Below are 51,539 nucleotides of genomic sequence, written 5' to 3'. Positions count from 1 at the left end.
GCATTTAATATGGCAATTTCATTCATTTTCATAATATCACAATAACGAATATGGTGGCTTTCAAAAGCTTCAACTAATGTCGGTGTTAAAACACTACCTAGTACAAAACTATTAGAAGCTACTAAGAAGAACTGCTCAAGTGGGATATACGTGTTACACATTGAAGTAAATACACATTTATTATCTTTTGAAAATGGGATTGGACCTATAATATAAGGAATATCTTTAAGTTCATCTAAAGAAGCACAGATATGGGCACTCCTTGGAATGTCTGGATGACAAAGCCCATAGATGGAAACATTAAAGCCTTTTTGACATAAGATCTGGCTTAGTCTTACGAATCGTAGGTCGCCACCCACAATTGCAACTGAAATTTGAGACATAGTGCATTCCTCCAGCCTACTTTAAATGTCTATGTTACAGTTTATGAATGGGACAAAAGGGAAGTGCTTGTATTTATTGAATGTTTTAAAATTGATATTTGTTATTAAATTATAAAAATTTGTGTTATTTTATGTTTGCATTTGGTATAGTAATAGTAGAGAAAATAAAATGTTTTCAAAGAGGGGGAGAAAGTATGGCAGCTATATGGGACGTATTGGAAATAGACCCCACCAAGGATACGGAAATGATTAAAAGAGCTTATCATAAAAAGTTGGCTAAGACTCATCCAGAAGATAATCCAGAAGGTTTTAAGCAGTTGCGAGCAAGTTATGAACAAGCACTTAAATGGGCAAAGACCCAAGAAGTAGCAGCAATAGAAGGTACTAGGACGGCTATTGACTTATGGATGGATGAGGTTAAGGCTGTTTACTTTCATTTTTCAAAACGTATAGATGTAAGTGTATGGCGGAGACTTTTGGAGAATGAACTTTGTGAGGGATTGGATACGAGTGAAATAGCCCTACAACATCTTTTGAAGTTTTTGAGTACACATTATCATTTACCACAAGAAGTATGGCAGTTAATAGATCAAGTCTTTTGTATACAAACTCTTAAAACAAGCCTTGTTGAGAACTTTTCAGAGGACTTTATTAATTACATTATTCATCAAATTAATAACAAAGGTCTTATTGCGTGGACGCTTTTTAAAGGAAGAGAAGATGCAGATTATGATACATATATTGAAGATTATCTTACCCTTGTAAGATTTTTAGATACGTTGAATGAGCAGGAGAAAATTGATTGGTCTAAATCACAAGAAGCACAGTATGAGCAGCTCGTTAAAAAGTTAAGTGAAAGTGCATTACATATCCACATTTGGCAGTCCAAGAATTAAGACTTGCTTTAAAGTTACAAGATAGAGAAAAGGCACGTCAGTTAGCGCAGTTTTTAGAGGTTTCACCTAATGGTGGAGACATTTACATTCGTTATTTTATTGGTAAAGAAAAGTGGTTAAACCATGAGGAAGAAGCGGCGCATATTATATGGACATCTATTTTGAAGCAAAGACCGGATTATTATGGTGCTAGAGTAGGCATGGTTTATTATGCCATTTATAAGGGGCAGTATAAAGTGGCTAAAGAGCAGGTCCTAGATATTATGGAATGTTATGGTGAAACAAAAGAGACTAATTGTCTTATGGGAGATGCTAATAATTATCTTATTAAAGAGATGCTAGAAGAAAGAAAAAATAGGCCACAAGATGAGATGTTACGTTTAGAGCTTGGATGGTGTTATTTTCAAAACAAGGCATATGAAGCATGTCATAAACTCCTGATTGATTATACATCCACTCATGAATATGCCTTTGAATATCATAATCTTAAAGGGAGAAATGATTTTGCAGTAGGTTATTTAGACGTGGCTTTACCTGAACTGATGTGTTGGTTAAAGGATATTGAAGGGTTACAAGATGATGGGAGTAAGGTATATCAAAGGCGTCATAGGAGACTAGGCTATGCTAACTTTTTAGTAGGAATGTGTCATTGTGCCTTAGCTGAAAAAAATAAGGGCATTATGCAAAAAACATATTATGAGGCAGCACAAAACTTTTTAGAAGCTGCTATAGCAGTAGCTTCACCAGCTTATGATTATATATTAAGTTATAAGGAGCGACTTGGAAATGTGCTTTTAAAACTTGGAAAAAATGAGGCATGTATTGATTTATGTGATGAGATTATAAAAGAAGATAAGCATTTTTACTTAGCATATCTTTTAAGACAGGAAGCTTTTTTTAATTTACATAATGCCCAAGGTGTGATTGATGATTATTATGAGGCTACCTCAATTTATGAAGGATACATAAAGCCATATTTATTGGCAATTGAAGTTTTTATGGTCTTTAATCAATATGAGGAAGCTAAAAATGTTATTGCAAGAGCTAAGACATTAGCACTTAAAAGCTTAAAATTAGATTTCTTAAGTTTAAAAATAAAACGGCAACAAAGTCATACGGTAAGGGAGTATGAAGTATTAATTGAAGCGCTTAAGGAGTTTATTCAAAGAGTTAAGGAAAAGCAGCAGACAGAAATTGAAAATATAGGCGATGTCTATCTGGAGCTAACCTTAAGCTATATGGATTTGGAAAGTTATGAAGAAGCATTAAAAACAATTAATTTAGCAGTAGATAGCCATGAAGATAATGTATATTATAAGTGGATTAAGGCAGATATTTTACAGGAATTAGATGAATTCTCACAGGCATTGAGACTTTATGAAGCCATTCATAGTACTTATGAAAATAATAGCGAGTATTATTACGATCTTGGAAGATGCTTACATAATTTAGGCAGATTGGATGAGGCTTTGAAGGCATATAAAAGAACAAGGGTATTAAATCATAAGCATGGGGATGTGAATGATAAGCTGCGTAAGATTTATTAAAAGAAGTTCATCGAAACTGGAAGTCCAGTTAGCTATGAATTAGCTATTCGCTATAGTGAAAAACAAATAGGGATTAGAGCGACAGCTTATTATTTAATTAATGAAGGGTTAACATTTCTAGAAGACTATCGATTACAAGAAGCTATGAAGGATTTTGAATTGGCCTTAAAGGATGAACCCCGAAATGCATATGGCTATAATAACTTAGGATATACATATAAGCTTTTAGAAGATTATGAGAGGGCTATAGCTATTTACAAGAAAGGAATTGAAGTGGATGGGCGTGGCAAGTGTAGCCTACTTTTATATAGTAATTTAGCCGTATGCTATACAGCAATGGGAGCATATGAAACAGCTGAAGCATGTTATAAGAAGTGTATGACACTTTTTCCGCGGGAACAAACAATCTATAGTGATTTAATTAAGTTATATCATCGAATGGGTAAAAACAAGGAGGCACTTGAAATATGTAAGGTACTTTTAAGACAGAAGGATATGGATAAAACAAGTTGCTATTTAGACTTAGGAAGTACCTATGCCAATATGGGAAAGTATTTAAAGGCTACTTATTATTATAAGCTGGTGGGGCAGATAAAAGAAATAGATGGACATATTTATGATCAAATAGGAGACTTCTACCTTAAAGAAGTACATGACTATAAACGAGCCGTTAAAGCCTATAGTAAAGCATTGGAGCAATATGAAGCAAGGCATTATTTAAATATCTCGACCTACATTAATATTGCTAAGAGTTATGGAGCAGGCCATCAGATTCAAAAGGCGAAAGCATATTTTGAGAAATCCTTAAAAATGATACAAGATCGTTACGAGTATTTAGAAAACTATTTGAATTATAGACCATTTGCTCCACTGCGTCATTATGAAATAGGAAGTCTTTATATGGCTATAGGTGAGCTAGTGCATGCCAGGCATTATTTTGATAAAATGCGCAGTCTAAAAAAGTGCCGTCATTGTGAATACATGAAGTGCTATAAATATTTAGAAGGTCAGGGGAAGTTATATGAAATACAAGGTAAGTTTACAAAGGCACGTGAATGTTTTAAGCAGGCTTTAGCAATTAATCCGGTATCAGGAGTTAGTAAATATTATTTAAAACAGTTAAAACATAAGGGGGACAAGGATGATAGTAGGTATTGACTTAGGGACAACAAATAGCCTAGTAGCTTATTATACCCCTGAAGGGGCAAAGATTATACCGAACCGTTTAGGAAAGTCACTTACACCATCGGTGGTAAGCATAGATGAAAAGGGGCAAATTTATGTAGGTGAAACTGCTGCAGAACGTAAAGTATTATATCCGAATGAAACGGCTAGCATTTTCAAAAGAAGTATGGGAAGTGATAAGAAATTTAAGCTAGGGGAGAAGGAATTTCTAGCAGAAGAATTATCAGCTATTATTTTAAAAGCTTTAAAGGAGGATGCCGAGGCATATTTAGGCGAAACAGTAACAGAAGCTATTATTAGTGTACCAGCTTATTTTAATGATATAAGGCGTAAAGCAACTAAACATGCAGGGGCGTTAGCTGGGCTTAAAGTAGAACGTATTATTAGCGAACCTACGGCAGCAGCTATTGCTTATGGTTTGTATGATCAGGCAGAAACAACTAAATTTTTAGTTTTTGATTTAGGCGGAGGTACGTTTGATGTCTCTATTTTAGAGCGTTATGGCAGTATTTTAGAAGTCCATGCCGTAGCAGGGGATAACTTTTTAGGTGGAGAAGATTTTACAGAGGTATTAGTTGATTTATTTTTTAAAGCACATCCTGAAATAGAACGTCTAAAGTTAAGTCCAAAGGAAGTGCAACATATTCATGAGCAAGCTGAAAAATGTAAGAAGCAGTTTACAGAAACTACAATAGTGATGCACTGTATTTTACGAGAAGAATGTATCAAAACGCAAATTACACTTGCAGAATATGAGGCGGCGTGTGAACCTTTGTTTGAACGTATACGTGGGCCAGTGAAAAGAAGTTTGATGGATGCGCATATAAAAATAGCAGATTTAGATAAGGTTGTTTTAGTAGGTGGCGCAACGCAATTATCTATTGTACGTAAATTTGTCAGTAAATTATTTAAAAATATTCCAGATACAAGACTTAATCCGGATGAGGTAGTAGCCTTAGGGACAGCTATTCAAGGGGCGATGAAAGAACGACAAGAAGCTGTTAAGGAAGTTATTTTAACGGATGTCTGCCCATTTACATTGGGGACAGAAATAGCAGTAGAACTTGAAAATCATCGTATAGAGGGAGGACGTTTTTGTCCTATTATTGAACGAAATACAACGATTCCAGCTAGCCGCACAGAACGTGTTTATACGGTGAAGGACGGGCAACAACAAATACGTATCAATGTCTTGCAAGGAGAAAGCAGATTTGCAAGCAATAATGTATCTTTAGGGGAGGTAGATATTGAAGTACCAGCTAATAAGGCTGGTGAAGAAGCGATTGATATTACATACACTTATGATATTAATGCAATTTTAGAGGTAGAGGTTAAGATTGTTTCAACAGGAAAATGTGTAAGGAAGTTGATTAAGGGGCAATATACACTTTTATCTGATGCAGAGATTGAAGCACGTATGCAGGAATTAAGCTATCTTAAGATTCATCCCAGAGATCAAGAAGAGAATAAACTCTGGTTATTAAAGGGTGAACGGTTGTATGAGGAGAGTTTAGGTGAGATGCGCATACGTATCGCTATGGCACTTCAAAAGTTTGAAGAGGCGTTAGATACACATGATAATCGTAAGATAGAGATAGCACGTGAAAGCTTTAAGGCCTTTTTAGAACCATTTTTATAGATTAAGCAAAAAGAGATTCTAGGTGATTAAACATTAAAATTTTTAAACATTAAAACGTGAGGAGTAGCATAATGAAACAACAATTTGAAAATATTGCGCCACTTATTGGACATACACCTTTATTAGAAATTCAGCTCAGTTACAAGGGAAGTGTACGTAAAATTTACGCTAAGGCAGAGTACTATAATTTGACAGGAAATATTAAAGACCGTGTGGCACTTTATATTTTACAAAAGGCTTATGAAAAGGGCACGATTCATAAGGGAGACATTATTGCCGAAGCTACAAGTGGTAATACAGGAATTGCCTTTTCGGCCTTAGGCAGTTACTTAGGGCATCAAGTAGTTATCTACATGCCAGACTGGATGAGCAAGGAGCGTATTAATTTAATGAGGAGTTATGGAGCAGATGTACGCCTGGTATCTGCGCAGGAAGGGGGATTTTTAGGTTCTATCAAAAAGACCGAAGAACTTGCCCAAAAAGGCGGGGTATTTTTACCTTGTCAATTTTCTAATACGGATAATGTTATGGCGCATTATTTAATGACTGGAGAAGAAATTGTAAAACAATTAGAATGTCTAGGCATGAAAGCAGATGGTGTAGTGGCAGGTGTAGGGACGGGTGGTACGATTATGGGTATTGGAAAGCGCTTAAAGGAAGTCAATACAGCTTGCAAGGCCTATCCTTTAGAACCAAGTAATTCACCCACCTTATCAACAGGTTATAAGGTGGGAAAACATCGTATACAAGGTATTTCAGATGAATTTATTCCAAGCATTGTCAAACTAGAGGAATTAGATGAAGTCATTTCTGTAGAAGATGGAGATGCGATTATCATGGCACAAATGCTTTCTAAAAAGTTGGGAATAGGCGTAGGGGTTTCGTCGGGAGCCAATTTAATTGGTTGTTTAATGGCACAAGAGAAATTAGGAAAGGATGCAGTCATCGTTACAACATTTGCAGATGATAATAAGAAATACTTATCTACGGATTATGCAGGTATAGAGCCTATGCAGGATAATTACATTTCAAAAGATGTAAAGTTATTAGGGGTTGTAGCACATACATTTTAGGTAAAACATAAAATATAAAACACTGAGGATAATGGTGATATGCCATGTTGCTCAGTGTTTTTTTATGCCCAATCAGTTTTAAGATGAGGTATGTTACATATATAATAAAAATTAATAAGAACATCAAAGTAATATTGTAATAATTGACAAAATAGCGAATATTTGAACTAAAATATTGAAATTGTAAAAAAATAGATATATGATTAAACCATAATTTGAACGCCGGTCAAATTGATAGAAAATTAAGATGAACACAGGGGGAATAGATTATGCATGTACCAATAGCAGTAGTTGGAATGGGCGCTATATTTCCAGGCGCTATGGATTTATGTGAGTACTGGAGCAATATTTTAGCTGGAAAAGATGAAATTACAGATGTACCAGAAAGTTACTGGAAAATGGAGGATTATTATGATAAAGATCCTCATGCAAAAGATAAATGCTATGGGAATAAAGGTGGTTTTGTAGGAAATATTCCGTTTGATGCGATGGCCTTTGGTATTTCGCCTAAAACAATGGAGTCTATTTCTGTTGAGCAGCTTTTTGCCCTCGTTGTTGCAAAACAGGCTTTAACAGATGCCGAGATGCTTGGAAAAGATGCTAAACCTTTTGACCACGAAAAAGCAGGTGTCATTTTAGCAGCAGGTGTAGGAAAAACAGCGTTTTCACTTAATCAACGTCTTCAGGTCCCTAAAATTAGGAAGATTCTTAAAAATAGTGGGGTGCCTGAGCAACTTATCGAACATGTCTTAGAACGCATTGGGGATGCAGAGGTAGAATGGAATGAAGCATGTAACCCAGGATACTTAGGCAATGTTGTTGCAGGACGTATTGCAAACCGCTTTGATTTGTATGGGACAAACTGTATTGTAGATGCAGCTTGTGCTAGTAGCTTAGCAGCACTTAAATATGCAGTAAGTGAACTTGAATCAGGAGACTGTGATGTGATGCTAACAGGAGGGGTTAACTTAGATTGCAGTGAGTTTTCCTTTGTATCATTTTGTAAGACGCCAGCTATTTCTAAAACAGGTCATATTAAACCTTTTGATAAAGATTCGGATGGAATGATTTTAGGCGATGGCGTAGGGATGCTTGTTTTAAAAAGATTAAGTGATGCCAAAAGAGATGGCAATAAAATTTATGGTGTTATTCGTGGAATAGGTTCTTCTGGAGATGGTAAAGCTAAAAGTATTTTTGCTCCACGTAAAGAGGGTCAAAAGCGCGCACTTATCCGCGCTTATGAAAATGCAGATGTTAATCCAGCTTCCATTACGCTTATTGAAGCACATGGAACAGGTACAGCTAAGGGGGATGAATGTGAAATAGAAGCCTTATCTGAGTTCTTTAGTGAAAACGGCGTTTCAAAACATGAGATTGGTTTAGGCAGTGTAAAAAGTCAAATTGGCCACACACGTTTAACTGCAGGAGTTGCAAGTTTAATTAAAACATTAATGGCATTACATCATAAAATTTTACCTGCCACCATTAACGTAGAAAATCCAAATGAAAAGTTAAAGGAATCGCCACTAGAAGTACTTACTAAGGCTAAACCTTGGATTGTAAATGCGAAACATCCTGTGAGACGTGCGGGTGTAAGTGCATTTGGTTTTGGTGGTACAAACTTTCATGTTGTAGTTGAAGAGTATCAAACAGAAGGAAAACAACAGCCTTATCGTTTGCATCAAACACCACATATGGTCATTATAAGTGGTGCAAGTGTAGAAAGCCTTAAAATAAATTGTGAAAAATTATTGCAAGCGCTGATGCAAGATGAAAGAGCTTATTTAGCAGATATATATAGTGCTAAACAATTAGAAGAAAAGGAAGTAAGGCTAGGATTTGTTGCACGAGATGGAAAAGATGCCAGGGAAAAATTACAGGTGGCATTGGAAGAGCTCGGACAAAATAGTTTAGTAAATTGGGAGAAAAATGGCATTTGTTACCGTATGCAAGGTATGCATCAAGGGGAGAAGATTGTTACACTATTCTCAGGACAAGGTGGACAGTATACACAGATGTTTAGAGAAACGGCTATGAACTATCCGGAGCTACAGGAAATGTTTGAGATTGTAGATAATGCCATGTTATCTGAAGGTGAAATACCTATTTCTGATGTAGTTTATCCATTTTCAGCCTATAAAGAGGAAGAAAAGGTAGCAGAGAATAATCTCATGCAAACTAAATTTACACAACCTGCTTTAGCAGCTGTTTGTGGTGGTGTATATAAGCTATTAAAGCAAAGAGGATATACATCAGATTTCGCTATTGGTCATAGTTTCGGTGAATTAACTGCCTTATGGGCAAATGGTGTAATGTCAGATGAAACATATGCACATCTAGCTGTAAAACGTGGTTATTTCATGGGGCAGCCTATTGAAGATGCAACAGGTATGATGGCTGTGGCGGCACCGAGAGATGAAGTAGAAAAATATATTGAGGGCTTTGATAAGCTTTATATGGCTAATGAAAATAGCAATCAGCAAAATATTGTTTCAGGAGATATGGTCCAGCTTGATTTATTAGCAGAAGCGTTACAAGCTAAAAATATTACTGCAAAAAAATTACGGGTTTCTTCTGCTTTTCATTCACCTTATATGGAAAAGGCAAAGGAAGCTTTTAAAACAGAAATTCATTCAGCACCTTTCAATGATTTACAGGGAACAATTATAGCAAATGCAACCCATGGGGAATATCCTAAAGAAGCAACCCAGATTAAAGCATTATTAGAAGAACAAATTACAAATCCGGTTTACTTTAGAACGTGTATAGAAAAGGCTTATGCAGAAGGGGCAAGAATATTTGTAGAAATAGGTCCAGGTAAAGTGCTAAGTGGTTTATTAAAACATATTTTAGGTGAGCGTCCATATGAAATTATTACGGTCAATGCAGATCGCAAGACAGGAGATTTATATCAACTTGAGATGGCCTGTATGAAACTCAAAACCATTGGGCTAGCAATACAGGCAGATCCTTATGAAATGTCTGTGAATCCTGAAATTAAATTAAAAGCTACAAAGTCTTCTTATGAAGTACCACCAACTTTCTTTAGAACACCAGATAAGAAAAAGAGAGTAGATGAGGCAATATATAAGGTAGATGCACCATTAGCATTGGAGGTAACGCCAGTTGAAGAAGCAAAGGGTAATAATCAAAATTATGTAAGGGAAGAAGGGAATGTTATTGTGGAAAAACACTTGGATGTAGAGGCGGCCTGTACTTTACAGAGTATTAATCAACAAGCATTATCACAATTCTTAAAGAGTCAAGGTGAACAATTAGAAACGATACAAAATCTTATGAAAGTACCTGCCCAAACCGGTGAAAATTTACAACATTATATAGATTTTGTCGCAGCTTTTCAAAATAATAGTATGAAAGCTTATGAAACATACTTTAATGAACAACAAAAGGTTTTAACAGGTGCTAATGTAAATAATGCGGTTACATATGTAGCAGTTCAGCCACAAGAAAGCACTGCAATTGAAGTAAATAGACAAGAGGAACCAACTCAGTTAAATATACCAGTAACACAAGTAACAAAAGAGGCAGATTTAGCACCTGAAGATGCACAGAAAATAGCAAGTCAAGCAGCAGTTGATATTATGACACTTTTAAAGCAGATTATTAGTGAAAAGACAGGCTACCCAGAAGAAATGATTGAAGAGGAAATGGAACTAGAAGCAGATCTTGGAATTGATTCTATAAAGCGTGTAGAAATATTTTCTGCACTTAATGAGGCATTACATATAGAAGCAGATGCCCAAGTAGCAGAAGGTTTATCTACTTTATATACACTTAAAGAGATTGGAAATTATCTTCAAGCACAAGTTCATCATATAGGAGGAGTTAGTGCAACCTTACCTCAAATTCAAACAAATGAAGTGCACACAGTTTCTTCTGCAAAAGTTGTAAATAGCAATAAGCTTAAAGCACTTTTAATAAATATTATTAGTGAAAAAACAGGTTATCCAGAAGAAATGATTGAGGGGGATATGGATTTAGAAGCAGATCTTGGAATTGATTCTATAAAGCGTGTAGAAATATTCTCAGCACTTAATGAGGCACTAGAAAGTACATTTGACCAAGAAGCGGTGGAAGTCTTGTCAACATGCTATACCATTAATGAAATTACACACTTTATTGAGAAACAGGCAGCACCACAAATAACTTCTGAAGGCATAGGGACAGTTGAAGATGGATCAAACTCAGCAACATCATCTTTAGCGACAGATACTCAAGATAAAGCAGATTTACAAAAGATACTTATAGGTATTATTAGTGAAAAAACAGGTTATCCAGAAGAGATGATTGAAGAGAATATGGACTTAGAGGCAGATTTAGGTATTGACTCTATTAAACGTGTAGAAATTTTCTCGGATTTGGGAACACAATTAGGCGGAGAATTTAGTCAAGAAGATGTAGAAGGACTAAGTACATGTTATACAGTAGCAGAGATTGTGAATTATTTATGTCAGAAGGTATCTAAGGAGGATGAGGTCACTAAAGGGAGGCACGCCAGTACTAGTATAAAAGATGTAGATATAAAGAACACAAATGGGATTAAGCGCTATGAAGTTGCTTATAAACACGTTGCTTTAAGCAAGGCAATTAGCATTGTAAATAAAGGAATGGTGCTCTTAACAAATGATAATCGTGGAGTAGCTAAGGAAGTTGGTAAGGCATTACAAGATAAAGGTTTTACACCGGTTGTACTGAATATAAGTGCATCTGAAGCAGATCAGGTAAGTGAATTTAGGAATTTTACATTAGAAAGTGTGACAGAAGAAGATGTTGAAAAGGTACTTAAAGAAATTACAGGTGCAACGAAAATACCACTTACTGGTTTCATGCATATTTCAAAAACCGTTGAGAATGAAGAAAACATACAGAGCTTATTTAATCATGAAGAACAAGAGGTAAGTAAAGCAATTTTCCTTATAGCAAAATACTTTAAGCAGTATGCAGATTTAAGTACAGGTGAAGGAAAAAGCTTCTTTATCAATGTTTTGCGTATGGATGGTTTCTTAGGAAATAGAGAATTTAATGGTAATATGTATCAAGGCAGTTTGTTAGGTTTAACAAAGACGCTTGCTAAAGAATGGCCAGATACTTTTGTAAGAGCTATTGATATTCATAGTAACTGTAGTACCCATGAAACTGTGAAATTTATTCTAGAGGAGTTAGCTTCAGGTGATACAGAATATGTTGAGATAGGCAGAGATGAAAGAGGTGTACGTGGAACGCTGGAACTTAAAGAGAAATATGAAGAAATACCTGCTGAAAAGACACCAACTCCAGATGATGTTTTCTTAGTAACAGGTGGTGCTAGAGGTGTAACAGCTCAGTGTGTTATTGCACTTGCTAAAAAGTATCAAAGTAAAATTATTCTATTAGGGCGCTCTGAACTTAAGGATGATATTATTTTTGCAAAAGATGTACAAAGCAAAGAGGAATTACAACAACTTATTTTAAGAAATGCGAAAGCAGAAGGCAAAGTATTAAAGCCCAAAGAAGTAAATGCTGCTGTAAAACGTCTGTATAGTCAGTTAGAAGTTAGAAGAACAATCGAAGCCATTCAAAATGTGGGAAGTCAGGTTCTATATATTCCTTGTGATGTGAAAGATAGTGAAAGTGTCAAATTGGCAATTAGACAAGGTGAAGAGGCATTTGGTAAGATTACAGGACTTATTCATGGTGCTGGATTATTAGCAGATAAATATATAGAAAAGAAAACAGCAACTGATTTTGAAAATATTGTAGGAACCAAGGTATGGGGACTTGAGAACTGTTTAAATAATTTAAATCTTGATAAGCTTAAATATACCGTATTATACAGTTCAATAGCAGCTTATTTTGGAAATCCAGGTCAGGCAGATTACGCTATGGGAAATGAAGCACTTAACAAATTTGCCTATGCTTTTAAAAAGCTTTATCCTAAGAAAATGGTTATGGCAATTAACTGGGGGCCTTGGGATGGCGGCATGGTAGATCAAACGTTGAAAAATGCTTTTCTTAAAAATGGCATTGCAGTGATTCCAATGGAAACAGGCATTAATTATTTTATAGATCAGTTTGAATATGCCCATGCAAATGAAGTATGCCAGATTGTAATTCATTCAGACTCTGAAATGAATGCTTAAATTTAAATAAGAATTCATTAAGTAAAGAAAGGCGGAAAATAAATGACACAGATTGCAATTGTAGGAATGAGCTGCCTCTTGCCAGACTATACTACCAAGGATATGTTGTGGGAAGTTTTAAAAACAGGCAAAAGCCTTGTGAAAGAAGAAAAGTTTGAAGAACATGTTATAGAACGTGGCAGATTATTAAAATCAGAATCAGATACCTTTTTTAAAGAGGTATTTGATTCTAAAACCTTAAATAAACTAAGTAGCCTAGGCGAAGTTGCCAAATGGGTTAATTATGTTGTGCAAGCAGCTCTTGAGGATAGTGGTTATTTAGATAAGAAAGAGGCTTTAAACAAAACGGGATTAATTATGGGAACATTAGGAATGTTTGTTCCAGAATATACCACATTATTTGATCCAGTTGTAAAGTTAAGAATAGAAGAGCAGATGAACCTATTACTAGATGAAGAACGCTTTTGTTATGAAAACAATCAGTTAGAAAGACAACTTTGTAAGGATGGGTTCTTAGTAGATGATTTAGTCATGACGACAGCTTATGAAATATTTGGGCTAGAAGGGCCACATGTATGTTTTAGTGCTGCTTGTGCTACACCATTATATAGTATTCAGCTAGCAAGTATGTATTTAGCCATGCATAAGGCAGATATGATGATAGCAGGTGCTCAGTGTGTAGGTGAGACAGAAACACAAATTAGTGGAATTTTTGAATTATTGGGGGTACTTTCTGAGAAAGGCGAGAGTAGGCCGTTTGACAAAAATTCTAAAGGTTTAATACCAGGAACAGGTGCAGGTGCTTTGGTTTTAAAACGTTTAGAAGATGCAAAACGAGATGGTGACCATATTATAGCCGTTATAGAGGGAATTGGTTGGTCAAATGATGGTGGTAGCAAAAGTTTATTAGCACCCGCTAAAGAAGGTCAGATTGCAGCGTTTAATGATATCTATAAAAAAGGCATTTCTCCAGAAATCGATTATATAGAATGTCATGCAACAGGTACCAAGGCAGGTGATAAAGTAGAAATTGAATCAGTGAATACGTATTTTAAGGCGTATGGTGTAACGCCATTATTAGGAGCATTAAAAGGAAATACAGGGCACTGTTTTACGGCTTCAGCTATGGGATCAACGATTAAACTACTTTTAGCTATGATGCATGATGAGATTCCGGCGACTATTGGGATTACTAATGTGGCAAGCCCTAATGTGGTATGTCACAATCAGAAATGGCCTCATAGAAATCGTGAAAAACGAGGTGCTGTTAATGCTTTCGGCTTTGGCGGAATCAATGCACATATGGTAGTGAGTGAATATATCCCTGATAAAATCTACCCAGTAAATGAGAAGAAAGCACAAGAAGCTGAAGATGTGGTTATTACAGGGATGGGAATGCAAGTTGGCAAATTAAGTAGTGTGAGTGATTTCTGGCGTGCACTTATAAAAGAGGAGACAGCTCTAACGCAAGCTGATGCTAAGCGTTTTTATGGCCTAGAACAAGATCCGAAGGTACTACAATTATTAGGCATACAAGAATTGCCAAAGGGTGCCTATATAGGTGATATTGATGTGGACTTTATGCGTTTTAAACTCGCAACAAAAGAAGATGTGTACTATTTACGACGCGATTTACTACTTTTGAATGTAGCTGCTCAGGCATTAGAAAAAGCACATATTCAGCCAGGTAGTTTACCTGAGACAGCTGTTATAATCAATACTCCTCAAGACTTTTCAGACTTTAACTATCGTTTAAGTACTGAAATGGCACCAGCTATTTTAAATAGCTTAGAAAAAACTTGTCCTAATCTAAATGAAAAGCAAAAAGCACGACTAATGGAGATTTTAAGAGAAGATGAAATGAGTAGAGAAAGTGGTGCTAGCATAGTTGGAGGAATTCCAAGTATCAGAGGTAGCCGGATTTCTTCTTATTGGCGCTTTACAGGCCCCTCTTTTGTGCTTGTAGAAAATGAAAATGCCATTGGACGATCTTTAGAAATTGCTAAGTTTATGTTAGAAGAGAAGATGGTAAAATGTGTAGTGATTGGAACTGTAGAGTTAGCAGGTGAAATTGAATATCTTTTCGCACAAAGACAAATGGGAAACTTAGAAACTTTATGTGAAGTAGGCGTGGGTGAAGGTGCAGCAATACTGGTTTTAAAGAGCAAAGAACAGGCAGAATGTGATCAAGATACGGTTTATGCTACGCTTAAGGAAGTTACAATAGCATCATCTCATCAGGCAGTTGCGTTACAGAATGATGAAGCAGAAAGTGGTGCAAGTGATGTAGAGGCAATTATAGGAAGAACAGGAAGTCTTGAAGGCTTTGTAAATCTCATCAAAGATGCGTATGAACTTTATAGTGGTATTAATCTTGAAAACAAACAACAATCTAATAATTGGTTTTGGAAACAGGAAGAACGTGCACATCAAGTATATTTAGAGCAACGTACCCATATGGGGGAGACAGTCCATATAGGGCTTGAAGAAAATACAACTTGTAAGTCACAGCTTTTAAAGCCTAAGGCACCTAGTTACTTCTTCCCTATAGGCTTTAGAAATAAGGAAGAGTTGATGACACAGCTTGAGTGCCTTAAAGTAGCTAAAAGTAATCAGGTAGGTAGATTAAGTGAGAACTTTATAAATGATTTTTCTAAGCAGTCGCCATATATTCTTTGTATACTCGCAAAAGATGAACAAATATTAAAAGAAGAAATAAATGAAGTGACAAAACACATAGATGATTTCTTTACAGCAGATTATGAGTGGCAATCAGTACACGGTTCTTATTTTACATCAAGACCATTAGGAGAAGAAGCCAAGATAGTTTATATGAGCCCTCCAGGCGGTATGTTTAATGCCAAAGCATATTATGAATTGCTCACACTTTTCCCTGATTTGACGCAACACATTGATTATACCTATTTTAATCCAGAAGAAATGGCCATGTACCAAGATCAAGAAAAAGTTATTGAAAATTATTGTTTTGAAATTCATACAAGCCACTTACTCATGAGGTTACTGCAAGAAAAGTTAAGTCTAATGCCACAACAGATGATAGGGGCCAGTATGGGTGAGATGTGTAGCCTGCTAGCATCAGGAAGCATTGCAATAGGAGAAGAGGAGAAAGAAAGTGGTAAACGCTTTATAAAAAATGTAACACAGATTATAGAGCAAAGTTTTACAGATAAGAATTTAGTTAGAAATTATTTTGGTGAAGCTGTTGAAGATTGGGAAACTTGGTATATAAGAGGTGATGCAAAGGTTATAAGGAATCTTGTATCAGCAGAGGAAAAGGCTTTTGTAACGATTATTGGCTCACCTAAAGATGTTATTATTTCTGGTGAAGCTAAAGTCTGTGAACGTATTTTAAAAGCGGCTCATGGTGTAGGAAGTCCTATTTCTGGTGCTTATTATGTACACACACCTATCATGGAAAGTTATTATGGAAAGATTAAAGATATAATTGCAGCCCAAGGCACATGTATTAGAGATGACCTTGACTATACAATTTATAGTACATATGCGGGCAAACCTCTTACATGCGAAAAGACACAAGTCGCAGAGCATATTGCAAATATTATCACGCATCAAGTTGATTTTCAAAGCATTGTTCAGAAATCTTATGCAGATGGTGGTAGAATTTTTATTGATCTGAGTACAAATGGTATGTGTGAAAATTGGAGTAAAGAAGTTTTAAAGGATGTGCCAGAAAAATTGATTTTCTCCATGTATAGTAAAAAATACACAGCAGAAGAAAATCTATTTAGGATTTTAGCTAAGTTAGTGGCACATCATAGTACGGTAGACCTTAAACAGTATTTAAGTAATTTTGAATTTGATGTTAACATGGCAGCTAGCTTTAAAAAGAATGTAAAAATGGGTTTACCAAGTTACAAAGACCATTTGATATTTAAAAAAAATGCAAGAAGTATACATTATGCAGATACGACAATGCTTCAAAAAGCAACAGCACATATAAAACAAGTAACTGAACAGCAGAAAAAAGAAGAAATGGCCCATTCAGCTATCAGAGGCCAAGAACCATATGAAGCACCTACAACAAATTCGATAAATTGGATAGCGCAGACGATGTCAAATAATTTAAAGGCATATAAATTATATAGTGAAAATGAAAGTCTTATTTTTAAAAATTGTGTGCAAGATATGCATACACAAGGGCGAAAGTCGCAATGTAGCCCAAAGGGAGTTTCAGAAAAAACTTGTATATGGAATAGGTCGCAAATTGTAGAGATGACAAATGGTTCTATGGCAAAGGTGTTAGGTAAACGTTATGAAGAAGTTGACCGCTACCCTATAAGAGCAAGAATGCCTTCTCCACCTTACTTATTTATTTCACGTGTCACTAAGTTTGAAGCAACATTTGGAGAATATAAGCCATGTATGGCAGAAATTGAATATGATGTGCCTGAGGATTGTGTTTATACAAGAAAAGATCATTCTATTTCACATGTTGTACTAAGTGAAGCATCTCAAATAGGTATTTTCTTAGGGGGTTATATAGGCATCGATATTCATTCAAAGGGGACTTTAAGGTTCCGTATTGCAGATACTAAAACAAAGTATGTGAAATCTATGGATGTTAAGGTGGGAGATACCATTCGCCTTAACTTTAGAATTAAGTCATTTATCAAGAATGGTGAAACAACGCTTATAGCTTGTGAGTATGAATGCTATAACAATAATGAACTGATGATGGTCACACAAGCTATGGGTGGTTATTTTACAGCACAAGATTTAGAAGGATCTAAGGGCATTGTAAGCTTGCCTAACAAAATGCAGAAAAAGCTATCTCAGAAGAAATTGATACCATGTATTCAAAATAGTCAACATTCTTTTAATAAGGAAGAAATGCGTGCTTTTTACGAAGGTGATTTTAAAAAATGCTTTAAATCAGCTTGTGCAGTCAATATGAAAACGCCTTATGGCGTAAAAGAACAAGTACGTATGATTGAAAATGTAAAAGAAATTAGTTTTATAGGTGGTAAATATGGATTAGGTAAGGTAGTAGCTACAAGACATATTACCCCAGAATTCTGGCCATTTAAAGCACACTTTAAAAATGATCCAGTTTTACCAGGCACAATTATGTTAGAGGGAATTAATCAGCTCTTGCTATTTTTTGCAGCATATAGTGGCTTTTTAGGTCAACGTCCTAGTATGCAGGTGGGTGTTGTAACGGATAATCTAATTAATATTGCGTTTAGAGGACAAGTGAAACCAAGTAATTCACAGCTCACCTTTGAACTAGATATTAAAGATGTGATCCAAAAGGAAGGTCAAATTACAGGACTCGTTGTAGATGGTAATGTTTATTGGGAAGACCGCCATGTGATTAAAGAAGAAAATGTTAGTATTACATTTGAAAGTTAGTAAGGGGGAAAAGCATGCGAGACTTATATATAAAAGATTATGAGTTACTGTCTAGAAAATCACTTAAAAAGGCATTGCAGCATACTATGCAAGAAGTTTGTGTACTGCAAACAAAAGAGGGAAAACAAGTGCTTGCTAGAGGCGGCGATGTCAGTGAAGAAAGAACTTCTCAAAGTGCACAGGTTCAATATATTTTGCCTGTTACGCCAGCCACTCAATTAGGAAGTAATCATTTTAAAACAACTTATGGGACACAATATGCCTATTATGCAGGTGCTATGGCAAATGGTATTGCTTCGACTCAAATGGTGATTGCACTAGGGAAAGCTGGCTTTATGGGGTCCTTCGGTGCAGGGGGCTTAAATATAGAAAGGTTAGAAGCTGCAATTGATGAAATTCAAGCGACACTAGGTTTGGATGGAGCATATCTGATTAATGTGTTAAGTGCGCCAACTATGCCAGAAAAAGAGATGGAGGTTATTAAACTTTTACTTAAGAAAAATGTAAGGGCTATTGAGGTGGCAGCGTTTATTCAGATTACAGAACCCCTTGTGTACTATCGCCTTTCAGGTCTTCAAAGAGGCGAAGATGGGCAGGTGATTTGTAAGCATCATATTATTGCCAAGGTATCTCGGGAAGAAGTAGCTATGAATTTTATGAAAGTAGCTGATGAAAAGATTGTTAGCAAACTCTTAACAAAGGGATTAATAACACAAGAACAAGCTGAGCTAGCAAAGAAGGTACCTATGGCAGATGATTTAACAGTAGAAGGCGACTCTGGCGGTCATACAGATAATAGACCGTTAATCAGCTTACTGCCTGCAATGATTGCCTTGCGAAATCGCATTCAGAAAACATACAAGTATACAGATGTTATACGCATTGGTGCAGCAGGGGGAATTAGTACTGCCCAGTCTGCTTTAGCTGCTTTTGAAATGGGTGCAGACTATGTGGTAACAGGTTCTGTCAATCAAAGTTGTCAAGAAGCGGGAACGTCTGATTATGTCAAGAAGGCTTTAGGGCAAGTAACTATGGCAGATGTAGTGATGTGTCCATGTGCAGATATGTTTGAAATGGGGGCTAAGGTTCAGGTTATGAAAAAAGGAACAATGTTTCCTATGAATGCACAAAAGCTTTATGATTTATATAGCACATATAATGCATTATCTGAAATACCTGCAGCTGAGAAAGCACGCATTGAGAAAAGAATGTTTCATAGTACACTAGAAGAAGTATGGGAGAGTACAAAAGCGTATTTTAGCAAAGTAGCACCTCATCAAATCACGCGTGCTTTAGAAAGTGAAAAATATAAGATGGCTCTCGTATTTAGATGGTACTTGGGGCAATCTTCTAAATGGGCTGTTCAAGGTGAGAAGAGCCGTATGATGGATTATCAAATTTGGTGTGGGCAAGGTATGGGAGCCTTTAATAATTGGGTTAAAGGCACTTATTTAGAACCCGTTGAAAATAGAACGGTAGAAGATGTGGCTCAGCAAATTATGACTGGTGCTGCGTACTTAAACTTTATTAATCTTGTAAAACCACTAGGTGTGGATCTAGTTGAGATTGAAGACTATATAATAGAGTAATTTCTTTCTTTTGCAATCCTTACTATAAAAGGACTCTAATCTTATTTAAGATTAGAGTCTCAGATTGTTGATAAATGAATTTTCCCAAAATAAACTCACAAATTAAGTGAGGATTATTCAAGAAAATCTATTAAAATAGGGGTAAAAAGAGCAGTTTAGGTCCATTTTTACCTCTGTTTTCTATTTCTAGACTAGTAAAATACTATGGAAAAGTTAATTGTCTACAGCCTGGGACTCTAATCTTATTTAAGATTAGAGTCTTTTTATGCACAAATATTGATAGGTTTATTTATTACCTGTGCTACCTAGTTCACAAATGGCTAAAATAGCTTTCACAGCTAATTCCATATGGTGAAGTACAGTAAACTCATATTTACCATGACAGTTGTAAGCGCCTGTAAAAATGTTTGGACAAGGAAGTCCCATAAATGAAAGTCTTGCGCCATCTGTACCACCACGAATTGGTTCGTGAACAGGTGTAATACCTACTTTTGCAAAAGCCTTTTCAGCTAGCTCTAAAACGCCAGGGTATTTATCAATGACTTCTTTCATGTTATAGTAACTATCAGTTATTTCAAAGCTGACAGTACCTTCTCCATATTTTTCATTAAGAAGTGTGGTAATGCTAGCAATTTTTTCTTTGCGTGCATTGAAGAGACTTCTATTATGATCTCTTAAAATATAGTGAAGCGTAGCTTCTTCAAGATGCCCTTCAAAGGCGTGGAGGTGATAAAAACCTTCATGACCTTCTGTACATTCAGGGACTTCATGAGCTGGTAAATGATTTTGGAATTCACAAGCAATTGCAAGTGCATTCTTCATTTTGCCTTTAGCAGAGCCTGGATGTACACTAAGTCCCTTAATTTTAATGGTAGCAGAAGCAGCATTAAAGTTTTCACATTGAAGTTCTCCAACTGCACAACCATCAATCGTATAAGCAAAATCAGCATTGAATTTTTTGACATCAAAGTAATCTACACCACGGCCAATTTCCTCATCTGGCGTAAAGCCGATACGTATTGTACCATGTGGAATTTCAGGATGTGCAATAAGATATTCCATAGCTGTCAGAATTTCAGCAATACCAGCCTTATCGTCTCCACCTAAAATAGTTGTACCATCAGTTGTAATAAGTGTTTCACCTACTAATGTCTTAAGCACTGGGAATTGTCTTGGGCTTAAAGTAACTTCTGGATTTAGTGTAATATCCGTACCATTATAATTTTCAATAATTTGCGGTTTAACATTATTGCCTGGATAGTCTGGCACAGTATCCATGTGAGAAATAAAGCCAATAGTTGGTACTTCTTCCTGGATGTTGCTAGGAAGAGTGGCAAAAACATAACCATTTTCATCTAAAGAAACATCGTGTAGCCCAAGTTGAGTGCACTCACTAACTAGCGTCTTAGCAAAATCAATTTGGACAGTGCTACTTGGATAAGTTGTACTTGCGCCATCAGCCTGTGTATTTGTTTGAACATAAGTTAAAAAACGATTTAATAACTTTTCTTTCATTATCTAGCCTCCATAGTTCTATCATAGGTTTCTTATTTATTTTACCATAATAATAGAAAATGAACGCATAAATAATGTTTTTTCAAAGATTAAGTTTATTCACATTTCTCAACGCGAAGGTCTTTAATAGGAATATTGACTTCACCATTTTTAAATTTTTCTTTATACATTGTTTTTGCAATGAGTTTATCTCTTGCCTCAATTGTACAAATTTCTCTTCCATGTTTGTTTGTAAAGCTGAATAACATTTTAATCACTCCTTGTAGTATTTTTCTTTTTCGTGTCTACTATAATGAACTCTTAAAATGGTTTCAAGGCATAGGGCCTTAAGTCTACAGTATAAAAAAGACAAAAAACAAGTTCAAAAATTAGAATCTACACAATTTAAACAATAAAAACGAGTAAGCTAAAAGTAAAAAGGAAGAGGGAATATATATGTCAGAGAAAATAACATTATTTAATTTTGATAATGCCTATACATATCAGGACTTTTATTTAAATGAGATACATCAGTGGTTAAATTTTACAGACTTAAGTGGTGTAAGTGGGTATTGTGATGAAGAGTCATTAGAGATTATTCGCAGGCGAATTGCTACAAGTGAACCTACTCGTATCAATTATATTGACTCAGGTAATTATCATTATATAACATACTTATTATTAGAGCGCCTTCGAGAACCATTTTCTTTAATTTTATTTGATCATCATACAGATATGCAGCCTTCACTTTTTGAGAATTTAATGTCATGTGGCTGTTGGGTAAAGCGAACATTAGATGAAAATCCTTTTTTAAAAGAGGTTATTATCATAGGTGTAGCAGATCAGCTAATAAAAGAGATACCGAGTAAGTATAGTCATAAGGTATTTGCTTATGGTGAATCAATGTTAAAGCAGCATCCTAAGTGGCAGACATTTGCAAAAGAGCATATTCACTATAATGTGTACATTTCTGTTGATAAAGATGTAATGGATGCTAAGGAGGCTTGTACAAACTGGGACCAAGGTTTTTTAACGCTTAGCCAGCTGAGGGAAATTTATGAGAGTATTGTAGAGACACATGAGATATTAGGCATTGATATTTGTGGAGAGTATGCCCCAAATATGACATGTTTGATGGAAACAGAACAACTACTAAACAATAAGGCAAATCTTCAAATACTTCAGTTGATTGAGGAAGTGGCTGCTACTAAGGAAGGTGAAAATACTTAAGCAACATATGTCGAAATATTCTACATAGTGAGTAAAATATCTTGTTCAAAAAAATTCAAATGCTATACTTTATTTAACAACTTCTTGAAGGAGCAAAAGTTTTTAAAGGAATTTTAAAAACTTAGAGTGTAAAAGAAGTTAAAATGTGGAGGAGGATGTTTTATGAAAGCAAGGTATTTTACAAAGCAATTATTTGCAGTGCTTACAGCATGTACAATGGTAACACCTATTTGTACAAATCTTGCACCTGTATTTGCGGCTGAGGTAAGTTATGGTGCACTTATTTATGATGATTTCGAGCAAGATTTAAATGGTTGGGCACCTCGTGGTGAAAATGCAGAAGTTGTAGAACTTACAACAGAGGAATCTTATTCAGGAAAAAGTTGTATTAAAGTAAGTAATCGTACAAAAACATGGCATGGTGCAACTTGTGACAAAACAGAAGAATTGACATTAGGAGAAACATATGATTTTTCTGTTGCACTTAAATTTAAAGGGGATAATTATTCAAATTCACAAAACTTTAGTTTACAACTTCAATATAACGATGGAGTAAATGATCAGTACAAAACAATTAAATCTCAAGCTGTTACAAAAGGTCAATGGACTATTTTACAAGGGGAATACACTATTCCAACAGATGCAACAAACGTACAGATTTATGTTGAAACACAATGGACATCTAACCCTTCAACACAAGATTTAATGGATTTCTATATTGATGATTTTACAGCAACACCAGCTTCCCTTCCTGAAATAGAACAAGATATCGAAAGTTTAAAAGATGTTTTCGCTGATCAATTAATTATTGGTGGTGCAGCACAAGCAAGTGAAATTGCACCAAAACCAGGTAAAGACTTATTCTTAAAACATTATAATAGCATCACTTTCGGAAATGAACTTAAACCAGATGCAGTACTTGACCATGATGCAACAGTTGCATATATGGAAGCGAATGGTGGGGATGAAACAAATCCACAGATTAATCTTCGTGCAGCAAGAACATTACTTGAGTTCGCAAGAGATAATAATATTCCAGTAAGAGGTCATACGCTTGTATGGCACAGCCAAACACCAGATTGGTTCTTTAAAGAAGGTTATTCAGAAGATCCTAATGCAGCATGGGTTTCAAAAGATGTAATGCTTCAAAGAATGGAAAATTACATAAAGAATGTTATGGAAACATTAGCAGAAGAATATCCAACAGTAGACTTCTATGCATGGGATGTTGTCAATGAGGCAGTAGATCCTAATACTTCAACAGGTATGAGAAATCCTGGTTCTAATAATCTTGTTTCAGGACAATCAGCTTGGATGCAAACAATTGGCAGTGAATATATTGAAAAGGCATTTGAATATGCAAGAAAATATGCACCAGAAGGCTGCAAATTATTTTATAATGATTACAATGAATATGAAACCAAGAAGAGAGATTTCATATATAATATATTAAAAGACCTTAAAGAAAAAGATTTAGTAGATGGCATGGGTATGCAATCTCACTGGGTAATGCAATATCCAAGCATTAGTATGTTTGAGGAAGCTGTTAAAAAATACAGTGAACTAGGCTTAGAAATTCAACTTACAGAACTGGATATTAAAAATCCAGATAATAGTGAATATGCTTTAAATCAGCAGGCAACACGTTATAAACAAATTATCAATAAAGTAATGGAACTCAAAAAAGGTGGTGCGAATATCTCTGCTGTTGTATTCTGGGGTGTAACCGATACAACAAGTTGGCTTGGCGGATATCCATTGCTTTTCGATGGTGAGTATAAAGCAAAACCTGCATATTATTCTATTATTGAAGATTATGTGAAAGGTGAGCCTACGGACCCAACAGATCCAACAGATCCAACGGATCCAAGCCAGCCAACAGACCCATCTAATGCAGCAGTTTCTGTTAATGTGAAAACGACTGTGAATGGTAATTCAGTGGGGCAACGTTATACAATTACAGCACAAGATGAAGCTATTGATGTTTCAAAATTAAGCATCGTATATAAAGCTGATGGTATGCCAACGGAAGAACAAAGTTTTTGGTGTGATAATGCTGCAATTCAATATACGACAGATCCTTGGTATACTTCACTAAATGGTGGTGTAGAGGGAATAATTGAAGATGGGGCACTTACATTAACGATTAATAAAAGTGCTACTTTAACACCTGAGACAGGAACAATGACATTAGATGTACGTTTTGCAAAAAATGACTGGTCTTCATATCCAGCTCTTTCAAGTGAAACAATAGAAGTATATTATGATGGCGTGCAGATTCAATAAATAAAAAAACTGAATAAAGCAAACGGCTGCTATGGATAAATCATAGCAGCCGTTTTTTTAGAATAGGAAAGGCAGTTTCTTATGTTGAAGAGGAAGCATTAGTAATGGCAAGTTGATAGAAGGTAGGACTTGTATAGAAGTAGCTACAACTTTCAGGAGGTAGTCCTAGGGTTTTTTCAAGAATTAGTGCAAGTGCTTTGAGCTTATTTTGAAGTGTTTCTAGATTATCTTCACAAGGTACAATAGTATGATCAAATAAAACGACCAACATCGAGAGAATAATTTCTGAAAGCTGATTTGGATAAGGGCATGTAAACATACATTCTGCTACACCTTGTTTAAGAATATCTGAAAGAATAGGTGTAAGCTCATGAATTGTAAGCGCTAAGAACTTTTGATGAAGCACAATATCATTTTGTAAATGTAAATACTTGAGCATTTCATGTTGCTTAACAGTAGCACTTGGGGAAAGAAAAAGTAAAAACAGTTTTTCCATTTTTGCTAAGGCGTTTAAATCCGTAGACTGGACTAATGACCAACTTTCTGCAATGGATTGGGCGTAGGAACGTTCTAAAACAGCATCTAATATTTCGTCTTTTGAACGAAAATAATAATAAATGCCTCCTTTAGCAATACCAGCACGTTGCGCTACATCACTAATAGAAGCATTAGAAGCTAAATCTTCACTCATTAAAGCTTGCATGGCATCTAGTATCAAGTCGCGTTTGTTTTGCTTCATAGAAATCACCTTTCGTATAAATTTTCTTGATATAAATAATTATAACATATAATTAGAAATATATGGCATAGAAATAATCATATAGTGCGCTTTAAGATTAAAATTCTCATTAAAATTTAATCTAGTTCTCATTTTAAATATAGATTAGATGCATTATAATAAATTAAAAGTTAAGTGTTAATAGTACAATGAGGAAGGGATTAATTATGTTACGATTACTAGGCTTTCTAATATTTTGGCCCATTTTGTTAATCTGGTGGTTAGTAGGATTAGTTTTTAAATTAGCAGGTAAACTGATTACTGTAACACTTGGGCTAGTAGTATTACTTACAGGGATTATATTATGTATTACCATTATTGCAATTCCACTAGGCATTATATTGATTATTATGGGAGTTTGCATGATTATAAAAGGAATTTTTTAAAAGAAAGAGCGATAAAACTTGAGAATTTACTTAGTTTTATCGCTCTTTTGTTATGAGTGCAATACTTATTATATAGAGAGGGTATGCATATTGTGGTATTTATTTGTGTGATATTTTGTAAAATATAATATATAATTAAATAAAATATTGAAATAAACAATATATAACTAAAGGTGAAAAATAATGAATCAACTTGCTACAAAAGAAAACCAAATAACGCGAAAGCAAACCACAGTCTTAAAATGTCCAGTGGAAAATAGATGTGGAGGATGTCAAATGCTAAGTATGCCCTATAAGGAGCAATTAAGATATAAGAGAGAACAGGTGGCTAAACTTCTAAAAAAATATGGCCATATTGCACCTATTATAGGAATGGTAAGCCCTACATATTATCGTAATAAAGTTCATGCTGTATTCGAACGTTCTAAAAATGGTCAAATTATTTCAGGAACCTATAAAGAAGGAAGCCATCAAGTGATTCCAGTAACAAATTGTTATTTAGAAAATCAAAAGGCAGATGCTATTATTGCAACTATTCGCAGTCTTTTGCCTTCATTTAAGCTGAAAGTTTATAATGAAGATACTAAAACGGGACTTGTACGCCATGTGCTGATTCGAACAGGTCATAAAAGTGGTGAAATCATGGTAGTACTTGTTGTAAGTTCATTTGTATTTCCTTCTAAACAAAACTTTATTAAGGCGCTACGTACGTTACATCCAGAAATTACTACCATTATATTAAATTTAAATGATAAAAAAACGAGTATGGTGTTAGGCGATAGGGAAAAAGTAATTTATGGAAAAGGCTATATAGAAGATACACTATGCGATTGTACCTTCCGTATTTCGCCTAAATCTTTTTATCAAGTAAATCCACTACAAACAGAAGTACTTTATCAAAAGGCAATTAGTTTGGCAACTCTTACTGGGAAAGAACGCATTATAGATGCTTATTGTGGCATAGGAACAATCGGTATCATTGCTAGTCGAAAAGCCAAGGAAGTTATAGGCGTTGAATTAAATAGTGATGCTATTAAAGATGCTAAATTAAATGCCAAATGCAACAGACAGACAAATATAAAATTTTACAATGCAGATGCCGGAAAGTTTATGGTGCAACTGGCTAAAGACAATAAAGAGCCTATTGATGTAGTCTTTATGGATCCACCTCGTGCAGGAAGTGACAAGGCATTTATGGATTCAGTCATGAAAGTTGCACCTAAAAATGTGATATACATCTCATGCAATCCTGAAACGTTAGCAAGAGACTTAAAGTATCTAAGCAGTTGTTATAAAGTAGAAGCAATATGCCCGGTAGATATGTTTCCACATACAACCCATGTGGAAAATGTCGTAAAATTAAATAAATTAAAATAGTTAATATGGGCTACTTAGAATTTCTAGGAAGCCCATATTTTAATATTATCCCATAAATGATTGACACACAATATAATTGGCCATATTATATAAGGAGATAAGGATTTATTACAAACTAAAGCAAATAATTGAAAGTAAATAATAGAATAAATATATTTTTATGCGAAAGAAATATATTTTAATAGCATAGGATAATAAAGGAGGTATTTATATGAATTATGTATACCCAACAAATACAACTTATACTACAACAGAAAAAATGTTAAAGAAGACACCATTAAGTGCAGAGGCTAAAGAAAGAAGAGATTATATTAGAAGTCATAAGTTTTCAGTACAAGTAAATTCACAAACACAAAAATGCCGATTAATTGTTACAGAAAAGGATAAAAAATAATGAAACAAGATGGACTATTGAATATACATCCATTATCCCCAGAGCTATTGCCATTAGCAGAAAGATTTAGTTCGGGGAATACATATCTTGATGGATTTTTACAAGATGGAGATTATTCTTTAAATGCTAATATAGGTAAGACGTATGTATTTCTATCTGAAGAAAATAGTGAGATTATTGGATATTATAATTTGAGGATGAGTTCGGTAGATCGAATAGAAGAAGTAGGGGAGAGTAGTCGATATATTCGCATGGGTGGAGCAGTGAATATTAATTATTTTGCATTAGATGAAAAATATCATAAACAAGTATTTGATATATTACCTTCCGGTGACAAAATTTATCTAAGTGATATTTTAATTATAGAATGCCTAGAAAGAATCGAGATGATTGCACAGGAGTATATTGGGGCTACTTTTGTAACACTTAATTCAACAAAAGAAGGATATAACTTATATAAAAGAAATGGGTTTGAGGAATTAGAAATGGATATGAGATTTACCATGGAAGATAGTGACCATAATTGTACTCAACTTTATAAATGGATTAATGAAGAATTTTAGATAAACAAAACTGCTGGATTAATATAGTTGTATTGGCTACCATTAGCATGTAACCCATTGCAAAACGATTATGGAATGCGTTAGATAATGAACGTGAAATCTGATTTAAAACAAGAAATTATAGATAAGTTAGAAAAAGCAGTCTATAATATAACACCTATTAAAATTTATTAGTTAATAGTATATAAAAACATTTAACAGTCCCTTCCTAGAGAAGGGATTTGTTGTATCTAAAATAGTGAAAGGGATTATAATAGTCATGAACTATGAAGAGCTACTGAATAAATATAATGTACTGGTAAAGGCCTATGCAGAACTTGAATATGAAAAACAAAGTATTAAACCAGATTTCTTCAAAACTTAAGCCATGAGAATGCCTACTTATAATAAGTCAAGGGTTATCTATGGATTTGATGAAACAGAGGATGCATTAGTATTGCCGAGAGTTTGTGAAGAAAATTTATTGGGTATATTGACACATCAAAATATAAAAGTTACGGTACAAGAAGAAAGAACGTTTGACCATTTGTTACCGGCAAGTACTTTCGGAGAAATTTTGGCAAATAATTTTACATAATATTCCGTATATAATAACTATTTGTTTTTTATACTTATCCACATTTATTCCACGTTTTCCTTGACCACGAGCCTCCGTTGATATACTCTTAGGCAGCAGGGGCAACTACCTTAAAATGTAAGTTTAGCTACGAAGATAGGTGCTGCCTAGATGTGTAAGTTTAGCATATCAACCCTCATAGTCAAGGAACTTTCGCGGCATAAACGTTAGTCTTCTTCAGTCTTGAATAATGATTGGCGATGTTCTAAACGATAACTTTTACCTTGCATCGTGATAACTTGACATCGATATGCAATTCTATCAAGTACAGCAGTTGTAAGTGCTGGATCTCCTAATAATTCTGTCCAATCTTCAAACCCTTTATTAGATGTAATAATTAAAGAAGCTTGCTCATGAAGTGATGAAATAAGTCCAAAGAAAAGATTAGCTTCTTCTCGCGTGATAGGCAAATAGCCTAATTCATCAATAATAACAATACTTGATGCAAGAATGCGATTGAGTTTTCCTTTACTTTTTCGGGATATTTCAGCCGTTTTAAGTGTATGCATTAGCATATCCATCGAAACAAAGCTTACAGTATAACCTTCTTGAACAGCCTTATAACCTAATGCAATAGCAAGGTGGCTTTTACCTACACCTGGTGGTCCTAACAGAATCAGGTTATACATACGGTCTACCCATGCTAACTCACAAAGTTCATTGAGCTGACGTTTGTTAATAGATTTTTGAAAAGATAAGTCAAACTCTTCTACAGTTTTAAGTGTAGGAAAAGCTGCATTTTTAAGACGTTTTTCTTGAGATTTCTTATCTCGCAGTAGCTTTTGAATAAGATAATCCAAAGCTTCTTTGAAGAAACTCGCACTTATTAAATTTCTTTCTATACAATAATGAAGTGCAGCTAATCGGTCCTCCGTTGTATGTTGCTTACAAGACTGTTTCAATGAGAAAAGTTGATCTCTATAATAACGCGGTTTAGCAGACTCTATATGAGCTAAAAACTGTACAGCTTCTGATGCATGATTAAAGTATTCAATTACTTCATTTTCAAGAGCTAAAAGATTACTACCTTTAATACGTTCAGGATGATGGATTTGAATCAAGTTGCCTTTACCAGTGGCAATTTTATGTGTTGCTAATACTTCTCCAGTATCAACATCTAATAAATCTAACGTATCACCATTTAGAGAAAGAAGAACTTCTTTCCCAGGAGAGTAAGTACCTTTAGGTAATTGATAACGATTTTGTTTATAAGAAATAGTATTGTTTTTTCGAACAGAATACGTTAAACTAGATTTAGATTGTTGATTAAACAATGAAGAAGGTATCTGAAGTAAGTGTCGTTTTTCAAGGGTGAACACTTCTTTAGGTACTTTTTTTGTTATATCATGAACCTTCCCATTTCCAGTCCTATCAAGCCAAAGTAGATTTTCATCATTAAATGAATCAATATCCTTAAAAATTCTATGCCTTGCAAAGTTGTTCTTTGCAAACTTTACAACAGCTTCAACTTTCCCTTTACTTTCTGGGTCATAAGCCCTACAAAGTCTCATCTTAAATTTCATGTGATTAATGTAATTCTGAAAGGTTTCTGTACAAATGATATCATCTGCATTTTCTGAAACAATAATAATCCTATCTTGATCATAAACGATTTCCTTAGGCATGCCACCAAAGTATTCAAAAGCCTTTTGATGAAGCATAATTAAGTCATCACTTGTAAAAGGATGCTCTTGCCACCACACAAACTTATATCTTGAATAGGACAATACTAATGCAAAGCAATACACTTTGATACGTGTACCATTCACTCTTTTTACCCAGATTTGTCCAAAGTCAGCTTGAGCTTGTTCGCCTGGAAGTGTTTCTGGAACTTCTTCATATTGCCTAAGTGGTGGATGTTTAGGTAAGGCATAAGTCTTTCTAAGTTCTTGAATGTATAAACGTAATGTTCTTTCTTTAAAATCAAGGTTGTGATGCCTTTCAAGCAACCAATCAAACACCTGAGCTGATGATAAGTCAGGGAATTCTCTAAGCCATTCAAGTATCTGATTATGATAAGGATTAATCTTTTTAGTACGTGATTTAGACTGTTCTTGAAGTGTTTGAAATGTACTTGGACTTATATTCCAGTACTTACAAACTGTTTTAAAGTTAATCTTCAATTTCTTTGAGACTTGAGATTTATTAAGCCCCATTGATTTATAAGTTTGGATTTCAATAAACATAGGCCATCCTTTCACTACATTTCCTCCTTTTGATAGATATGCAACTATTCTATCAAAAGAGAAGTATAATTGTAATTAAATGTATAATATTCTCCAATATTGTTTACCAAAATCTCTCCGTTTTATTTTACCATTAACAGCATTTGGACAAAAGTGCTTCAAGCCACTGGAAATATGAAAATTCCTATGATTGCTCAGATTGTTGGTGCAGTAGTTAATATTATTCTTGACCCAATTTTGATTTTTGGATATATGGGTAGCCCTGAAATGGGTTTGAAAGGTGCTGCCATTGCAACTGTTATTGGCCAAATTGCTACAGCTATCATAGTGGGGATATATGGCTATAAAAAATCTCCAACACTGTGTAAGTACCGCACATATATTAAGAAGATTTATTATGATGGGATTCCAAACATTATTATGCAGTCAGCTTATACATTGTATATATTAGGACTTAATTTAATTTTAGCAGGTTTTTCAGATCAGGCAGTTACTGCACTTGGTTTATATTATAAATGGCAGACCTTTTTCTTTATACCGCTAGGTGGGCTGCAGACTTGTATTGTCCCAATTCTTAGCTACAATTATGCGGCTTATGCTATAGAGCGATGCAAGAAGGTTTTATGGACTGCAATAAGTTTTGGCCTGATGTTTATGATGATAGGTGTTATTTGCTTTGAGGGCATACCAACTCAAATGCTCCAAGTATTTTCACAGGATGCGGATGTCATTTCAATAGGAACAGGGGGATTTCGTTTTATAGGAATGAGCTTTTTACCGATGGTAACCTCTTTAATTTTCCCGGTGTATTTTCAAGCACTTGGATATGGTTTAAAGAGTATAGTACTAACTATCATAAGAACGGTATGTCTATTTGTACCAGTGGGCTATGTTTTGTCTTTATTAGGACTTGAGTATTTTTGGATGACATTTCCTATTACAGAAATAGTGACTTCTATGGTAGGTTTTATATTTTATAGACAATTTGTAAAAGCACACAGTTCGTACTATAGAGCAGAAGAGAAAAATATTGTGGTAGGTGAATAAATAAAGTAATCTATTAAATACGAGAGCTGCCTTGAAACTAGTAAAGTAGTTTTAGGGCAGCTCTATTAACGGGTAAAGCTAATAAAAAGATATATTAGTGTTACAATAAATATTAAAAATATATTAAGGAGTTTTAGAAATGAATTTATATTATATTGAGTATCTTGATTATGAAGGTAATGAATGTGGCATGACAGTTTTAGCAAGCAGCAGCAGTGAGGCTGAAAGTAAAGCACTGTCAACGAGCTATAATGTTCATACTGTTATAGCTGTAAGAGAATATGAGGAGTAAAAGTCGATAATTATTAAAGATGTATTAACTATAAATAGATCGTAAGGCTTACTGGAAAAAGGAGATGCTTGAAGAAAGTTTTTTCTCTTGTTATAATGGCAGTTAGTGCTATTTAGCGTATAATAGAAATTTATATCACCAAATAGGAGAGCAATATATGAATACAAAAGTAAAAATGCCATTTGCATATTCAAATGGAAGAGAATTTCAGGATAAATTAATAGAATGGATTGGTGATGTTTTATATGATATATTGCCTGAACAAGGGTATGAAGTAAGAGACGAACAAATCTTTACAGCATTTCAAATAGCAGATGCTTTTTGCGAAAAAAAGATACATTTAGCAGAGGCTGGTCTAGGAACAGGAAAAACATTTGCTTATTTATTATCAGCTATTCCTTATGCAAGACATACAGGAAAACCAGTGGTTATTTCATGTGCTTCACCAGCCTTACAAGAACAGCTTGCGGCTGAAGATGGGGACATTCATAAGTTATCTAAGTTACTTGGATTAGAAGTAGATGCTAGGATGGCAAAAGACCCAAGACAGTATTTATGTCAGGTACGTGCTGATGCCTGTATAGAAGCATTTGAACCTATTCCGGATGAAGTACAGCAGTGGATTGGAGAAACGAAACGTGGTGAACGTGCAGAAATTCCTACTGTAACAGATAAAGTATGGAAAAAGATTGCTTGGAATGAGGGGATGTCTTGTGAGGTATGTTTAAGTCGTGGCTATTGTAAATTAGTGCGTGCAAGAGCGCATTATAGAGCCACTCAAGATTTGATTATTGTTGATCATGAAACATTCTTTCATGATTTATGGACAAGAGAAGAAAAGCTAGCAAATGGTCAGATGCCAATTTTACCAGATTACTCAGCAGTTATCTTTGATGAAGGGCATAAAATTATGCAGCCAGCAGCCCTGCAAGCTGGTCATCAAATTGTTAAAGAAGATTTACAAGCCATCATTACTTCTTTAGAAGAAATACAAGGGGCTAGAAATTCATTGCATACAACAACAGCAGCCCTTGAAGATGCTATGGAATATTTCTTTGAGTTACTAGAGAAATTAAATAGTCAAGCAGAGGCTGAAATGCGCCGCACCATTCAAATTAGTGAACCGTTATTAAGTGCGGCACGTACTTTACGTTCGGTCCTTGATCAGTTAATTATAGAGCTTCAAATTGAACAAGAGCTTTATATAGAAGCTATTCCTGTAAGTTCAATACAAGCTTACGAGGGACAGATTGAAACAGCTATGCGTGGTTTAGCACAGCTCTGTAAGAATCAAGGACAAGATATTATTGCCTGGGTGCAGCCAAATAGTGAAAGCTTCGTTGTAGTGCCAAGAAACTTGACTGAAATGTTAAATAAGGCATTATATACAAAGAAATTGCCAGTTATCTTTAGTTCGGCGACATTAAGTCATGAAGGAAACTTTGATTACTTCATTCGTATGATGGGCTTAAAGTCACCTTCTAAGTCAACAATTGGCAGCCCATTTAATATGGCAGAGCAAGTGACCATTACCTTAGAAGCAGGATATGATGAAAGTATGGCGCAGCGCATTGAAGCACTTGTAACGCAGCTTAAGAAAAATGGGGGACATGCACTTGTATTAACCCGTTCACTCAGTGAAGTTAGTAAGATTAGAAGCTACTTAAGTAAACAGGTATTACCATTTGAAGTATTCTATGAGGATGAAGGCGATAGAGGCTATCTTGTAAGAAAATTCAAAGAAGAGAAGAACTCTGTATTAGTAGGATCAGATTTTTGGGAAGGAATAGATGTACCAGGTGAAGCTTTAACATTAGTTGTTATCTGGCAGCTTCCTTTCCCGAGCTTAGATCCTTTAATTGAAGCACAACGCATAGCGGCCAGAGAACAGGGATTAGACCCTAGCGTAACTGTAGATTATCCAGAAATGGGATTACAACTTAAACAAGGTTGTGGCAGACTCATTCGAACAGAAGAAGATTATGGACAAATTATCTTTATGGATAAAGTATTGGGAACACCTTGGGAAAGCATTGTAAGAGGTGCATTGCCTAAAGGTAAGATAATTGATGCAGAAGAACAGTTGGCATAAAGATATTTTATACAAGGCATGCAGAGAGGGTAGTGAAATGGTTCAATTAGGCAGATATAGACATTTTAAAGGAAATGAATATGAAGTTGTTGCAGTTGCTAAAGATAGTGAGACATTAGAAGAAGTCGTCATTTATAAAGCCCTTTATGGAGATGAGCAGATTTGGGTAAGACCTTTAAAAATGTGGTATGAAGAGATTACGAGAGACAATAAGACCTTTAAAAGATTTGAAAAGATCTAAGGTCATATGAAAACTTGAAATACGCTGCCAATTGGATTATATTAAAGTTGTATAATTAAAAGTGGGGAGTGAGCTAATATGGAGCAGAAGCAGTATGTTTGTCCAAAATGTGGTAATCAACACTATGAATCAGATCAATTTCAAGCAACAGGTGGAAACTTTGCAAAGATATTTGATATTCAAAACAAAAAATTTGTAACAGTAAGTTGTAAAAGATGCGGTTATACAGAATTATATAAAGCACAATCTAGTGATGGCTGGGATATTTTAGATTTTCTTATTGGTAATTAATTGGAAAATAGCCCCTTAGGGATTTAATCAAATCTCTAAGGGGCTATTTGTTATTAATATTAAAATAATTTAATAAGTGCTTCTAAATCTTCGCATAAGCCTTTGGCAAGTGTAAAGTTATTGTCTTTTAAGGCAAAGGCAATCTTTGTTTCTAATGCTTTTTTCTTTTGTTCTAGTTCTAAATAATCTTTATCAAAATGTTTTGCGTAGATCATTTGTCTAAACTTACGCATACGGATTTTACGAATTGTTTTATTATCGATGATTAAGGCATAATCCATACAGTTTACGATAGAATAGAAATCATGAGAAATCATAACAACAGCACCTTTATAATCTGAAATTGCTTTTTCTAGAGCAAGTTGTGCATAAGTATCTAAATGGCTTGTTGGTTCATCAAGAAGTAATAAATCAGTTTTCGTTGTAGCAATTTTAGCGATTTGAAGGATATTTTTCTCACCACCAGATAAAGCACTGATTTTTTGATTAAGGTTGTCTCGGTTAAAGCCATAGCTTGAAAGATATCTTCTAACTTCTAACATAGTTTCAAAACCTGCAGCAAGGAACTCCTCAAGGACTGTATGGTCCTCATTAAGCATTTCACCTTGGCGTTGAGAAAGATATGCAACGTTCATATCTTCTTGAATCCAAATGGCATTATGATTATTTTTGAAGATTTCACGTAGTAAAGTTGTTTTACCTGTTCCATTCTCACCAATAAGGGCCACTTTATCTGTTTTTTTAATTTCAAAGTTAATATCTTCAAGAAGTGTTTCATCAAAGGCAACGCCATAACCAGTTACTTTTAAGATAGGTGTTTCTTCAACTACAGCTTCTTCTAAGTCAGGGGTTACTTCACATTGTACTTCAAATCGGATATTAGGTTGCTTAATATAAACAAATGGTGCTTTGATTCTACGTGCTTCTAAACGTTCTTGAATTTTAACTCTAGCTTTAAGCGCTTTACCTCTAGCGGCTTCAGCATTATTTGTAGCAGCCTCACGGAGTTTTTCAATTAAGCGAGCATTTCTTTCGATTTCGTCTGTGTCAGCTTGTGCCAGTTCTTGAAGTTCCACTTTTTTTGCAAGAAGTGAGAAGTTATAGTCAATATAGCTGCCATCAAATTCTTGAAGTTCTTTATTTTCGAGGTGAAGAATTTTATTAAAGCAGTGATTTAATAAATAGCGATTATGTGTAATGACAAGTATTGTACCTTTGTGCGTATTAATAAGGTTTTTTAATGAATTTAAGTTTTCAAAGTCTAAGAATACATCTGGCTCATCCATAATTAATAAATCAGGCTTTGTAAGCATTTCTTTAATAACTTGAACAAGTTTAAATTCACCACCACTTAATTCAGAAATCATAAGATCTTTATGTTTCATAAGGTCAGCTAAATTTAATTTCTTATTGATATTACTTTCAAAATCATCACCACCAAGGGCTTCATAGGCATCGAAAGTTTCTTGATATCTTTCAAGCAATTCATCAAGTTCAGTAGCTGTTTCCATTTCGGTACAAATGGTAGCAAGCTCAGTTTGTAACTTAATGCAGTCACTCGCAATATATTCAAATACAGTTGTTTCTTTTGTTTTATTAGCATCAGGAAATTGACTAACATAACCTATTTTGCAATTAGGCATAACTTCTAAGGAACCTTCAAACATATATTTTTCCGGATCCATTATAAGATCAATTAGTGTACTTTTACCACTACCACTTACACCAATAAAAGCACAATGCTGTCCTTCTTCTAATGTAAATGAAATTTGATGATAGAGTTCTTTTTGTGGAAAGCCATAAGATAAGTTTTCAATTTTTATCATAGTAATACCTTTCTGTATCATAGAAAAAGAGCTTATAAAAATAAGCTCTTTCATACATTATTTCTATATTCTTTTAATTTGTTGTTAGTAGTATAACATTTTTTACGTGTACTTTCAATTATTTCATATCTGGAATTTCATTGAAAAGATTAACATATATAAATGAAAAGATGTAGTAGTGTAGCGAGAGTAGTGGTATAATACATATTACTCAAATAAGTAATTAATCAGCTAAAAAATCTTATATACTAAAAACCTATTTTACATCTAGGGAAGGCGAACTATTATACAAGGCCTCGAATAATGAGGTCAATAAAAGATTAATAAAATTATTTAAGGAGAAACCGTATGAGTGATCAAAGTCAAACCTATTTTCCAAAAGAAAAATCATTAAAAGAACATATACAACATTTAGAGAAAATGGGCTTAAAAGATGAGGAAATTAAAGCTGCTTATGAAGATGCCGTAATCCAAAGACAGGAAATCGTTATAAAGGGTATGGCAAAAGCGATGGAAGAAGATGGTTATAACATACTAGTTGAAGATATTGCAAGATTTTTAGATATTGATGAGAAACATGTACGATTTAATATAATACCCTATGTAGATTATATTGTAGCACCTCAAGGAGCTGTAGAATATTTTACTTTAGAGCATAGGACAGACATGCATTTTTTGGACATGCAAGTACAGAAATGGAAACGTATTTTTATTAATCGAGAAAGTTTTTATAAGTATTTACAAGAATATCTGTATTTATGCTGTCCCTATACACGCCTAAAATGGAATGAACAACGCAATAAATATGAGTCCTTAGGCGAGAGTTATATTGAGATGCCTTATACAAAGATTCTAGAGGCTAATTTAATTAGAAGCTGTAATGTAGCTTATATTATTAAAGAAAGAAAACGTGAAGAATTATTTAAAAGGACAGAAAAAGAGATTATAAAAGCTAGGGCGCTTAAACTTATAAGTCAAGAACGCCTTGAAGAAGAAATGGGTCATTTAAGAAAAACAATTAAACAAGTACAATTTGTTGTCAGTACACAGGAAATTAAGCAATTTTTAAAGAAGAATCAGTATGGTTATTATCAATTAAAATTATATAAGAAAGATGCCGCAGAGCAAAGAGTAAAATCAGCTGTTTTATATTGGTTTTTAGAGGAAATGCCTAAGAATTGGTCTTACTAAAATAGCCATTATTTTCAATATAGCAATAATAAGTTATAATAAGAGATAAAGTATAGAAAGGAAATAGGTAAAAAAACCTAGCAAGTAAAGTCATGAATATACAAATTTTTGGAACAAAAAAATGTTTTGATACAAAAAAAGCAGAACGTTATTTTAAAGAACGTGGTGTAAAATATCAGTTTATTGATTTGAAAGAAAAAGGAATGAGTCAAGGTGAAATTAACAGTGTGAAACAAGCTGTAGGTGGTATAGAAGTAATGATTAATCCAAACTGCAAAGATAAGGAAGCTTTATCACGCATTCAGTTTGCATCTAATGCAAATAAGGAAAAACGCGTGTTAGAATTTCCGCAACTTTTAAAAACGCCTATTGTACGTAATGGTAAACAAGCAACCATATGCTACACACCTGAGATTTGGAAAACGTGGGAGTAAGGAGAAACTATGCACACAACAAGAACATTAGAGAACATTTCAGATGGGAAAATTTATGATGTAGAAGATATGGTAGCAGCAGATGCTGGTGGATGTAATGGATGTAGCGCCTGCTGTCATAATGTTGGTGATTTAGTGGCATTAACACCTTTTGATGCTTATGAGCTTGTTAATCATTTGAACATATCATTTGATAGTTTATTAGGTGATAAGCTTGAACTTCATGAAGAAAATAAAATTTTACTGCCACACTTAAAAATGCAAGGAGCCACTAAACGTTGTAGTTTTTTAAATGCGGCAGGAAGATGTGAAATTCATAGTGCACGTCCTAATATCTGTCGTTTATTTCCACTTGGAAGAGTTTATGAGAAGGATGATTTTAAGTATTTCTTACAAGTAGGCAATTGTATGAAACCGAAGTTAGAAATGGTTCAGGTCAGACAATGGATTGGTATTAATAATTATGAAGCTAATAAAGCTATGATTTTATCATGGCATCAGTTTATCAAAGCACTCGCATTCCGTCTTAAGTTCATAAGAGATGCTAAAGAATTAGAAGAGATTAATACCTATATACTAGATAACTTTTATCGAATAACTATCGAGGAGAATCAAGACTTTTATACTGCGTTTACAAAGCAATTAGTACAAGCAAAAAGTCATTTAGGAATTATCTAGAAAATATAATTTATTGCGCTGTATACATTTCTACAAATTTTTCACTGCACAAGGTATAAACTGTCAGTATCATTAGAGAATTAATAGAGGAGGAATGCATGGAAAAACAAAAGATATATTTTGGATAGTTGATAAAGAGAACTATAGCTTAACTTGTTTTTACTTCATAAGGCACATAATCTTTTGTTATTGCATACGATGATATATTGTAGAAATCAAAATAAGGCGTATAAAAAATAGATGGGAAGCGATGAAAATGAAATTAAAATTTCAGTATGTTATAAGTGGTAAACTTAACAACTTTAAAGGTGAAGTCGTTGGGGAAGGTGAGAATTATGATGAAGCAATGCAAAATGCTTATAATACCCTGTGTACTGAAGAACATAATCAATTTTTAACAATTACGTTTAAAAAAGTTGACTAATAATTTCAAAATAACCACGAAAGAAGGGGATAGATTTTTAGAAATCTATCCCCTTCTTTCGTGGTTATTAAAATATATGCTGTCATTTCTAGTTTATGACGCGTTACTCAAAATCATATAGACTAAATATACTAAGAAAATTGTCATATTGTTAACTTACTGGTATGATAAGAATAGAACAAATGAAAATAATAAGAGATAGATTAACAAAGGTGAAGGATTTGAAATAGTATATGAAAAAATTAGTCATTGGAATATTAGCCCATGTAGATGCGGGTAAAACGACGTTATCAGAAAGTATGTTGTACTTAAGTGGCAAAATTAGAAAGTTAGGGCGTGTTGATAATAAAGATGCTTATTTGGACACTTATGAATTAGAGAAATCCAGAGGGATTACAATCTTTTCTAAACAAGCCATGTTTGAAATAAATGAAACACAAATTACATTATTAGATACACCAGGTCACGTGGACTTTTCGGCAGAGATGGAACGAACACTTCAGGTATTAGACTATGCTATTTTAGTTGTAAGCGGTGCTGATGGTGTACAAGGTCATACGCAGACGTTATGGCGGTTACTCAAGACATATCAGATTCCTGTCTTTATATTTATCAATAAAATGGACCAAAGTGGAACAGATAAGGAAAAATTAATGTTAGAACTTCAGAAACGTTTACACGAGGGATGTACTGAATTTGCTCTGGAAAATGAGGAGACTTTATATGACCATTTGGCGATGTGTGATGAAACACTTATGGAACTTTATTTAGAAAATGGTAATATTGAACGACCTTATATTATAAAAGCTATTAAAGAAAGAAAAGTTTTCCCTTGTTTCTTTGGTTCAGCTTTAAAATTAGAAGGCGTTGAATCCTTTATGCAAGGCATTGTAAAGTATACAAAAGAGCCTGTTTATGGTGAAGCATTTGGTGCTAAGGTTTTTAAAATAGCACGTGATGAACAAGGTAATCGCTTAACTTATATGAAAGTAACAGGAGGTAACCTTAAAGTAAAAACAGCATTAACGAATGCCCCTCAAGGAGAGCTGTTTAAAGGAAGTTTAGAAAATGTTTGGGAAGAGAAAGTTAATCAAATTCGCTTATATTCAGGACAAAAATTTGAAGCAGTTAATGAAGTAGATGCCGGAACGATATGTGCAGTAACAGGTCTTAGTGAGACATGGCCTGGAGAAGGCCTAGGGATAGAACAAACTTCTAGTAGTCCTATTTTAGAACCTGTTTTATCTTATCAAATTATATTACCAGAAGGCTGCGATCCAAGAACAATATTACCTAAATTACGTCAATTAGAAGAAGAAGAACCTGAATTGCATATTGTCTGGGATGAACACTTACAAGAAATTCAAGCTCAGATTATGGGAGAAGTACAAATAGAGATTTTGCAAAGTTTAATACGTGAACGATTTGGTGTAGAAGTATCTTTTGACTCTGGGACAATTCTTTATAAAGAAACAATAGCAAATACAGTGGAAGGGGTAGGTCATTTTGAGCCGCTGCGTCATTATGCAGAAGTGCATGTCATGCTAGAGCCAGGTAAACCGGGCAGCGGAGTACAGTTTGCAGTGAATTGTAGTGAAGATATTTTAGAGAAAAACTGGCAACGTTTAATACTCACACATCTAGAGGAAAAACAACATCGAGGCGTATTAACTGGTGCTTATATCACTGATATAAAAATCACATTAGTTTCAGGGCGTGCACATAAAAAGCATACAGAAGGTGGTGATTTTAGAGAAGCCACTTATCGTGCTGTGCGTCAAGGACTTAAAGAAGCTAACTCAATTCTATTAGAACCTTTTTATGCGTTTCAATTAGAAATTCCAGAAAAAATGGTGGGCCGTGCCATGACTGATGTTGAAAAAATGCATGGTACTTGCGAGATTACACAGACAGATGGTGAAATATCAATCCTAACAGGAAGTGCACCTGTGGTGACGATGCGTAATTATCAAAAAGAAGTCATTGCCTATACGAAAGGTCATGGACGACTATTCTGTAGTTTAAAAGGCTATGAACCATGTCATAATGCAGAAGAAGTCATTGCAAATATCGCTTATGATTCAGAGAGAGATATTGAAAATCCGACAGGTTCTGTCTTTTGTGCACATGGTTCAGGGTTCTTGGTAAATTGGAATGAAGTAAAAGATTATATGCATCTCGAAAGCTGCTTGCAGCCTAATAAAGAAAATCCATCAGGTGAAGTCATACGTACACAAGAAATATTTGAAGAAGAAAAGTGGATTGGTTTAGAAGAGATTGACCAAATTCTTAATAAGACTTTTTATGCTAATCAAGGTGAAAAATCAGCATGGAAAAAAAGAAAAACAGCACGTGAAAGTTACTATGAACCAGTACAACGAAGTAGTAGCATTAAAGAAGTAAGAGAAGAATACTTACTCGTAGATGGATACAATATCATTTTTGCCTGGGATAATTTAAAAGAATTGGCAGCTGAAAATATGGATGGTGCTAGAATCAAGCTACTAGATGCACTTTGTAACTATCAAGGAATTAGAAAGTGCCAAATTATAGCTGTATTTGATGCATATCGTGTACAAGGGCATCGTACTGAAATTATGGATTACCACAATATTCATGTGGTGTATACTAAAGAAGCTGAAACAGCTGACCATTATATTGAGAAATTTGCACATGAAAATCGTGAAAAGTATAATGTCACTGTTGCAACATCTGATGGCTTAGAACAAGTTATTATTCGTGGTAAAGGTTGTAGATTGCTATCAGCTAGAGAGCTAAGGGAAGAAATGGAATATGCCAATAAAAAGATATTAGAAGATTATAAAGAAAAACAAGTGATAGAACGTAATTATTTATTAGAGTCACTCTCAGAGGATTTAAGAAATCAGATAGAAGAACTTCGTAAACAAGAGTAGGAAGAATAGAAAGAAGATATATTTGAATCAGAGATGACAGAAAACACCCTTTTTAAATCCGAAGCATTTTTAAAAGCTTATTCAGAGGCTAATCCTACGGGGCGTCCTGCACATAAAGGAGAATTAAATGGGACGATTTTATACTTCTCAAGTGATGCATCTAGTTATGTTCAAGGACAATATATTATTGTAGATGGTGGAATCGCTATTGTTTAAATGGTAATCAAATTTAGGTTAATGTGCAGAAATATGTTGACAATACTTGGGGGAATGGGTGTATAGTAATATTATGCAAAGGTGCATGCTACATTGAGTGGCATGTGCCTTTTTTGTTTTTATAAGTAGGAGATGATATAGCGATGAATTTATTAGATATTATTGGACCAGTGATGGTAGGCCCATCTAGTTCACATACAGCAGGGGCTGTACGTATAGGATATATTGCAAAACGTCTTATGGGTGAACCTATTCAAAATGCCATACTCTATTTACATGGATCTTTTGCAGCAACAGGGGTAGGACATGGTACAGACCGTGCACTTTTAGCGGGACTTTTAGGTATGCAGCCAGATGATACGCGTATACCGAATAGTTTTGAAGTAGCCAAGGAAGAAGGACTTAATTTTAGATTTGAAACAATTAAATTACGTGATGTACACCCTAATAGTGTACTTTTAAAACTTACAGGTGTGAGTGGCAGAAAATTAGAGATAATAGCATCGTCTATCGGTGGCGGGCGTATTAAAGTGTGTCAAATAGATGGATTAGATGCTAATTTTAGTGGAGACCGCCCAACTCTAGTTGTGCATAATATGGATCAACCAGGCCATGTTAGTGAGGTTACATCCATGTTAGCGCATAAAATGGTAAACATTGCAACTATGCAGCTTTACCGTGCATCAAGAGGTGGTGAAGCTGTTATGATTATTGAATGTGATCAAGAGATTCCAATAGAAGGGATTAATTGGCTACATCACTTAGAGGGCATTAATAAAGTTACCTATCTGAGTTTAGAAGATTAGAGATATGGAGGAAAAAATGAGATGGGATTTGAAGCGATTGAAGAGATGCTAATGGCAAGTCAGAATGATGCGCAAATTTTATGGAAAATAATATTAGAAGAAGATATGAAAGAAAGACATATAGAAAAGAAGGAAAGTATGCGGCAAATGGCACAGATGTATAGTGCCATGAAAAGTAGTATTAAGGCCTATGACCCTAAAGAAAAATCAAATAGTCATTTAGTAGGTGGAGATGCGTTTAAATTAGAAGAAGCCATGTATCAGGGAAAACTTATAAGCGGAGGATTTATGAATAAGGTCATGCTACGTGCTATTTGCGTCAGTGAATGTAATGCCTGTATGAAACGAATAGTAGCAGCGCCCACAGCTGGTTCTTGCGGGGTATTACCTGCTGTTTTAACAACATTTCAAGAAGAGAGGAACGTATCGGATGAAGAAATGGTAAAAGCACTTTATATTGCAGCAGGTATTGGAGAAATTATTGCTAAAAGAGCTTCTATTTCAGGAGCAGAAGGAGGGTGTCAGGCTGAAATTGGGTCTGCTAGCAGTATGTCAGCAGCAGCACTTACCTACCTAAATGGTGGAAGTGCCAGTGCAATAAGTCATGCTGCTGCTATAGCACTTAAAAATTTATTAGGCCTCGTATGTGACCCTGTTGCCGGACTAGTAGAAGTACCTTGTGTAAAAAGAAATGTAATAGGCGCCATAAATGCTATTGCAGCAGCCGATATGGCCGTAGCAGGTATTACAAGCATTATCCCACCAGATGAAGTCATAGATGCTATGGCAAGTATTGGGGAGCAACTACCTAAGAGTTTAAAAGAAACGGCAGAAGGTGGTTTAGCGATGACACCTACTGGATTAAAAATTGCAGAGAGATTATAAAAAGACTATTTCCTTATTCTGTAACTTGTTTTATAATAGGAAAAAGAATTAAGATATTAAAGAATATTCAGTCAATAGAAATGAGGGATATAATGATTAGTTTAAACGATACATTTACTTTATATAATGGTTATCAAATTCCTTGTATTGGTTTTGGCACATGGCAGATTCCAGATGGTGGTATGGCTATAGAGGCTGTAAGTACTGCAATTAAAGCAGGATATAGACATATTGACACAGCCGCAATTTATGAGAATGAAAGAGGGGTGGGAGAAGGAATTATTGCATCGGGTATCCCAAGAAGAGAAATTTTTGTTACAAGTAAATTATGGAATACCTCCCGCTCCTATACACAAGCTAAAGAAGCTTTCTTTAAGACATTAACAGACTTACAATTAGATTATTTAGATTTATATTTAATTCATTGGCCAGCGGTAGAAAACCAACATAGTGAGTGGAAGGCGCATAATTTAGAGACGTGGCGTGCTTTAGAAGACTTATATAAGGAAGGATATGTGAAGGCTATAGGCGTAAGTAACTTTCTAATACATCATTTAGAACCTCTTCTTGCAAGATGTGAAATTAAACCGATGGTCAATCAAATAGAACTTCACCCAGGGCAGATGCAAGAAGAACTCGTTGACTTTTGTAAGGCCAATGATATCTTAGTAGAAGGGTGGAGTCCATTGGGGTCTGGGCATATGTTAGCAAATGAAACATTAAATGAGATTGCTAGAAGCTATCATAAGTCAGTAGCCCAGCTTTGTATCCGCTGGGCATTGCAAAATAATATATTGCCACTTCCTAAAGCAATGATGCAAGAGCATATTGCTGAGAATGTAAATATATTTGATTTTGAAATCATCCCATCAGATATGTGCCGTATCAATGAAGTGACATATTGTGGAGGATCTGGATTAAATCCAGATGAAGTGGATTTTTAATTGTTTATTTATAAAGAAGTCCTAGCTACATTTAAGTGGTTGGGATTTTTTTGCATCTTAAAAGCTATATGACTTCTTCATGATTCTTTGGTAAACTTAATAAGTTATGAATAAAAGTAGAGCTAGAAATAGGCGACTGGAGGAGACAAGATTAGTCATGCAACGTATTGGTATTGATATTGGATCAACAACCATTAAGCTAGTGGTTTTAAATGAAAATAATGAGATGATTTATAAGACATATAATCGTCACTTATCAGATATAAGAAAAACTTTAAAAAAGCAACTTGAACAAGCTAAAATATATTTACAAGACGAATCACTTCAGATTCAAATGACAGGTTCTGGAGGAATGGGGCTTGCAGAGAAAATGGGTATTCCATTTATTCAAGAAGTTATTGCAAGCACGAAAGCTATGAAAGTCACACATCCAGAAACAGATGTGGTAATTGAACTGGGCGGTGAAGATGCTAAGATTATTTATTTTGAAGGTGGGATAGAACAGCGCATGAATGGAACATGTGCAGGTGGTACAGGAGCATTTATTGACCAAATGGCAGCTTTATTACATACAGATGCAAGTGGTCTGAATGAAATGGCCAAAGCGTATAAACATATTTATCCCATTGCAGCAAGATGCGGCGTATTTGCTAAAACGGATGTACAACCTTTACTCAATGAGGGGGCACTTAAAGAAGATATTGCTGCCTCTATATTTCATGCTGTAGTAGTACAGACAATTAGTGTATTAGCATGTGGCCGGCCTATAAGAGGAAAGGTAGCCTTTTTAGGTGGTCCACTTACTTTCTTGTCTGAGTTACGTGCAGCATTTATTAGACAACTTGATTTAAAAGAAGATGAAGTGATTTTTCCAGAAGATTCAGCGCTTTATGTTGCCATGGGAACTGCATTAAGTGTAGATGAAAAAGCTAAAGTATTTACATACGAAGAACTAATGCGTCAGTTAGAATTAGCGAATCATCAGCAGATATCGGAAGGTGCTACAACTTTACCACCTTTATTTGAAAACGATAGGGTTTATGCGGAGTTTATCAATAGACATCACCAAAATAAAGCGACCAGCTTATCTATTGAGGAAGTTAAAGGGCCTTGTTATCTAGGAATTGATGCAGGTTCAACAACTACGAAAGCTGTACTTACAAGTGAAAAAGGAGAAATTGTTTACCGTTATTATGGGAGCAATCAAGGTAATCCTGTAGATGCGGCAACAATTATTTTAAGGGATTTAAACAAACAACTTCCACCAGCTGCTTATATTGCGCATTGTGGTGTAACTGGATATGGTGAAGCTCTATTAAAAGAAGCTTTTAGTATGGATATTGGTGAAATTGAAACTGTAGCACACTTTGAAGCAGCTAAATATTTTTCACCAGAAGTAGATTTCATTTTAGATATTGGTGGGCAGGATATGAAATGTTTACGTATCCAAGACGGTATGATTCAAAGTATTACATTAAATGAAGCCTGCTCAGCAGGATGTGGTTCCTTCCTTCAAACATTTTCAAATTCATTAGGTCTTCAGATTGAAGAGTTTGCACAAAAAGCATTGTTTGCTAAAAACCCAGCGGATTTAGGTTCTAAATGTACAGTCTTTATGAATTCCCGCGTGAAACAGGCACAAAAGGAAGGTTATAGTGTAGAAGATATCTCTGCAGGCCTTGCGTATTCTGTTGTAAAAAATACGCTTTATAAGGTTATCAAACTAAAAAATCCAGAAGCACTTGGAAAACATATTGTTGTGCAAGGTGGGACTTTTTATAATGAGGCAGTATTAAGAGCTTTTGAGAATTTAGCAAGTAGGGAAGTAGTACGCCCAGATATTGCTGGTCTTATGGGGGCGTTCGGTATGGCGCTTCTAGCACAGAAGGCTTATAAACAAACAGCAAAGAGCACAACACTTCAGATGCCTCAAGGAGATGAAACACAAAAGATGACTACAACGCATGCACGTTGTGGTAAATGTAATAACCATTGTCAACTTACTATAAGTCGTTTTAAAGGCGGCAAACGCTTTATTTCAGGAAATCGTTGTGAAAAAGGTCTTGGTAATGGAAAAGTAGAAAATAAATTACCGAATCTTGTAGCTTATAAATATGAGAAGCTTAGAAGTTATATGCCTCAGAGAAGCCATAAGACACAGCGTGGGCATATTGGTATACCAATGGTTTTAAATATGTATGAGAACTATCCGTTTTGGGCAACCCTTTTTGCACAACTTGGCTTTGATATCGTATTATCAGATCCTTCATCAAAGGCATTATATGAAACTGGATTAGAATCTATCGCTTCAGAAACAGCATGTTATCCTGCTAAAATGGTTCATGGGCATATTGAAAGTTTACTGACCAAGGGGGTACAACATATTTTTTACCCATGTATTATTCATGAGGAAGATGCAGACTTTAATAATATAAATCATTTTAACTGTCCTGTTGTGACTTCTTATCCAGAAGTAGTTCATAATAACATAGAAGGTATCCAAAATGTAATGTATATGCATCCATTTGTAACGCTACGTAATGATAAAAAGCTAAGTAGGACACTTTTAGAAACGTTAAAACCGTTTAATATCTCAAAGGCAGAAATGAATACTGCAATTGCAGCTGCTCATGTAGCACAAGAGCAGTTTAAGGCTAAGATACGTCTGAAGGCTGAAAATATTTTAGAAGAAATGGGCTCAAAGGGCATTACAACCATCATATTAAGTGGACGCCCTTATCACATTGATCCAGAAATTAATCATGGGATTGACCAGCTTATAAATACATTAGGAATGGCTGTTGTTACTGAAGATAGTGTAGCGCATCTTAGTAAGATATCCCAAGAAGAACTTCAAGTCGTTAATCAATGGACATACCACTCACGCTTATATCATGCAGCAAAAGTTGCGACACAGTATCAACATCTCGAACTTGTACAACTTACTTCATTTGGATGTGGTATTGATGCAATTACGACAGACGAAGTCCAACGCTTACTTTATGAAGCAGGTAAGACTTATACCAATATTAAAATTGATGAAGGAAGTAGTTTAGGCGCTGCACGTATTAGACTTCGTTCGTTGAAAGCAGCTCTTAAGGAACGTGAAAAGCATACATTTAAGTCAGAAACACAAAGAGAAGAAATAGTATTAGCACAAGTTACACATAAAAAAACTATTTTAGTACCACAATTTGCACCAACACATTTTGAACTTTTAAAAGGATTATTTGAAACGGATGGTTATGAAGTCGTCATCTTAAAAAATGAAGAGGGCATTTTAGATGATGGCATGCAGTATCTTCATAATGATATGTGTTATCCTGCTATGGTTGTAATAGGTCAGATTATGAATGCTTTAAAATCAGGACAATATGACTTAAAACAAACGGCTATACTTATGGCACAAACTGAAGGGCAATGTCGTTTTACAAACTATGTAAAGGTATTAGAAAAGGCGTTAGCGGAAGCAGGAATGTCAGAGGTATCTGTTTTAACACTTAGTCTTGCAGGTGTGAAAAAAGATAGTGCCTTTGATGGCTTTTCAAAGAAATTACTACCTAAGGCTATTGCTGCTATTATATATGGTGATTTACTTACAAAGGTTTTATATCGTGTACGTCCTTATGAAAAGGTCAAGGATAGTGCACAGGCACTTTATGAGAAGTGGCTTGAAAAATGTAAGGAAAGCTTTAAATTACCATTACGTCAAACCTTTAAGCAAACGTTAAAAGGCATTATAGCAGACTTTGACGCATTACCTTGTCATGAACAACTTGTTAAACCTAGAGTAGGGATTGTAGGAGAATTACTTGTTAAATTAAATCCAATTGCCAATAATCATATTATAGGGATGTTGGAAAAAGAGGGCGTAGAAGTTGTTTCTAGCGACTTACTAACATTATTTTTAGCATCAGCATATAACCAAACCTATAATTACAAACATTTAGATGGTTCTCTTAAGGGGCATATTGCTGGAAAAGCAATGCTTAAGATGATCGAACATTATCAAAAAATTTATCTAGAGGTTTTAGAAACGAGTAAACGTTTTGAGGCACCGAGCCGTATTGCAAGTTTAGCACATGACGCAGGAGAAATTATAGGACTTGGTAATCAATCGGGAGAGGGCTGGAAACTTCCAGGTGAGATACGTGAAATGGCACATCAAGGTGTGTCACATATTGTATGCATGCAACCATTTGGCTGCTTACCAGCTCATGTCAATGCGAGAGGAATTATAAAAGCGGTTAAGGCAAGACATGAAAAATTACAGATTGTCCCCATAGAATATGATCCAGGTTCAAGTGAAGTTAATCAGCTTAACCGTATTAAGCTGATGCTAGCCAGTGCTTTTGGGCAGATTTAAATACAGCACTAAAAATAATCAAATATTTAAAAATGAAATATAGTTGATAAAAATATTAAATTGTGTGATAATTAATAGAACTTAATTGTGAGATAGACTTATTAGTGTATTCTTACAATATAGTGATATATTTTATAAATAAAATAGTGCTAATGAGGAAGAAAAATCTAACTCAAAAGGAAGGGAAATTTATGTATAATCCAAAGTCATTGAAAGCCGAAGAGTTTATTAATCATGCAGAAATTTTAGACACGCTAGCTTATGCCGATGCAAATAAGGATAATTTAGACTTAGTAAGTCAAATTATTGAAAAAGCAAAGCTAAGAAAAGGATTAACGCACCGTGAGGCATCTGTTCTTTTAGCTTGTGAAGATGTAGGTAAGATTCAAGAAATATATGATTTGGCAGAACAAATTAAAAAAGATTTTTATGGGAATCGTATTGTACTTTTTGCACCTCTTTATCTTTCAAATTACTGTGTAAATGGGTGTGTATACTGTCCATATCACTTGAAAAACAAACATATTGCGCGTAAAAAATTAACACAAGAAGAAATTGTTCAAGAAGTAACAGCACTTCAGGATATGGGACATAAGCGCCTTGCCATAGAAGCAGGGGAAGATCCTAATATGAATCCTATTGAATATATATTAGAATGTATTAAGACTATATATAGCATAAAGCATAAAAATGGTGCTATCCGTCGTGTGAATGTTAATATTGCGGCTACGACTGTTGAGAATTATAAAAAGCTTAAAGAAGCAGGGATTGGAACGTATATTCTATTCCAAGAAACTTATCATAAAGAAAGTTATGAAAAACTTCATCCAACAGGTCCCAAACATAATTATGATTACCATACAGAAGCCATGGATCGTGCTATGGCGGGTGGAATTGATGATGTAGGATTGGGTGTACTTTTTGGCTTAGAGTTATATCGTTATGAATTTGCAGGGCTGTTAATGCATGCAGAGCATCTAGAAGCAGTGCATGGCATAGGACCTCACACAATTAGCGTGCCACGTGTAAAACATGCAGATGATATTGATCCAAATGCTTTTGATAATGGCATTAGTGATGATACTTTTGCAAAGATTTGTGCGCTTATTCGTATCTCAGTACCTTATACGGGTATGATTATTTCTACACGTGAAAGTCAAGCAGTCCGTGAGAAGGTAATTCGCTTAGGTGTTTCGCAAATAAGCGGTGCATCTAAGACAAGTGTTGGTGGTTATTACAAACCAGAAGCAGAAGAAGATAATTCAGAGCAATTTGATGTCAGTGATAAACGTACTTTAGATGAAGTCGTACAGTGGCTCATACAAATGGGATATATTCCAAGCTTTTGTACAGCTTGTTATCGTGAAGGGCGTACAGGAGATCGCTTTATGAGCCTTTGTAAGAGCGGGCAAATCCAGAACTGCTGCCACCCAAATGCTTTAATGACACTCAAAGAATATCTTGAAGATTATGCTAGTGAAGAGACTTGCAAGATTGGTAATGATTTAATTGAAAGAGAGTTAAAACATATTCCGAACCCTAAGGTACGTGAAATTGCTACACTACATGTACATGATATTATGGAAGGAAAACGTGATTTTAGATTTTAAATTGTTCCTATTGTTATAGATAAATTTTATAAAACACATAATTTATTTATAAGCGTTAAGTAACCTATAGAAAGACTAGGTTACTTAACGCTTAATTTATTATAAAAAAATATCAAGTATTAAGG

General features: G+C 34.8%; 37 protein-coding genes and 1 pseudogene. 32 read left to right on the top strand and 6 right to left on the bottom strand.

Going from position 1 to position 51,539, the window contains the following annotated elements; all coding sequences use genetic code 11:
• A partial coding sequence (locus AC1VAQ_RS12610) for a dipicolinate synthase subunit A N-terminal domain-containing protein (protein WP_479903980.1) occupies positions 1-383 on the bottom strand: 383 nt, incomplete at its 3' end.
• Between the two features lie 194 nt (positions 384-577).
• Between AC1VAQ_RS12610 and AC1VAQ_RS12605 the strand changes: the two genes are divergently transcribed.
• The 8 genes and pseudogenes from AC1VAQ_RS12605 to AC1VAQ_RS12570 all read left to right on the top strand — a co-directional run bounded on the left by AC1VAQ_RS12605 (position 578) and on the right by AC1VAQ_RS12570 (position 19,846).
• Complete coding sequence (locus AC1VAQ_RS12605; RefSeq protein ID WP_302597045.1) at positions 578-1,279, top strand: DnaJ domain-containing protein; 702 nt, start codon at positions 578-580, stop codon at positions 1,277-1,279.
• Positions 1,261-2,826 (top strand): tetratricopeptide repeat protein, encoded by a 1,566-nt coding sequence (locus AC1VAQ_RS12600; protein ID WP_302597046.1) that lies wholly within the window; start codon positions 1,261-1,263, stop codon positions 2,824-2,826. Before AC1VAQ_RS12605 ends, AC1VAQ_RS12600 begins: the two co-directional genes overlap by 19 nt.
• 144 nt (positions 2,827-2,970) lie before the next feature.
• Positions 2,971-3,984 (top strand): tetratricopeptide repeat protein, encoded by a 1,014-nt coding sequence (locus AC1VAQ_RS12595; RefSeq protein ID WP_479903979.1) that lies wholly within the window; start codon positions 2,971-2,973, stop codon positions 3,982-3,984.
• The gene (locus tag AC1VAQ_RS12590; protein WP_302597048.1) at positions 3,968-5,650 is read left to right on the top strand and encodes an Hsp70 family protein; all 1,683 of its coding nucleotides are present in this window, start codon (positions 3,968-3,970) and stop codon (positions 5,648-5,650) included. Before AC1VAQ_RS12595 ends, AC1VAQ_RS12590 begins: the two co-directional genes overlap by 17 nt.
• Before the next feature lie 71 nt (positions 5,651-5,721).
• Positions 5,722-6,723 (top strand): PLP-dependent cysteine synthase family protein, encoded by a 1,002-nt coding sequence (locus AC1VAQ_RS12585; RefSeq protein WP_479903978.1) that lies wholly within the window; start codon positions 5,722-5,724, stop codon positions 6,721-6,723.
• 290 nt (positions 6,724-7,013) lie between these two features.
• Positions 7,014-12,704, top strand: a pseudogene (locus AC1VAQ_RS12580) (SDR family NAD(P)-dependent oxidoreductase); the annotation flags it as partial.
• A 201-nt stretch (positions 12,705-12,905) separates the two neighbouring features.
• The gene (locus AC1VAQ_RS12575; RefSeq protein WP_302597051.1) at positions 12,906-18,257 is read left to right on the top strand and encodes a hotdog fold thioesterase; all 5,352 of its coding nucleotides are present in this window, start codon (positions 12,906-12,908) and stop codon (positions 18,255-18,257) included.
• A gap of 14 nt (positions 18,258-18,271) precedes the next feature.
• Entirely contained in the window at positions 18,272-19,846 is a 1,575-nt protein-coding gene (locus AC1VAQ_RS12570) for a PfaD family polyunsaturated fatty acid/polyketide biosynthesis protein (RefSeq protein WP_302597052.1), read from the top strand.
• Positions 19,847-20,131: 285 nt separating this feature from the next.
• On the opposite strand, the gene pepT is transcribed toward AC1VAQ_RS12570, so the two are convergent.
• The gene (gene pepT / locus AC1VAQ_RS12565) at positions 20,132-21,361 is read right to left on the bottom strand and encodes a peptidase T (protein ID WP_479903977.1); all 1,230 of its coding nucleotides are present in this window, start codon (positions 21,359-21,361) and stop codon (positions 20,132-20,134) included.
• 95 nt (positions 21,362-21,456) lie between these two features.
• Positions 21,457-21,609 carry a hypothetical protein gene (locus tag AC1VAQ_RS12560; RefSeq protein WP_302597055.1) on the bottom strand — a complete coding sequence of 51 codons (153 nt, stop codon included), beginning with the start codon at positions 21,607-21,609 and terminating at the stop codon, positions 21,457-21,459.
• 187 nt (positions 21,610-21,796) lie between these two features.
• On the opposite strand from AC1VAQ_RS12560, the gene AC1VAQ_RS12555 reads away from it, so the two are divergent.
• Both AC1VAQ_RS12555 and AC1VAQ_RS12550 read left to right on the top strand, forming a co-directional pair.
• A complete protein-coding gene (locus tag AC1VAQ_RS12555; protein WP_302597056.1) occupies positions 21,797-22,570 on the top strand; it encodes an arginase family protein in 774 nt (257 codons plus the stop codon).
• A gap of 162 nt (positions 22,571-22,732) precedes the next feature.
• Entirely contained in the window at positions 22,733-24,856 is a 2,124-nt protein-coding gene (locus tag AC1VAQ_RS12550) for an endo-1,4-beta-xylanase (protein WP_479903976.1), read from the top strand.
• 79 nt (positions 24,857-24,935) lie between these two features.
• Here the strand turns inward: AC1VAQ_RS12550 and AC1VAQ_RS12545 are convergent, their stop codons facing one another.
• Positions 24,936-25,595, bottom strand: coding sequence for a TetR/AcrR family transcriptional regulator (locus AC1VAQ_RS12545; RefSeq protein ID WP_302597058.1), 660 nt, complete (start codon positions 25,593-25,595; stop codon positions 24,936-24,938).
• A gap of 206 nt (positions 25,596-25,801) precedes the next feature.
• Here AC1VAQ_RS12545 and AC1VAQ_RS12540 point away from each other — a divergent pair, with 206 nt between their 5' ends.
• The 6 genes from AC1VAQ_RS12540 (at position 25,802) to AC1VAQ_RS12515 (ending at position 28,931) form a co-directional block, all read left to right on the top strand.
• Positions 25,802-26,020: a hypothetical protein gene (locus AC1VAQ_RS12540; protein WP_302597059.1), complete on the top strand. Its 219-nt coding sequence runs from the start codon at positions 25,802-25,804 to the stop codon at positions 26,018-26,020.
• Between the two features lie 183 nt (positions 26,021-26,203).
• A complete protein-coding gene (gene rlmD, locus AC1VAQ_RS12535; RefSeq protein WP_479903975.1) occupies positions 26,204-27,397 on the top strand; it encodes a 23S rRNA (uracil(1939)-C(5))-methyltransferase RlmD in 1,194 nt (397 codons plus the stop codon).
• A 211-nt stretch (positions 27,398-27,608) separates the two neighbouring features.
• Positions 27,609-27,791, top strand: a complete 183-nt coding sequence (locus tag AC1VAQ_RS12530) for a hypothetical protein (protein ID WP_302598574.1) — start codon at positions 27,609-27,611, stop codon at positions 27,789-27,791.
• Complete coding sequence (locus AC1VAQ_RS12525; RefSeq protein ID WP_302598572.1) at positions 27,791-28,354, top strand: N-acetyltransferase; 564 nt, start codon at positions 27,791-27,793, stop codon at positions 28,352-28,354. The genes AC1VAQ_RS12530 and AC1VAQ_RS12525 overlap by 1 nt, the downstream gene beginning before the upstream one ends.
• A gap of 238 nt (positions 28,355-28,592) precedes the next feature.
• Entirely contained in the window at positions 28,593-28,718 is a 126-nt protein-coding gene (locus AC1VAQ_RS12520; protein WP_479903974.1) for a hypothetical protein, read from the top strand.
• Between the two features lie 3 nt (positions 28,719-28,721).
• Positions 28,722-28,931: a hypothetical protein gene (locus AC1VAQ_RS12515; protein ID WP_479903973.1), complete on the top strand. Its 210-nt coding sequence runs from the start codon at positions 28,722-28,724 to the stop codon at positions 28,929-28,931.
• Positions 28,932-29,137: 206 nt separating this feature from the next.
• On the opposite strand, the gene istB is transcribed toward AC1VAQ_RS12515, so the two are convergent.
• Positions 29,138-31,171, bottom strand: coding sequence for an IS21-like element helper ATPase IstB (gene istB / locus AC1VAQ_RS12510; RefSeq protein ID WP_479903972.1), 2,034 nt, complete (start codon positions 31,169-31,171; stop codon positions 29,138-29,140).
• Positions 31,172-31,330: 159 nt separating this feature from the next.
• On the opposite strand from istB, the gene AC1VAQ_RS12505 reads away from it, so the two are divergent.
• The 5 genes from AC1VAQ_RS12505 (at position 31,331) to AC1VAQ_RS12485 (ending at position 35,119) form a co-directional block, all read left to right on the top strand.
• Positions 31,331-32,203 (top strand): MATE family efflux transporter, encoded by an 873-nt coding sequence (locus AC1VAQ_RS12505; protein WP_479903971.1) that lies wholly within the window; start codon positions 31,331-31,333, stop codon positions 32,201-32,203.
• 139 nt (positions 32,204-32,342) lie between these two features.
• Positions 32,343-32,495: a hypothetical protein gene (locus AC1VAQ_RS12500; protein WP_302598566.1), complete on the top strand. Its 153-nt coding sequence runs from the start codon at positions 32,343-32,345 to the stop codon at positions 32,493-32,495.
• A 157-nt stretch (positions 32,496-32,652) separates the two neighbouring features.
• Positions 32,653-34,587: an ATP-dependent DNA helicase gene (locus tag AC1VAQ_RS12495; RefSeq protein WP_479903970.1), complete on the top strand. Its 1,935-nt coding sequence runs from the start codon at positions 32,653-32,655 to the stop codon at positions 34,585-34,587.
• 37 nt (positions 34,588-34,624) lie between these two features.
• Positions 34,625-34,828, top strand: a complete 204-nt coding sequence (locus tag AC1VAQ_RS12490; protein WP_302598562.1) for a DUF1653 domain-containing protein — start codon at positions 34,625-34,627, stop codon at positions 34,826-34,828.
• 78 nt (positions 34,829-34,906) lie between these two features.
• Positions 34,907-35,119 (top strand): zinc ribbon domain-containing protein, encoded by a 213-nt coding sequence (locus AC1VAQ_RS12485; RefSeq protein ID WP_302598560.1) that lies wholly within the window; start codon positions 34,907-34,909, stop codon positions 35,117-35,119.
• Between the two features lie 59 nt (positions 35,120-35,178).
• Here AC1VAQ_RS12485 and AC1VAQ_RS12480 read toward each other — a convergent pair whose 3' ends face one another.
• Positions 35,179-36,966, bottom strand: a complete 1,788-nt coding sequence (locus AC1VAQ_RS12480) for an ABC-F family ATP-binding cassette domain-containing protein (RefSeq protein WP_479903969.1) — start codon at positions 36,964-36,966, stop codon at positions 35,179-35,181.
• 327 nt (positions 36,967-37,293) lie between these two features.
• Between AC1VAQ_RS12480 and AC1VAQ_RS12475 the strand changes: the two genes are divergently transcribed.
• From AC1VAQ_RS12475 to hydG, 11 genes are all read left to right on the top strand, one after another.
• Entirely contained in the window at positions 37,294-38,136 is an 843-nt protein-coding gene (locus tag AC1VAQ_RS12475; protein WP_302598556.1) for a hypothetical protein, read from the top strand.
• A 92-nt stretch (positions 38,137-38,228) separates the two neighbouring features.
• Positions 38,229-38,570 (top strand): arsenate reductase family protein, encoded by a 342-nt coding sequence (locus AC1VAQ_RS12470; RefSeq protein ID WP_302598554.1) that lies wholly within the window; start codon positions 38,229-38,231, stop codon positions 38,568-38,570.
• Positions 38,571-38,579: 9 nt separating this feature from the next.
• Entirely contained in the window at positions 38,580-39,248 is a 669-nt protein-coding gene (locus tag AC1VAQ_RS12465; RefSeq protein WP_302598553.1) for a YkgJ family cysteine cluster protein, read from the top strand.
• Positions 39,249-39,504: 256 nt separating this feature from the next.
• Positions 39,505-39,672 carry a hypothetical protein gene (locus AC1VAQ_RS12460; protein ID WP_302598550.1) on the top strand — a complete coding sequence of 56 codons (168 nt, stop codon included), beginning with the start codon at positions 39,505-39,507 and terminating at the stop codon, positions 39,670-39,672.
• A gap of 233 nt (positions 39,673-39,905) precedes the next feature.
• Positions 39,906-42,587 carry a translation factor GTPase family protein gene (locus AC1VAQ_RS12455; protein WP_302598549.1) on the top strand — a complete coding sequence of 894 codons (2,682 nt, stop codon included), beginning with the start codon at positions 39,906-39,908 and terminating at the stop codon, positions 42,585-42,587.
• A 33-nt stretch (positions 42,588-42,620) separates the two neighbouring features.
• Entirely contained in the window at positions 42,621-42,803 is a 183-nt protein-coding gene (locus AC1VAQ_RS12450) for an SDR family oxidoreductase (RefSeq protein ID WP_330697579.1), read from the top strand.
• Between the two features lie 143 nt (positions 42,804-42,946).
• Positions 42,947-43,609 (top strand): L-serine ammonia-lyase, iron-sulfur-dependent subunit beta, encoded by a 663-nt coding sequence (gene sdaAB, locus AC1VAQ_RS12445; protein ID WP_302598548.1) that lies wholly within the window; start codon positions 42,947-42,949, stop codon positions 43,607-43,609.
• A 21-nt stretch (positions 43,610-43,630) separates the two neighbouring features.
• On the top strand, positions 43,631-44,494 hold the full coding sequence (gene sdaAA / locus AC1VAQ_RS12440; RefSeq protein ID WP_302598546.1) for an L-serine ammonia-lyase, iron-sulfur-dependent, subunit alpha: 864 nt from the start codon (positions 43,631-43,633) through the stop codon (positions 44,492-44,494).
• Between the two features lie 92 nt (positions 44,495-44,586).
• On the top strand, positions 44,587-45,438 hold the full coding sequence (locus AC1VAQ_RS12435) for an aldo/keto reductase (protein WP_302598544.1): 852 nt from the start codon (positions 44,587-44,589) through the stop codon (positions 45,436-45,438).
• 106 nt (positions 45,439-45,544) lie between these two features.
• The gene (locus AC1VAQ_RS12430; RefSeq protein WP_479903968.1) at positions 45,545-49,804 is read left to right on the top strand and encodes an acyl-CoA dehydratase activase-related protein; all 4,260 of its coding nucleotides are present in this window, start codon (positions 45,545-45,547) and stop codon (positions 49,802-49,804) included.
• Between the two features lie 191 nt (positions 49,805-49,995).
• Entirely contained in the window at positions 49,996-51,414 is a 1,419-nt protein-coding gene (hydG, locus tag AC1VAQ_RS12425; protein WP_302598540.1) for a [FeFe] hydrogenase H-cluster radical SAM maturase HydG, read from the top strand.
• Positions 51,415-51,539 lie beyond the last annotated feature (125 nt).

Source organism: Cellulosilyticum sp. (assembly GCF_982396655.1).
The sequence above is the reverse complement of the archived record's forward strand: the minus strand, read 5'-3'. Positions and strand labels throughout refer to the sequence as shown.

Excerpts from the sequence above, each read along its gene's own strand:
- AC1VAQ_RS12475 (WP_302598556.1), top strand. The coding sequence starts at position 37,294 with ATGAGTGATCAAAGTCAAACCTATTTTCCAAAAGAAAAATCATTAAAA.
- AC1VAQ_RS12435 (WP_302598544.1), top strand. The coding sequence starts at position 44,587 with ATGATTAGTTTAAACGATACATTTACTTTATATAATGGTTATCAAATT.
- AC1VAQ_RS12605 (WP_302597045.1), top strand. The coding sequence starts at position 578 with ATGGCAGCTATATGGGACGTATTGGAAATAGACCCCACCAAGGATACG.
- AC1VAQ_RS12430 (WP_479903968.1), top strand. The coding sequence starts at position 45,545 with ATGAATAAAAGTAGAGCTAGAAATAGGCGACTGGAGGAGACAAGATTA.
- AC1VAQ_RS12460 (WP_302598550.1), top strand. The coding sequence starts at position 39,505 with ATGAAATTAAAATTTCAGTATGTTATAAGTGGTAAACTTAACAACTTT.
- AC1VAQ_RS12500 (WP_302598566.1), top strand. The coding sequence starts at position 32,343 with ATGAATTTATATTATATTGAGTATCTTGATTATGAAGGTAATGAATGT.
- AC1VAQ_RS12450 (WP_330697579.1), top strand. The coding sequence starts at position 42,621 with ATGACAGAAAACACCCTTTTTAAATCCGAAGCATTTTTAAAAGCTTAT.
- AC1VAQ_RS12540 (WP_302597059.1), top strand. The coding sequence starts at position 25,802 with ATGTTACGATTACTAGGCTTTCTAATATTTTGGCCCATTTTGTTAATC.
- AC1VAQ_RS12560 (WP_302597055.1), bottom strand. The coding sequence starts at position 21,609 with ATGTTATTCAGCTTTACAAACAAACATGGAAGAGAAATTTGTACAATT.
- AC1VAQ_RS12575 (WP_302597051.1), top strand. The coding sequence starts at position 12,906 with ATGACACAGATTGCAATTGTAGGAATGAGCTGCCTCTTGCCAGACTAT.
- hydG (WP_302598540.1), top strand. The coding sequence starts at position 49,996 with ATGTATAATCCAAAGTCATTGAAAGCCGAAGAGTTTATTAATCATGCA.
- AC1VAQ_RS12480 (WP_479903969.1), bottom strand. The coding sequence starts at position 36,966 with ATGATACAGAAAGGTATTACTATGATAAAAATTGAAAACTTATCTTAT.
- AC1VAQ_RS12555 (WP_302597056.1), top strand. The coding sequence starts at position 21,797 with ATGTCAGAGAAAATAACATTATTTAATTTTGATAATGCCTATACATAT.
- AC1VAQ_RS12545 (WP_302597058.1), bottom strand. The coding sequence starts at position 25,595 with ATGAAGCAAAACAAACGCGACTTGATACTAGATGCCATGCAAGCTTTA.
- AC1VAQ_RS12485 (WP_302598560.1), top strand. The coding sequence starts at position 34,907 with ATGGAGCAGAAGCAGTATGTTTGTCCAAAATGTGGTAATCAACACTAT.
- AC1VAQ_RS12455 (WP_302598549.1), top strand. The coding sequence starts at position 39,906 with ATGAAAAAATTAGTCATTGGAATATTAGCCCATGTAGATGCGGGTAAA.
- AC1VAQ_RS12530 (WP_302598574.1), top strand. The coding sequence starts at position 27,609 with ATGAATTATGTATACCCAACAAATACAACTTATACTACAACAGAAAAA.
- AC1VAQ_RS12515 (WP_479903973.1), top strand. The coding sequence starts at position 28,722 with ATGAGAATGCCTACTTATAATAAGTCAAGGGTTATCTATGGATTTGAT.
- AC1VAQ_RS12585 (WP_479903978.1), top strand. The coding sequence starts at position 5,722 with ATGAAACAACAATTTGAAAATATTGCGCCACTTATTGGACATACACCT.
- AC1VAQ_RS12525 (WP_302598572.1), top strand. The coding sequence starts at position 27,791 with ATGAAACAAGATGGACTATTGAATATACATCCATTATCCCCAGAGCTA.
- AC1VAQ_RS12595 (WP_479903979.1), top strand. The coding sequence starts at position 2,971 with ATGAAGGATTTTGAATTGGCCTTAAAGGATGAACCCCGAAATGCATAT.
- AC1VAQ_RS12495 (WP_479903970.1), top strand. The coding sequence starts at position 32,653 with ATGAATACAAAAGTAAAAATGCCATTTGCATATTCAAATGGAAGAGAA.
- AC1VAQ_RS12570 (WP_302597052.1), top strand. The coding sequence starts at position 18,272 with ATGCGAGACTTATATATAAAAGATTATGAGTTACTGTCTAGAAAATCA.
- sdaAB (WP_302598548.1), top strand. The coding sequence starts at position 42,947 with ATGAATTTATTAGATATTATTGGACCAGTGATGGTAGGCCCATCTAGT.
- sdaAA (WP_302598546.1), top strand. The coding sequence starts at position 43,631 with ATGGGATTTGAAGCGATTGAAGAGATGCTAATGGCAAGTCAGAATGAT.
- AC1VAQ_RS12465 (WP_302598553.1), top strand. The coding sequence starts at position 38,580 with ATGCACACAACAAGAACATTAGAGAACATTTCAGATGGGAAAATTTAT.
- AC1VAQ_RS12550 (WP_479903976.1), top strand. The coding sequence starts at position 22,733 with ATGAAAGCAAGGTATTTTACAAAGCAATTATTTGCAGTGCTTACAGCA.
- rlmD (WP_479903975.1), top strand. The coding sequence starts at position 26,204 with ATGAATCAACTTGCTACAAAAGAAAACCAAATAACGCGAAAGCAAACC.
- AC1VAQ_RS12590 (WP_302597048.1), top strand. The coding sequence starts at position 3,968 with ATGATAGTAGGTATTGACTTAGGGACAACAAATAGCCTAGTAGCTTAT.
- AC1VAQ_RS12490 (WP_302598562.1), top strand. The coding sequence starts at position 34,625 with ATGGTTCAATTAGGCAGATATAGACATTTTAAAGGAAATGAATATGAA.
- pepT (WP_479903977.1), bottom strand. The coding sequence starts at position 21,361 with ATGAAAGAAAAGTTATTAAATCGTTTTTTAACTTATGTTCAAACAAAT.
- AC1VAQ_RS12470 (WP_302598554.1), top strand. The coding sequence starts at position 38,229 with ATGAATATACAAATTTTTGGAACAAAAAAATGTTTTGATACAAAAAAA.
- AC1VAQ_RS12505 (WP_479903971.1), top strand. The coding sequence starts at position 31,331 with ATGAAAATTCCTATGATTGCTCAGATTGTTGGTGCAGTAGTTAATATT.